The organism is Rhodanobacter aciditrophus, from assembly GCF_050026795.1.
GTDB lineage: Bacteria > Pseudomonadota > Gammaproteobacteria > Xanthomonadales > Rhodanobacteraceae > Rhodanobacter_A.
Genome location: NZ_JALBWP010000011.1, coordinates 109906 through 164852, shown reverse-complemented (window position 1 = coordinate 164852; position 54947 = coordinate 109906). Strand labels below are relative to the sequence as shown.

Genomic DNA, 54947 nt, shown 5'->3' with positions numbered 1-54947 from the left:
GGCGGCGACCTTCTGCACGAGACGGGCGACTTCGGCCGGCTTGTAGCCCAGCTGCTGCAACGCCACCGTGGCCTCGCCCGATGCGTCCAGCGGCACGCCGGCCGGCGCGGCGCCGGGCAGGCCCGCCGCCATGCCGTCCACGCGGTCGCGCAGCTCCACCACGATGCGCTCGGCGGTCTTCTTGCCGATGCCCGGGATCTTGGTCAGCGCCGCCACGTCGCCGGCCTGCACCAGCCGCGCGAAGTCGTTCGTCGACACGCCGGACAGCACCGCCAGCGCGATCTTCGCGCCGATGCCCGAGACCTTCTGCAGGTTGCGGAACAGCGCGCGCTCGGCCTCCTGCAGGAAGCCGTACAGCGCCACGCTGTCTTCCTTCTGCGCGTAATGGGTGAGCAGGACCACTTCCTTGCCCAGCCCCGGCAGGTCGTAGATGGTGGACATCGGCGCCTCCAGCTCGTAGCCGACGCCGCCCACTTCCACCAGCAGCCACGGCGGCTGCTTGGACACCAGGATGCCGCGCAGACGGCCGATCATCGCCGCCTCCACGCCGCGCGCGGGATGCCCACGCGCGCGAGACTGGCACGGGTGTGCGCATGCGCCACCGCGATCGCCAGTGCGTCGGCGGCATCGGCCTGCAAGGGGCCCTTCAGGCCGAGCAGCACGCCGACCATGTGCTGCACCTGGGTCTTGTCGCCGCGGCCGCTGCCGACCACCGCCTGCTTCACTTCCGTCGCTGCGTATTCGTGCACCGCGATTCCCCGGCTCACCACCGCGCAGATCGCTGCGCCCCTCGCCTGCCCCAGCTTCAATGCCGAGTCGGCGTTGCGCGCCATGAATACGCGCTCGATCCCGCACTCGTCCGGGCGATGGGCGGCGATGATGTCATTCAACTCGTCAAAAATGCGTTTCAGGCGCAGCGGAAAGCTGGCCTCGCCGGCCACCGCCAGCGCGCCGTGGAACACGTGCGTCAGCTTGCCGGCGGCATCGACGTCGATGATGCCCACGCCGGTACGCTGGCTGCCCGGGTCGATGCCGAGGATGCGCGTCATGGCGGAATCGGTTCGCGCTGCCGACGCGATGGCGGCTCAGCCGCCGCCGCTTTCGGCCGGCAGCAGGGCGTTGTGGTAGACCTCGCTCACGTCGTCCAGTGCGTCGAGCTTGTCCAGCAGCGTGGTGAGCGCCTCCAGCGCCTCGCCGCTCACCGCCACGCGGTTGTTCGGGCGCATGCCCACGCCGGCGTGCTCGGCGCTCAGGCCGGCCGCGATCAGCGCCTGCTGCACCGCCTCGAAGTTCTCCGGCGCGCACAGCACGGTGCTCTCGCCGCCCTCGTTGACCACGTCGTCGGCGCCGGCTTCCAGCGCCGCCTCCAGCACCTTCTCTTCCTGCGCCGCGTCGCCGCCGGTGGCGAACGCCAACTCGCCGCAGCGGGTGAACTGGAACGCCACCGAGCCCGAGGTGCCGAGGTTGCCGCCGTGCTTGGTCAACGCGTGGCGCACGTCGGCCACGGTGCGCACCGGATTGTCGGTGAAGCAGTCGATGATCAGCGCGATGCCGCCGGGGCCGTAGCCTTCGTAGCGCATTTCCTCGCCCGCGCCATCGGCGCCGGAGCCGCGCTTGATCGCGCGCTCGATGGTGTCCTTGGTCATGTTGGCGGCCAGCGCCTTGTCCACCGCCGCGCGCAGGCGCGGGTTGCTGGCGGGATCGGCCACGCCGGCGCGGGTGGCGACGGTGATCTCGCGGATCAGCTTGGTGAACACCTTGGCGCGCTTGGCGTCCTCGGCGTTCTTGCGACCTTCGATGGACGGACCTCTACCCATGGCGATACCCGGACTTGCTCGAAAAGGACAAGCGGACGATTTTACCGCAAGTCGGGCGAGACGCCGCCAGTGCCGGCGTCAGTTCGCCGCAGCGCCGAACCGCCCCTGCCGCAGGAACGTGTCCACCAGCTGCGCCACTTCCTGCGAGAACAGCAGGCCGATGTGGTTGGCCTCGACCACGCGGTGGTCGCTCACGCCGGGCAGGCGCGTCTCCTCCACCGCCACGGTGCCGTCGTGCTCGCCGGCCAGGTGGCCCAGCATTGCGCCCAGACCCAGCGGCAGCCGGCCGGCGATCACGCCGACTTCGCGCGGTCCGTCCCAGCGCTCGAAGCCCTGCTCAAGCAAGTCGCGATTGTGCCCCAGCAGTACCTCGCCGCCGCGCCCCCACGCCGCGAAGGCACGCGCCGCCGCACTGCCCTTGAGCGGCGAACCAAGGCAGACCACGCGCCCCGGCGGCAACGCCGGCGCATCGAGGCAGGCGCGCAGCGCCAGCAGGCCACCCAGGCTGTGCCCCACCAGGTGCACCGCGTCGGGCGCGCATTCGGCCATGCGTGCCTGCAGCCGCGCGAGGATGCGCTGCTGCGACGAGGCCACGCTCAGGTAGTCGAAGCGATGCACCCGGTAGCCGTCCGCGATCAGGCGACGGTGCAGCAGACCCAGCGCAAAGCCGCGCATCCACAGGCCGTGCAGCAGGATCACGTGTTCGGTCATGGGTTTCCCGGTTTGCTCCCGCTCCCCTTTTGGGAAGCGGGTTGGGGTGAGGGGCCAATCCTGCGCCGACGCAAGAACCGCCCCTCATCCGGCCCTTCGGCCAGCTTCTTTCTCCCCGGCAGGGAGAAGGAAACTAAGGTCAGCCTTCCGTGGCCGTCACCGCCACATGCAGCTCCTTGAGCTGCACATCGCTCACCACCGACGGCGCGTCGGTCATCAGGTCCTGCGCGCTGGTGGTCTTGGGAAAGGCGATCACGTCGCGGATCGACTCGGTGCCCGCCATCAGCGCGGCGATGCGATCGATGCCGAAGGCCAAGCCGCCATGCGGCGGCGCGCCGAACTTCAGCGCCTTCAGCAGGAAGCCGAACTTGGCCTCGGCCTCCTCCGCGCCGATGCCGAGCAGCTCGAACACCGCGCTCTGCATGTCGGGGCGATGGATGCGGATCGAGCCGCCGCCGATCTCGTTGCCGTTCAGCACCATGTCGTAGCCGCGGCTTACCGCGATCGCCGCGTTGGCCTTCAGGTCGGCGATGTCGTCGACCTTCGGCGCGGTGAACGGATGATGCAGCGCGACGTAGCGCCGCTCCTCCTCGTCGTACTCGAACATCGGGAAGTCGGTGACCCACAGCGGCTTCCAGGCGTTCTCGACCAGACCCCGGTCCTTGCCGACCTTCAGCCGCAGCGCGCCCATGAAGTCGGAGACGGTCTTCCACTTGCCGGCGCCGACGAACACGATGTCGCCGCTCTGCGCGCCGGTGGCGGCCAGCACCGCGCCCAGGGCCGCGTCGTCGAGGAACTTGGCCACCGGCGAGCTGATGCCCTCGCGGCCCTTGGCACGGTCCTCGACCTTGATCCAGGCCAGGCCCTTCGCGCCGTACTTGGCCACGTACTCGGTCAGCCCGTCGATGTCCTTGCGCGAGAGCGCCGCGGCGCCCGGCACGCGCAATGCGGCCACGCGGCCGGCCGGATCGTTGGCCGGTTCGGCGAACACCTTGAACTCCACGCCCTTGAGCGCGTCGGCCACATCCACCAGCTCCAGCGCGATGCGCAGGTCGGGCTTGTCCGAACCGTAGCGGCGCATGGCCTCGGCCCAGGTCATGCGGGGGAAGGTGGTGTCCAGCTCGACTTCCACCACTTCCTTGAACACGTGGCGGATCATCGCCTCGACGAAGTCCTGCACGTCCTTCTCTTCGACGAACGCGAACTCGAGGTCGAGCTGGGTGAACTCCGGCTGGCGGTCGGCGCGCAGGTCCTCGTCGCGGAAGCAGCGGGCGATCTGGTAGTAGCGGTCGAAGCCGGCCATCATCAGGATCTGCTTGAACAGCTGCGGCGACTGCGGCAGCGCGTAGAACTGGCCCGGGTGCACGCGGCTGGGCACCAGGTAGTCGCGCGCGCCCTCGGGCGTGGCCTTGGTCAGGATCGGCGTCTCGATGTCCTGGAAGCCGCGCGCGTCGAGGTAGCGACGCAGCGCCTGCACCAGAGCGATGCGCCGGCGCATCATCGCCTGCATCTCGGGGCGGCGCAGGTCGAGGTAGCGGTAGGTCATCCGCAGGTCCTCGTTGGGGTTTTCGTGCAGCGCGAAGGGCAGGTCCTTCGCCGCGTTGAGCACCTCCACCCGGTCCGCCAGCACCTCCACCGCGCCGGTGCGCAGCTTGTCGTTCGCCGACAGGCGCTTGCGCAGCGTGCCAGTGACACGCACGCAGTACTCGTAACCCAGCTCGCCGGCCACGGCGAACGCGTCGGCGTTCTCGCGCTCCACCACCACCTGCGCCAGGCCCTCGTGGTCACGCAGGTCGATGAAGGCCACGTGGGCCTGCAGGCGGATCTTGTTGACCCAGCCGCACAGGGTGACGGTCTGGCCGGCCAGCGACTCATCGATGAGGCCGCAGTAATGCGTGCGCATGCGCTTGGAACTCCGGGCCGCAGCCCCTGGGGAACGGAAGGAAAGACGCGGGATTTTAGCAGGGTGCGGGGGAAGTGCCTTCCTGCACGCCAAGCAGGCCGTCGGGCCGGAGGGCTGCTGGCGGCCTACCAGCGCGGCCGGTAGCCGCGGGCCTCGCGGAACTGGCCGCGGCAACCGCCCTTCACCCACACGCTGTAGGGGTCGCTGCCCCAGGTGCGCCCCTCGATGCAGGCGGAGTCGGACATCTGCCGCGCCAGCACCGAGTGGCGCCATGGCATCTGGCAACGCGCGCCCCGATCGTCGTTGCTGGCGCAGTAGACCTCGCGCGCGCCGCGGTCGTCGTCGCGGTAATCATCGCGATCGCCGTCATGGTCGCGGCGGCCATACCAGCCATAGGCATGCGCATTGCCGAAGTTGCCGCGGCAGCCGTCCTTGATCCACACGCTGTAAGGGTCGCTGCCCCAGGTGCGGCCCTCGATGCAGGCGGCCCTGGACATCTGCTGCACGAGCACCGAATGGCGCCACGGCATCTGGCAGCGCGTGCCGCGGCTGTCGTTGCTCGCGCAGTAGACCTGCGGGTCCTGGCCACGGTCGCCGTAACGCTGGGCTTGCGCGCTGTCCGCGGCGAAACCCGCGGCGAGCGGCAGCACGCCGAAAGCCAGCACGATCCTGAGCACGCTGTGCATGAGAGCCTTTCCCGACGGTGACGGTGACGCCACGGTAGCCGACCCGCCCGCGGGCAGGAATCGCCGGATCATCACCGCGGCATGCGGCGATTCAGCTTGCGCCGTCGGTCGCCCGAACCGGGGGAGCCGGCGCCGCGGCGGGGGCCGGAGCGGGCGCGGGCGCCGGGGCGGCACCGCCATCGCCGGCGAGGTTGCGTTTCCTGTCGCCGTCCTTCTTGAAGTCGGTCTCGTACCAGCCGCCACCGGCCAGCCGGAACGAGGGGGCGCTCACGCGCCGGCGCACCCTGGGCGCGCCGCACTCGGGGCAGTCGACGGGATCGGCATCGGACAGTTTCTGCAGGCGGTCGAAGCGGTGGCCGCACTGGCTGCATTCGAATTCGTAGATGGGCATGGGCACTCCGTGGCCGCCGGATTGTCGCGCCCGGAACCGGGGCGGCGGTGCGGCAGCGCCCCATTATTCGGGTCGCGCCCCGGCTTTTCAATGCGCCACATGGCGCATGGACAGGGGTACGCGAATCGCGGCAGGCTGGGCATCAGGGCGGCTGCGCGCCACCGGCACGCCACGCCCCGACACGCGAGAGCTTTTCCATTTGGACGTCTATACGGCTATTGACGAGCAGTCACCGCGGCACTAGCCTGCGATTGTTGCGACGCACCAACCATTTGCCCGGGGAGACACCATGAACAAGCCGCACCGCACCCTGCTTCCCTCCGCGCTGGCCGCCGCCGTGCTGCTGGCGCTCGCCGGCACCGCCGCCGCCCAGGACAACACCAGCGGCAACGCCTCCACCACGCCAGCCAAGGCCAAGCAGCTGCAGACGGTGATCGTCACCGGCACCCGTTCCAGCGACCGCACCGTCAGCAGTTCGCTGACCCCGATCGACGTCGTCTCCGCCCAGGTGCTGCAGCAGACCGGCACCACGGACCTGCCCACCGCACTCGCGCGCATCATCCCCTCGCTGAACTTCCCGCGTCCCGCCGCGGCCGACACCGCCGACACCCAGCGTCCGGCGCAGCTGCGCGGCCTGTCGCCCGACCAGGTGCTGGTGCTGGTGAACGGCAAGCGCTGGCATCCCGGCGCGATCCTGCTCAACAACGGCGTGATCGGCCGCGGCTCGCAGCCGGTGGACCTCAACACCATCCCGCTCAGCGCGATCGACCACATCGAGGTGCTGCGCGACGGCGCCTCGGCGCAATACGGCTCCGACGCGATCGCCGGCGTGATCAACGTGATCCTGAAGAAGGGCGCCAAGGGCGGCGACGTGGAAGCGAGCGGTGGCCAGTATTCCGCCGGCGACGGCCGCCAGTGGCTGGGTTCGGCCAACTTCGGCATCCCGCTGAACGGCGATAAGGGCTGGCTGCGCCTCGCCCTGGAAAGCGGCAACGAGGACCACACCAACCGTGCCGGCCCGGACAACCGCTCGCCCGCCTGGGCCGCGCTCGGCGTGAATTTCCGCCAGGGCGATCCCGACGTGCACAGCAACAACGTGCTGCTGAACGCGCAGTACGACTTCACGCCGGGCGTCGAGTTCTACGCATTCGGGCACTACGGCCACCGCAACAGCACCTCGCCGGCGTTCTTCCGCTACGGCATGAACAGCCCGAAGCCGAACAACCCGCTGATGGCCTCGGTCTATCCGGACGGCTTCCTGCCGCTGGAGAACGCCGACTCCTACGACCAGTCGCTGGTGGCGGGCCTGCGCGGCACGATCAACGGCTGGCGCTGGGACGTCTCCGGCAACTACGGCGGCAACCGCGTCGCCTACGAGACACGCCACAGCCTGAACTACGCCTACCTCAACGACTTCGGCACCACACCCACCGTGTTTGGCGACGGCACCCTCAAGGCCACCCAGCAGTCCTTCGACATCGACATCGCCAAGGACCTGCGCCCCGGCTGGCTACCCAACCCGGTCACCGTGGCGTTCGGCACCGAGTACCTGCGCCAGACCTACGAGATCGTCGCGGGTGACCTGCCGTCCTGGTACGTGGGCACCTCGGGCAAGCCCGGCGGCGCGCAGGGCTTCGCCGGCTGGCAGCCGGCGAACGCGGTGAACGCCGCGCGCCACGACGTGGCCGAGTACCTCGACTTCGAGACCAACCTCACCGACAAGCTGGGCGCCTCGCTGGCAGTGCGCCACGAGGACTACTCCGACTTCGGCAGCACCACTTCCGGCGCGCTGTCCGCACGCTACGACTTCACCGACAGCTTCGCGCTGCGCGGCAGCGCCTCCACCGGCTTCCGCGCCCCCGCGCTGGGACAGGAATACTTCTCGCAGATCTCCTCGCTGTTCTACGGCAACGGCGCGCTGCCGGGCCTCCCCGCCGGCATCTACAACCGCGGCCTGGTGCCCGTGGGCAGCCAGATCGCCACGCTGCTGGGCGCCGAGCCGCTGAAGGCCGAGAAGTCGAGGAACTTCACCCTGGGCGCGGTGTGGAACCCCACCGATGCGCTGAACCTCAGCCTCGATGTCTACCAGATCGACATCGACAACCGCATCGCCCTGTCCGGCGCGATCTCCACCACGACGCCGGCGGTGGTCGCCTACCTGGCCGCCAACGGCATCACCAACCTCGACTACAGCAGCGTCAACTACTTCACCAACGCGGCCAACACCCGCACCCGCGGCGTGGATTTCGTGGGCAGCTACCTGGCCGACCTGGGCAACGCCGGCACGCTCACCACCACGCTCAGCGCGAACTACAACCAGAACAAGGTCACCAGCGTCAAACCCAATCCGGCGGTGCTGGACACGCTGGGCGTGGTCGGCTTCGCGCGCCTCAGCCGGCAGGACATCAAGGGCTATCTCGCCAACTCCTCGCCGCGCAGCAAGCTGATCTGGAGCGAGCAGTACGACATCGGCAACTGGGGCTTCACCGGCACGCTGACCCGCTACGGCCGCTACACCAGCTACGTGAGCAGCCTCGCCAGCTACAACCCGACCAAGGGCGTGGTGGACCAGACCTTCAGCCCGAAGTGGATCCTCGACCTCGCCGGCAACTACCGCTGGCAGAACTGGACCTTCACCCTGGGCGTGGACAACGCGCTGAACGTGCATCCCGACAAGAACATCGCAAACAACACCAACAACGGCACCCTGCCCTACTCGACGTTCTCGCCGTTCGGCTACAACGGCGCCTACGCCTACGGCAAGGTGCGCTACAGCTGGTAAGCCCTCGCGCCGCCCCTCTCTCCTGCGGGGGAGAGGGGCGACGCCCGCACCGGGCGGGCAGCCGCACGCGCCTCAGCGGCGTTCGCCCGCAAAACCGGCCGGAAGCCGCGTCTACGGTGGCGACGGCATGAGCGAACCGGCGCCCGCCGTGGCCTAGGCAGAGGTGCCGCGCGCGGGGTCCGCGGTGCCGCGCATCCAGTCGATGAACGCACGCAGCGGCGGGCGCATGTGCCGACGGCCCGTGTGGTAGAGCTGGAAGCCCGGAAAGGACGGGCTCCAGGCCGGCAGCAGCTGGATCAGCCGACCGCAGGCCAGGTCTTCCTGCACCATCGCCTCGAACAGGAACGCGACGCCGGCGCCCTCGCGGCAGGCCTGCCGCACCAGGTCGTCGTCGTTGAGCACCAGCGGCCCCTTCACCGCCACGCTCACCGGCACGCCGTCCTTCTTGAACTCCCACGCGTAGAGCCTGCCGCTCTGCAGGCGCAGCTCGATGCAAGGCAGCTCGAGCAGGTCGCGCGGATGCGACGGCGTGGGATGGCGGGCAAGGAAGTCCGGGGAGGCCACGGCGATCATGCGCTGCGGGCCGCCGATCGGCACGGCGACCATGTCGCGTTCGAGCTGCTCGTGCAGCCGGATGCCCGCATCGAAGCCTTGCCGGACGATGTCCACCGCGTCGTCGTCCACCACGATCTCCAGCTGCACGCGCGGATACGCCCGGCTGAAATCCGCCAGACGCCCGGCCAGCAGCAAGGTGGCGGCGATGCGGGGAGCACTGACACGCAAGCGCCCATGCACTTCGCCGACCCGGCATCGCCCGCTGGCCATCGCCTGCTCGATCGCCCGCAGTGCCGGCGCCACCTGCGCGAGCAGGTGCTCGCCCTCGGGGGTCAGTTGCACGCTTCGTGTCGTGCGCTCGAACAGCCGCATGTGCAGTCCTCGCTCGAGCTGCGCCACTGCCTGGCTGACGCTGGACGATGCCAGGTTGAGGCGCCGCGCGGCCTCGCGAAAGCTGCCCGCCTGCGCGACGGCCACGAAAGCGGTCAGCTGCGAAAAATTGTCCCGAGCCATTGCTCGATTCTAGTGAACGGCCCGCTCGCGTTTCACCGGCTACCGCCGCCCGCCGCCGGTTGGGATAGTCCGGCCATGCTCAAGACCCTGCCGCTCGTCCTCCTGCTCGCCGCCACGCCCGCCCTGGCGCAGCGTCCTCCGTTGTTCGCGATCGGCGTGGAAGCCGACGTCGAGCTGGTCCACGGCGACGTCGTGCCCCGCGCGCAGGTCCGGCCCGACCGGATCGTGTTCTTCGAGGTCGTCGACGGCCGGCCGCGCCGGCTCGGCAGCGTCGCGGCGCCGGTCAGCTTCATGGGGCCGCCGGCCGCCATCGCGATCTCGCCCGACCGCCGCTGGGCGTTCGCGCCAGCCGAAAACGGCCGCGACTCCAAGGCGCCGGGCTCGCTGGTCCCGACCGACGTGCTGTCCGTGCTCGACCTCGCCGGCGGGTCGCCCAGGGTGGTGCAGACGGTGCACCTGGGCGCGGATGCCACCGCCGCCGCACTCAGCCCCGACGGCCGCCTGCTGGTGGTCACGCACGCCGATGCGGATCGCGCCTCGCTGCTGCGCGTCGAGGCCGGCCGGGCGGAGAAAATCGGCGAGCTCGCATTCGACAAGGGCGCCCGCCCGCTGGCGCCGGTGTTCCTGCCGGACGAGCAGGCCCTGGCCTTCACCCTGGCCGGCAGCGACCGGATCGCGCTGTACGACTGGCACGGCACACGCGTCGACCCGCACCCGCGACAGCAGCTCGCCGCCGGCATCTACCCCACTTCGCTCGCGGTGTGCGGCCCCAGCGGCTATGCCGTGGTCGGCAACTTCGGCGCGGCGACCGGCGACGAGAACACCGTCAGCCTGATCGACCTGCACACCCACCCGGCGCGCGTGATCGACACTGCCAGCGTCGGCGTCTCTCCCGAGGGCGTGGATTGCAGTACGGACGGACGTCATGCGGTCGTCGCCAACCAGGGCATGAGCCTGCTGGACTCGGCCGACCCGCGCTACGCGCCGCAGGGCGACGTGGTGCTGCTGGCGATCCGCGACAGGCGTCTGGTGGTGACCGACCGCGCCACGATCGGCGGCTGGGTGGAGGGCGCGATCTTCGCGGGCGACGATCTCGTGGCGGCACAGAGCCTGGCCGACGGTCGGCTGCACCTGTTCCGGCGCGCCGGCGACCGGCTGGTCAGGCTCGAACCGATCGTCTTCGAGCACGGCGGCCCGACCAGTTTCGGCAAGGCGCCCGACTGACCGCGTGACGCTCCAGGTGATGCCGCCTCCGGGTCAGCCGCGATAGCCGCGCGGCATCTCCGCCGGCTGCTGTCAGCCACCTGCCTGCGCTGCAATTTCGTTCAAGCCGCCGCCGCGGGGCGCCCGGACACTGTCGCCTCCACTCGTCCGGAGGCTCCGATGTTTTCCGACCGCTCCCGTCTGCAAGGCCAGATGTGCCTAGCCCTGGCCATGCTCACCGTCGGCAGCACGGTGGTGGCCGGCAAGTTCGCCGCGCCCTTGCCCCTGTTCACCGGCATCGCATTGCGTTTCGCCATCGCCACGCCGCTGCTGGCGCTGGCCATGCGCATGGGCGGCGTGCGCCGGCCTCGCCTCGGCCGCCGCACCGTCCTGCTGCTGGTGCTGCAGGCCGCGGCGGGCAGCGTGGGTTACACCGCGTGCCTGCTCGCGGGCCTGCGCCTGACGTCGGCGGGCGACGCGGGCGTCCTGCTGGGCGCGCTGCCCGCGATGACCGGGTTGCTGGCCGTATGCGTACTCCGCGAACGGGTGTCGCTGCGCGGTCTGGCGGCGATCGCCCTGGCCACGGCCGGGGTCGCGCTGACCGCGGCCCAGGGCGGCGCCAGCGCGGCGGCCGCGCCGCACGCACTGGCCGGCGACGCGCTGGTACTTGCCGCGGTCGCCTGCGAGGCGGCGTTCCTGCTGCTGGACAAGCGACTGCCGGTTCCGGTGCCGCCACTGGCCCAGGCCACCCTGATGAGCGGGTTCGGCCTGCTCCTGGCCTTGCCCGTGGCGCTGGTCGAACGATCCGGCCAGCCGCTCGGGCACTGGCCGCCCGCCGCGTGGGCGGGCGTGGTGTGGTACGCCCTGGTGCCCACGGTGCTCGGCTACTGGCTGTGGTATCGGGGAGCGGCGTGCCTTAGCGGCACGCAGGCGGCACCGTTCACCGCGCTGGCGCCGCCAGCCGCGCTGGCGCTCTCGGCACTGGTGCTGGGCGAACCGCTGCATGCCGCGCAACTGGCCGGGACGGCGCTGGTGATCTGCGGCGTGCTGGTCGGTGCATCCGCCCGTTCCGCGGCTGCGGCGCAGGCTGCATCGGCGCAGGCGTAGTTCTCAGCGCTCCCGTCCGGCTGGCACCCGCAACCGGCCGGGCGTGATCCCGGCCCTGGCGCGCATGCACCGGGTCAGGTGGGCCTGGTCGGCGAAGCCGCAATCCGCTGCAGCCTGCGCGATCGGCAGTCCGCCGAGGATCAGGCGCCGCGCCCGCTCCAGCCGTCGCTGCAGGTGATAGGCATGCGGCGGCAGGCCGGTGGCGGCGGCCACCGCGCGGATCACGCGGTAGCGGCTGGCGCCGGTCTGCGCGGCCAGCGCATCCAGCGTCACCGGCGCGTCCAGCGTGTCGTGCAGCAACTCCAGCGCCAGACGCGTCACGCGTCCGTCCGGCGCCGGGCGCCTGCGTGCAACGCCTTCCGCGTGGCGCAGGATCAGCCGCGTCAGCGCCTGCACCGCGGCCTCCTCGCAGGCCGCCGCATCGCGCGCCGGATCGAGGCAGAGCCGCAGCCAGCGGGCCACTTCGGCCGCGCATGCCGGATCGTCGATGCCGCCCGCGGCGAACGCGGGCACGCCGTCCAGCTCCACGTCCTGCGCCAGCTCGCGCAACAGCGCGGCGGGCACCTGCACGTCGAGATAGGCCCAGGCCTCGCCTGCCAGACCGCCGTCGTGCACCTCGCCGGGCTCGGCAAGACACAATGCGCCCCGCGGCACTTCCACGCGCCGCCGGCGGTAGCCGAACACGTTGGCGCCGGCGGTGACCACGCCGATCGAGAAACCCTCGTGGTAGTGGCGCTCGAAGCGCTGCGTGCCGAACGCGGCCTGCAGCGCTTCGCAGCCCTGTCCCAGCACCTCGAACAGCGCGTGGTGCGCGGGCAATGCGCCGGCCCCGTTGCCTGCAGGCCGGCGCGCCCCGCTCATGCGGTGGCGAACACCAGATGTCCGCCCTCGGCATCCACCGCGATGGTGCTGCCCGGCGCGTAGCGGCCTTCGAGGATCTCCCTCGCCAGCGGGTTCTCCAGCTGCTGCTGGATCGCGCGCTTCAGCGGCCGTGCGCCGTACACCGGGTCGAAGCCCGCGTTGCCGAGCAGGTCCAGCGCCTTGTCGCTGATCTCCAGCTTCAGCTGGCGCTCGGCGAGGCGCTTCTCCAGCGCGGCGAGCTGGATCAGCGCGATGCGGCGGATCTGCTTCTTCTCCAGCGGACGGAACACCACGATCTCGTCGAGGCGGTTGATGAATTCGGGACGGAAATGCGCCTGCACCACGCCGAGCACCGAGGCCTTCATCTGCACGTAGGCCGCTTCCGAATCGCCGGTCCCGCCTTCGCTGGCGGCCTCCTGGATCAGCTGCGAGCCGAGGTTGGAGGTCATCACGATCACGGTGTTGCGGAAATCCACCGTGCGGCCCTGGCCGTCGGTGAGGCGGCCGTCGTCCAGCACCTGCAGCAGGATGTTGAACACGTCCGGGTGCGCCTTCTCCACCTCGTCCAGCAGGATCACGCTGTACGGCCGCCGGCGCACCGCCTCGGTGAGGTAGCCGCCCTCCTCGTAGCCCACGTAGCCCGGAGGCGCGCCGATCAGGCGGGCCACGGAGTGCTTCTCCATGAACTCGCTCATGTCGATGCGCACCATCGCGTCCTGGGTGTCGAACAGGAACTCGGCCAGCGCCTTGCACAGCTCGGTCTTGCCCACGCCGGTGGGGCCGAGGAACAGGAACGAGCCGCTGGGCCGGTGGGGGTCGGACAGGCCCGCACGCGCGCGGCGCACCGCGTCGGACACCGCGCGTACCGCCTCGTCCTGGCCCACCACGCGCTGGTGCAGGTCATCTTCCATGTGCAGCAGCTTCTCGCGCTCGCCTTCCAGCATCTTCGACACCGGGATGCCGGTCCAGCGCGCCACCACCTCGGCGATCTCCTCGGCGGTGACCTTGTCCTGCACCAGCTTGAACTCGCCCTTCTGCTCCGCGGCCTGCGCGGCAGCGAGCTGCTTCTCCAGCTCCGGCAGTCGGCCGTACTGGATCTCGCTCATCGTGGCGTAGTCCTGCCGGCGCTGCGCCGCCTCCAGCTCGAGGCGCGCGGCCTCGATCTGCTCCTTCACCCTGGTGGTGCCCTGCAGCGCGGCCTTTTCCGACTTCCACACCTCGTTCAAGTCGGAGAACTCGCGCTCCTGCCTGGCGATGTCGGTTTCCAGGTCGGCGAGGCGCTGCTTCGACTCGCTGTCCTTTTCCTTCTTCAGCATCTCGCGCTGGATCTTCAGCTGGATCAGCCGGCGCTCCAGGCGGTCCAGTTCCTCCGGCTTGGAATCGATCTCCATGCGGATGCGGCTGGCCGCCTCGTCCATCAGGTCGATGGCCTTGTCGGGCAGCTGGCGGTCGGTGATGTAGCGGTTGGACAGGGTGGCCGCGGCGACGATCGCCGGATCGGTGATCTCCACGCCGTGGTGCACGGCGTAGCGTTCCTTGAGGCCGCGCAGGATCGCGATGGTGTCCTCCACCGACGGCTCGCCCACGAACACCTTCTGGAAGCGGCGCTCCAGCGCAGCGTCCTTCTCGATGTACTGGCGGTACTCGTCCAGCGTGGTGGCGCCGATGCAATGCAGCTCGCCGCGCGCCAGCGCGGGCTTCAGCATGTTGCCCGCATCCATCGCGCCCTCGGCCTTGCCCGCGCCGACCATGGTGTGCAGCTCGTCGATGAACAGGATGATCTGGCCCTCGTTCTTGGCCAGGTCGTTGAGCACCGCCTTGAGGCGTTCCTCGAACTCGCCGCGGAACTTCGCACCGGCGATCAGCGCACCCATGTCCAGCGCCAGCACGCGGCGGTCGCGCAGGCCCTCGGGCACCTCGCCCTTGACGATGCGCTGGGCCAGACCCTCGACGATGGCGGTCTTGCCCACGCCGGGCTCGCCGATCAGCACGGGGTTGTTCTTGGTGCGCCGCTGCAGCACCTGGATGGTGCGGCGGATCTCCTCGTCGCGGCCGATCACCGGATCGAGCTTGCCGCTCTCGGCGCGCTCGGTGAGGTCGATGCAGTACTTCTGCAGCGCCTGGCGCTGGTCCTCGGCATTCTCGCTCTGCACCTTCTCGCCGCCGCGCACCTGCTCGATGGCGGCTTCCAGGTTCGCCTTGGTGGCGCCCGCCGCCTTCAGTGCCGTCCCCAGTTCGCCCTTGTCCTCCAGCGCCGCCAGCACGAACAGCTCGCTGGCGATGAACTGGTCGCCGCGCTGCTGCGCCAGCTTGTCGGTGAGGTTGAGCAGGCGATTGAGGTCGTTGCCCACGTTGATGTTGCCTTCCTGCCCGCTGACCCTGGGCAGGCGCTCGAGCAGCTCGTTCACGCGCTGGCGCAACGCGGGCACGTTCACGCCCGCATGCGTGAGCAGCGGCGCGGTCGAGCCGCCCTGCTGCGCCAGCAGCGCCGCCATCACGTGCGCGGGTTCCAGCATGTTGTGGTCGCGGCCCACGGCCAGCGACTGCGCGTCGGCCAGCGCCTGCTGGAAACGCGAAGTGAGTTTGTCCATCCGCATCGGTGCAATCCCCGAAAAGGTTTGGCGGCGGCGCCGCCACTGGGCAGGGAGATGCGGACGGCGCCCCGCGATTCAAGCAGGCGGGGTGCCTAGCCGGCGTCAAGGCACCGACCGGCGGGCGGTCTTGTGCTGCATCGCGCGCCGCCTGGGCAGGCGATGGCGCGGCAGCGAGGGACGGCCCGCGCCGCGGCAACGGCACGAGGCTGAAGAGGGAAAGCCGTCACCGTGCCCGACGCCGGTCCTTACGCGCCTCCGCGAACCGGCTGTTCGCGCGAGCGATCGGTGCCCGGCCATCCGTGGCCGCGCCGCACGGCCGGGAGTCCGCAGCCCTTCAGCCCAGCGCCTGCAGCGCCCCGTCGTAGTCGGGCTCGTGGGTGATCTCGTCCACCAGTTCGGCGTGGATCACCTTGTCGTGGGTGTCCAGCACTACCACCGCGCGCGCGGCCAGCCCGGCCAGCGGGCCGTCGGCGATCGCCACGCCGTAGTCGTGCAGGAATTCGCGGCCGCGCATCAGCGACAGCATCTGCACGTTCGCGATGCCTTCGGCGCCGCAGAAGCGGCCCTGCGCGAACGGCAGGTCGGCCGAGATGCACAGCACCACGGTGTTGTCGAGCTTGGCGGCCAGCTCATTGAAGCGGCGCACCGAAGCCGCGCACACGCCGGTATCCACGCTGGGGAAGATGTTCAACACCTTGCGCTTGCCGGCATGGTTGGCCAGCGTGACCTCGGACAGGTCGCCGCCGACCAGGCGGAACGCCGGTGCCTGGCTGCCGGGCGCCGGGAAGCTGCCGTCGACCCGCACCGGCCGACCCTGGAAATGGACTGTGGACATGACGCACCTCGCGATGGGAAATGGGTGGGAGCCTGTTCAACGTCTCCACGTGGCAAGGCGACCCGAAGAGCCGGGTCTGGGTGCCCGCACGCCCGTGTCTTCGCTCAGGCGTGGACGGACGTCCACCCCTTCGTTCTTCCTTGGCCAGGGCGCAAACGGCTCCCGGCGCGAGTGCCTAGGGGATATCGACAGGCCCTTACAAGTAGAACATGGTCTTTGCCAGGAAGACGATGGCCGCCACCAGTCCCAGCACGATGCGGTGCGTGTGGCGGAAGCGGCAGACGCTCATGCGGCCACGCGCGCCGGCCCACACCGCGCTGACGAACACCCCCAGCACGCCGAACGCCAGCACCACCTTGGCCAGCAGGAACCAGCCGAAGCGCGTGCTGCCGATGCAGCGGATGCCGTCGCAGCGCAGGTCGAACAGCATGCCGCCGCTGACGAACAGCAGCAGCACCACGAACGGCATGTAGCGGCGCACCCGCGCCATCACGGCGGCCTCGATCTGCTGCATGGTGGCGATGTCGAAACGCTCGTGCAGCGCCTCCAGCGCGAACACCTCGAATGCCACCGCGCCCGCGAAAACGATGGCGCAGACGACGTGCACCAGCACGATCCACGGGTAGTACGGCGCGATCACGTCCTGCACGATCCCCGCCTCAACCCGGCTTGCCGTCCGTGCGCGGCGTGAGGTAGATCCACGCCGAACGCAGCACCCACGGCAGGAACGCGGCGAGCCAGCCGGCACCGGCCACCACCAGCCACAGGTAGCGGTCCTGTTCCAGTTCGGCGCAGATGCGCACGACCGCCACCGCCTGCAGCAGCACGAAGCACAGCCATGGCACCGGGTGCATCTGCAGCGGACGGCCCGAATGGCCATGGGTGACGCGGGTGACCATCGCCACCAGCATCGAGCCGAAGAAGCCGATCGCCATGGCGTGCAGCGGCGCCAGTCCCAGCACCGACTTCCCGCTCACCGCCAGCACCAGGTCCTGCACGCCGAACAGCACGAAGGCGACGGGCAGCCACGCGAAGGCGACATGCAGCACGCCCAGCAGGCCCGGCCGCAGGCAGCGCCACGGCTTCCACATCAGCCAGTGCGCGACGAACACCGCGGCCAGCGGCAGATCGCACAGCCACAGCCATGCGGCCAGGCCACGCCAGTCGAGGAACACGTGCGCCAGCAGCAGCGCCCACGTCACCGGCAGGCTCCAGCCGGGCCGCCACATGTCGTAGCCGGCCACCATGTTCTTGCTGAAGAACGGCAGCATGCGATGGCACACGGTGAAATACATCGGCAGCAGGAAGCCGAACGTGCCGAGCTTCACCGCCAGCCAGGCCAGATCCGGCGAAGCGCCGGGAACCAGCAGCCAGGCGAGGAACAGCACCAGCCCCAGCGTGCCCACGCCGAACGCGGCGAGGCACGACCAGCCGTGCCGGTTGCGGTCCGTCGCCGCGCGCAACACGCCGGCCAGCGTGCCCACGCCGAGCAGGTATGCCGCCAGCATCACGAGCAGACCCAGCTTGAGCACCACAGGCAGGCCCAGCAGGCCCACGTTGCCCAGCACGTAGCCGCCCAGCACGCCGCCGGCCACCGGCAGGAAACGCTTCGGCGGCACCAGCGGCCCGTTCATCCAGCGCGGGAACGTGGTCATCAGGAAGCCGAACATGAAGAGCGGAAACAGGCCGTACTGCACCAGCATGGCGTGGCCGAACACCGGCGGTATCGTCGGCTGCGGCCAGCGCGCCCAGCCGAAGCGCAGCGAAGCCAGCTCCAGCGTCCACCAGGTCATGGTGAGCAGCACGGCGACGGCGCCGGCGAGGAACAGCGGCCGGTGCGGCGCCGCCGCCAGCAGGGCGGCAGGGTCGTTCGCGGTGCGGGAAATCGATGCGTCCATGGGTGCCTGCAGCGTTGATCGCCCCCATGTTGGCAGGCCGGGCCGGCGGCAGCCCTGACCTGGATCAGCCTCGCCCGGGCGCTACTCCGGTATCAGGCTGGCGCCGAGTTCGCGCAGCCTGCGCATGTCGAGCAGCACCAGCTCGCGGCCTTCCAGCGCGATCAGGCCCTGGCTGCGGAAGCGCCCCAGCACCCGGCTCACCGTTTCCGCGGCCAGCCGCAGGTAGTTGGCGATGTCGCCGCGCGACATGCTGAGGTGGAATCGCGTGGCGGAGAAGCCGCGCACCGCGTAGCGGTTGGAGAGGTCGACCAGGAACGCGGCCATGCGCTCGTCCGCGCTGTGGTCGCCGGCCAGCAGCGACACCGCACCCAGCTCCTTGCTGATCAGCCGGAACAGGTGCTGCTGCACCGCCGGCTGGCGCGCGGCCAGCGCGCTCATCGCGGGGAACGAGAAGCGGCAGAACTGGGTGTCCTCCAGCGCCACTGCATCGCAGGGAAAGTGCTCGGGGTAGATCGCGTTGAGCCCCACCACTTCGCCCGGCAGGTAGAAACCCAGCACCTGCTCGTTGCCGTCGCGGTCGAACAGCCGCGTCTTCACCGAGCCGGTGCGCACCGCGTAGATCGCGCGGAACGGATCGCCGGTGCGGAACACGTGCTCGCCGGTGCGGAACGGCCCCACGTGCTCGACCAGGCAATGCAGCTCGATCAGCTCGGACTTGCCGTAGCCCACTGCGACGCAGGCTTCGGCAAACGCGCAACTGGAGCAGAATCGCGTGGCGTCGCCATCGTCGGTGATCGGCTGGGGCACCAGATGCAAACGTCCTGTCGGGGGGCTGGGGGGCATGGCGGCTCGCACCGGCGGAGTCAGCGTAGCGCTGTTCCCTACATGATACGTGAGCCTGCGGCGGCTAGCGAGCTTCTGCGACGCCGCGTCGCGACGCCGCGCGCCAGCCCCGCACCCGACGGCGATGCGGTTGCCGCTACTTCTCCACGAACGCCCGCTCGACCACGTAGTCGCCCGGCTCGCGGGTGCGCGGCGAGGCGTGGAAGCCGCGGCCGTCGAGCAGCGCGCAAAGGTCGTCGAGCATCGCCGGGCTGCCGCACAGCATCACGCGGTCGGTCTCCGGGTTGAGTGGCGGCAGGCCGACGGCCTCGCTCATCGCGCCGCCGGCGATCGCGTCGGTGATGCGGCCACGGTTGCGGAACGGTTCGCGCGTCACGGTGGGGTAGTAGATCAGCCTTTCGCGCACCATCTCGCCGAGATACTCGTGCTGCGGCAGCTCGTGTTCCAGGTAATGCGCGTAGGCGAGGTCCTCGACGCGGCGCACGCCGTGCGCCAGCACGATCTTCTCGTAGCGCTCGTAGGTGTCCGGATCGCGCACGATGCTCATGAACGGTGCTAGGCCGGTGCCGGTGCCGAGCAGGTAGAGGTGCTTGCCGGGCTTCAGGTCGGTGAGCACCAGCGTGCCGGTGGGCTTGCGCGTGACGGTCAGCGGATCGCCGGGCCTGAGGTGCTGCAGGCGCGAGGTCAGCGGGCCGTTCGGCACCTTGATCGAGAAGAACTCCAGGTGCTCCTCCCAGCTCGCGCTGGCGATGGAGTAGGCGCGCATCAGCGGACGGCCATCCACTTCCATGCCGATCATCACGAACTGCCCGCTGTCGAAGCGGAAGGAGGGGTCGCGTGTGGTGCGGAAGGAAAACAGCGTGTCGTTCCAGTGCCGCACGTCGATCACGTGCTCGGTCGCGAAAGCCACCATGGGTGTCCAGTCTCGGATTGCGTGTCGGGGAAACCTGCCGCCTCGTGGCGGCAGCGGACTCGCGTGGGAGGAGCGCCTGGCGAGTGGCCGCGCGGGCGCGGCGATGACGGCATTTTACGCGATCCGCGCCGCCCCTGCCCTGAAAGCTTCTGCGGCAAAATGCCCGCAGCTCAAGCCAGGGAACGACCATGGAACAGAATGCCGCACCCGCCGTGCGGGAACACCACGTCCACCAGCGCCATTTCGACCGGCTGGTGATGCTGTCCGACGGCGTCTTCGCCATCGCACTCACGCTGTCCGCGGTGGAACTGCGCCCGGAGACGAAGCCGGGCCAGACCCTGCCGCAGGTCTGGGGCCTGCCGCTGCTGGCGTACTTCCTCACCTTCTTCATCATCGGCATGGTGTGGCTGCAGCACCGCCGCGCGCTGGCGCAACTGCGCCGCAGCGACAACACGCTGACCCTGATCACCCTGGTGCTGCTGAGCATGATCGCGCTGATGCCGGTGGTGATCCGCACCATGGTCACCGGCGAGAGCGGCGTGGATTCGACCAGCGGCTTCGTGATCTACGCGCTCTCGCTGCTGGTGATCAACCTGTGCCTCGCGGCAGGATGGGGCTATGCGGCCTTCATCGGCCATCTGGTGCCCGACATGCCGAGGCCGAAGGCCTGGGGCTGGCTGATGCATGACCTGTTCGTCGCCCTGGTGTGGGCGGCGATCGCGTGCTGGTTCCTGCACCTGGCGTGGATCGTGGCGCTGATGGGGGCCCTGGCGCTGGCCGCGCGCATCGCCTCGGCACGCCTGGGCCGCCGCGCCGCGCCCGACCCGGGCTGACGCTCCACAGCGGCATGCCGATCCGGGACAATGGCGGCCTGATGACCGCCCTTGCTCCCACCCCCGACGCCGCAGACTGGCGCCTCTCCGTCGCCCCGATGATGGACTGGACGGACCGGCACTGCCGGTTCTTCCACCGCCTGCTCTCCCCGCATGCCCGGCTGTACACCGAGATGGTGACCAGCGCGGCGCTGGTGCGCGGCAGGCAGCTGCGCCTGCTGGAACACAGCCACGAGGAACACCCCGTGGCGCTGCAGCTGGGCGGCAGCGAGCCGGCCGAACTGGCCGAGGCGGCGCGGCTGGGCGCGGCGGCCGGCTACGACGAGATCAACCTCAACGTGGGCTGCCCGTCCGACCGCGTGCAGTCCGGCCTCTTCGGCGCCTGCCTGATGTACGAACCGGCGCTGGTGGCCGACTGCATCAAGGCGATGCGCGATGCGGTGGGCGTGCCGGTCACCGTGAAATGCCGCATCGGGGTGGACGAGCAGGACGAGTACGCCGATCTGCAGCGCTTCACCGAAACCATGCTGGAGGCCGGCGTCCAGGTGCTGGTGGTGCACGCGCGCAAGGCCTGGCTGAAAGGCCTGTCGCCGAAGGAGAACCGCGAGATCCCGCCGCTGGACTACCCGCGCGTGCACCGGCTCAAGCGCGAGTTCCCGCAACTGGTGGTGGCGATCAACGGCGGCATCACCACGGTGGAGCAGGTGCAGGCGCAGCTGGCCGAGCTGGACGGCGTGATGCTGGGCCGGGCCGCCTACCACGACCCGTACCTGCTGGCCCGGCTGGAACACGCGCTCTACGGCACCCCGCTGCCCGGCCGCGAGGCCGTGCTGCGGCGCCTGCGCCCCTACGTCGAGGCCGAACTGGCGCGCGGCACCGCGCTGAAGCACATCACCCGCCACCTGCTGGGCCTGTACCAGGGCGAGCCGGGCGCGCGCGGCTTCCGCCGCGTGCTCAGCGAGGGCGCGCACCTGCCCGGCGCGGGCTGGGCGCTGATCGAACGGGCGCTCGCTCCCCTGACCGCGGCCGCGTGACAGCGGCCGCCCGTCCGGTCACCATTCAGCCCGGCCTGCCCAAACTGAACGGCCGGAGACAGATCGTGGTCGAAGCATGCCGATGAAGGCCCATCGAATCCTTCCGTTGCTCGCGCCGCTGGCGCTGGCGCTGGCGCTGGGCGCGAGCCCGGCGGCGTCGGCGCAGGCCAAGTCGAAGGACCTCAGCCTCGGTGATGCCGTGACCCGGGTCCAGCAGGAAACCGACGGCCAGGTGCTGTCGGCCGAGGCGCGGCACTACGATCGCCGCACCGAGTACCGCATCAAGGTGCTCACGCCGCAGGGCCACGTGCGGGTGATGACGATACCCGCCAGCGGCGGCGACAATATCCGGCCATCCGTCCCGTCAACCCGCAACCCGCCCGCGCGCCGCGCCGGCGGCAAGGAGAAACACTGATGCGCATCCTCTTGGTGGAAGACGAGGCTCCGCTGCGCGAGACGCTGGCGGCACGACTGAAGCGCGACGGTTTTGCCGTCGACGCGGCACAGGACGGCGAGGAGGCACTCTACCTGGGGCGCGAGGTGCCGTTCGACCTCGCCATCATCGACCTCGGCCTGCCCAAGATGTCGGGCATGGAACTGATCAAGGCGCTGCGCGAGCACGGCCAGCGCTACCCGGTGCTGATCCTCACCGCGCGCGGCGGCTGGCAGGACAAGGTGGAAGGCCTCAAGCAGGGTGCCGACGACTACCTGGTCAAGCCGTTCCACGTCGAGGAACTGCTGGCGCGCATCAACGCGCTGGTGCGTCGCGCGAGCGGCTGGTCCAAGCCGGTGCTGGCCTGCGGACCGATCAAGCTCGACACCACCGCGCAGACGGTCACGGTGGAGGGCAAGATCGTCGACCTCACCAGCTACGAGTACAAGGTGCTCGAATACCTGATGCTGCATGCCGGCGAGCTGGTCTCCAAGGCCGACCTCACCGAGCACATCTACCAGCAGGACTTCGACCGCGACTCCAACGTGCTGGAAGTCTTCATCGGCCGCCTGCGCCGCAAGCTGGACCCGGAAGGCACCCTCAAGCCCATCGAGACCGTGCGTGGACGTGGATACCGCTTTGCCATCCCCCGCACCGACGGCGACGACGAGTGAGCCTGCGCCGCGCCGCCCGCTCTCGCTGGCGGCGCGCTCGGCCATCACCACCGGCTTCGTGCTGGCCGCCTTCCTCGGCCTGGTCGGCGTGGTCATGGCCGTGGCCAAGAAGCAGAGCGCGCTGAACAGCCTGCAGGACCGGCTGCGGGACGCCGCCATCACCGACATCATCACCCACACCGACGCCAACCGCGACGGTCGCCTGCTGCCGCCCGATTCGCCGCCGCAGAAGTTCTCCCAGCCCGGCTCCGGCCTGTACGCGGTGATCCTGGGGCCGAACGGCTACCACTGGGAGTCGACCTCGGCGATCGGCCACGACTTCCGCTTCCTCAAGCCGCTGCCGCCGGGCGCGCGCGAGTTCGCCGGCCCGGTCGACACCCGCATGGGCCGGCTGTACTACTTCGCCATCGGCGTGACGTTCGACTATCCGGGCCGCAAGTCGACACCCGCCACCGTGATGGTCGCGCAGACCGAGCAGCAACTCGAAGGCGAGAACGCGGTGTACCGGCGCACGCTGGCGCTGTGGCTGTCGGTGCTTGGCGTGATGCTGATCGTGCTGCAGCTGCTGCTGCTGCGCTGGAGCCTCACCCCGCTGCGCAAGGTGGCCAGCGACATGAGCCGCGTCGAACGCGGCGACAGCGACCACCTGGACAGCCAGTACCCGCTGGAGCTGACCGGCCTCACCGAGCGCATCAACGCGTTCATCGACAGCGAACGCGAGCAGCGCACGCGCTACCGCCACACCCTCGCCGACCTCGCGCACAGCCTGAAGACGCCGCTGGCGGTGATCCGCTCGCAGCTGGAATCGGCCAGCGACGAACCGACCCGGCGCGGCGTGCTCGACCAGGTGCGCCGCATGGACGAGCTGGTCGCCTACCAGCTGGCGCGCGCGGCCACCTCGGGTCGCCAGACCTTCGCCGCCGCGATCCCGATCGCCAGCCACGCCGAGGACCTGGTGCAGAGCCTGGAGAAGGTCTACGCCGCGAAGAACGTGCTGTGCGAATTCGACATCGCGGACGGCGCCTCCTTCCACGGCGAGCTGAACGACCTGCTCGAACTGATGGGCAACCTGCTGGAAAACGCGTTCAAGTGGACGCGCCATCACGTGCTGCTGGTGGTGAAGAAGCAGCCCCAGCCCGGCCGCGGCCGCCCCGGCCTGCTGCTCAGCGTGGAAGACGACGGCCCCGGCATCGCCGAGGACAAGATCGAGAAGGTGCTGCAGCGCGGCGTGCGTGGCGACGAACGCGTGCAGGGCCACGGCATCGGCCTGTCCATCGTGCAGGACATCGTGCGCGCCTACCGCGGCGAGCTGACGGTGGATCGTTCGCCCGAGCTGGGCGGCGCGCGCTTCAGCGTGCAACTGCCGCCGGAGTGACCCGGCTCCGCGGCGCGGCGGACATGCCGCGCGACGCGCGCATTACTGGATCGAACCGGGCAACAGCGACTGCCAGCCCAGGCGCGCCGGGCGGGCGCTGGTGGGCGCGGAGATGCGGCCGCCATGCTCGCTGCCGCCGGCCGTGGTGCCGCCGCTCCGGCTGTCGGCTTCGCTGCTGTCCGTGTCGCTGTTGTGCCGCGACGAGGGGCAGTCGCGATTGAGCCCCAGCGTGTCGCCGCCGCTGCCGGTATCGCGGGAACCGCTGTCGACCGCGCTGTGGCTGACTGCAGTGATGTCGCGGGCGTCCATGTCCGTTGCCATGGCACTGCCCACGCCGGCCAGGCCCATCAGGCAACCGATCATCCAGTGTCTGGCACTCATGGCATGCAACCCCTTGATCCACAAGCGAGGCCGCTGATGCTCGCAGAAACACGCCGTGGGCGCCAGTGTCTGCCTCGACGTGCCGCGCCCGGCTAGAATCCGCCGGATGCCCGCCACGCCCGCCCCTTTTCACTGATGCAGCCCGCCGAACTGCTGGCCGAGCTGGCCGCGGGTACCCCGCGATCCGGCGTCGAACTGGCCGCCAGGGCCGGCGTGACGCGAGCGGCGGTGTGGAAGCAGATCGAGGCGCTGCGCGCACGCGGCGTGCCGATCGAGGCCGGCGGCGCCAGCGGCTATCGCCTGCCGTGGCCGATCCAGCTGCTGGACGCCGCAGCCATCCGCGCCGCGCTGCCGACAGCCGTCGCCAGGCGGCTGGGCGCGCTGGAGGTGCACTGGGAACTCGACTCCACCTCCAGCGAGCTGCAGCGCCGCGGCGCCGCAGCGCCCGACCTCAGCATCGTGCTGGCCGAGACGCAGAGCGCCGGCCGCGGCCGCCGCGGCCGGCACTGGCTGTCACCGCCGGGGCTGAACCTTTATCTCTCCTGCCTGAAGCGCTTCGATGCCGGCTTCGCCGCGTTGGCGGGGCTGTCGCTGGCGCTCGGCGTCATCGTGCTGCGCACGCTGGAAGCGCTGGGCATCGACGGCGCCGGCCTGAAATGGCCGAACGACGTGCTGGCCGCCCCACCCGGCCAGGCGCTCGGCAAGCTGGCCGGCATCCTGGTCGAGCTCAGCGGCGAATACCAGGGACCGTGCGCCGCGATCATCGGCATCGGCCTCAACCTGCGGCTCACCGACGCGCTGCGCGAACAGGCCGGCCAGCCAGCCAGCGACCTCGCCACGCTGTCCGGCGGCGCGCCCCCGGACCGCAACCGCACGGCTGCAGTGCTGATCGCTGCGCTGGCCGATGGCCTGCGCCAGTTCGACCGCGAGGGCTTCGCCGCCTTCGCCGACGAATACGCCAGCCACGACCTGCTGCGCGGCCAGCCGCTGCGGCTCAGCGGCGCCGGCGGCGAGCGCGACGGCATCGGCGCCGGGGTGGACAGCCGTGGCGCCCTGCTGCTGCGCCTGCCCGACGGCGAGCTGCAGCGCGTCGACAGCGCCGACGTCACGGTGCGCCGCGCACCGCCACCGGACGGCCACCCGATGGCCACGCGGGGTAACTGGAGGCCATGAGCAGGCTCTTGCTGGATCTGGGCAATACCCGGCTGAAATGGGCGCTGCACCATGCAGGCGGCTGGCAGGCCAACGGCGCGGTGGCATGGGACGAGAACGTGGCGGACGTACTGGACGCCGCCTGGACGGGACACGCTCCGCCGGCCGCCGTTTTCGGTGCCTCGGTGGTGGACGACGCGCGCGAGCGGCTCGTCGCCGCCAGCGTCGCCAGGGCGTTCGGGCGCGAGCCGCACTGGCTGCGCACGCCTGCCGAAGCCTGCGGCGTGCGCAATGCCTACGCCGAACCGCAACGGCTGGGCGTGGACCGCTTCCTCGCCATGCTCGCCGCCCGCGCTGACGGCCTCGCGCCCTGCGTGCTGGCCGGCGTGGGCACCGCGCTCACGCTGGACGCGCTGGCCGCCGACGGCCGCCATCTCGGCGGCCTGATCGCCCCGGGTCCGCGGCTGATGCAGCAGTCGCTGCTGGGCGCCACGGCGCAGGTGCGGCCCGCGCACGCGGGCACGATCGTCGAGGCGGCGGACAACACCGCCGACGCGGTGGCTTCCGGCTGCTGGCTGGCGGCGGCGGCCTTGATCGAGCGCTTCGCGGCGCGCATGGCCCCCGTGCTGGGCGGCGCGCCCGCGCTGCGCCTGGGCGGCGGCGACGCGGAGGCGCTGCTGCCCCTGCTCGCCACGCCGGCGCAGCTCGTGCAAGACGGCGTGCTGCACGGACTGGCCGTGTGGGCCGCGACACAATAGCCGGGCGCTACCGGCGTAAATGACGGGGGATCGATGTTCCTGCGATTGCTGTTCGTGCTGCTGGTCATGCTCAACATCGTGGCTGCCGCCTGGCTGCTGCTCGGGCAGCCCTACGCGCACGTGCCGCCGGCCACCGACCCCGGCGTGCCGGAGCTGCACCTGCTCTCCGAGCTGCCCGCGCACGACACCGCGGCGGCGCCCGCGGACAGCATCGCCGCGCCCGCTGCGGCGCCCGCTTCCCTCCCCGCCGCGACGGGCGCGTCCGCCGACTACCGCTGCCTCACGCTGGGGCCGTTCGCCACGCCGCACGACCTGCAGCAGGCCCGCAGCGCGCTGGCCCCGCTGACCCGGCGCATGCGCTCGCGCCAGGAACAGGTCGCCCAGTCGCACAGCTGGTGGGTCTACCTGCCCGCGCCCGCCAGCCGCGCGCAGGCGCTGGCGCTGACCCGCCAGCTCGCCGTGCGGGGCATCAGGGACTACTTCGTGGTCAGCGGCGGCGACCAGCCCAACACGATCTCGCTGGGCCTGTTCAAGGACCAGGACAACGCGCGCAAGCGCCGCGCCGACGTGGTCGCCGCCGGCTTCCCCGCCCGCATCACCGAGCGCACCGAGACCGCGCCGCAATACTGGCTCGACCTGGTGACCGAAGGCGGCAGCTTCGACTGGCGCGACCGCATCGGCACCGACGGCGTGGGCTCGCACAGCACCAGCTGTTTCTAGAACCTGTCCGGCGGCCCATCCCTGCTAGAATCCCGCCCCACGCCGGCATAGCTCAGTTGGTAGAGCAACTGATTTGTAATCAGTAGGTCGCGGGTTCGATTCCTGCTGCCGGCACCATCCCGCGGCCACGTCCCGGTCGACCCGCTACACTTGGCGGCTGCAGATCACCGACGTGGACACCAGCAACATGAGCAAGCAGACGATCGCCCTGGTGGGCGCGCCCACCGACATCGGCGCCGGCCATCGCGGCGCCTCGATGGGGCCGGAAGCGCTGCGCGTGGCGCAGATCGGCGAGAAGCTGCGCGCCCGCGGACTGGACGTGGTCGACCGCGGCAACCTGCACGGCCCGCACAATCCCTGGCTGCCGCCGGTGGACGGCTATCGCCACCTCGCCGAAGTGGTGGCGTGGAACCAGGCCGTGCACGAGGCCATCCACGCCGAGCTGGCGCACGGCCGCCTGCCGATCATGCTGGGCGGCGACCACTGCCTCGCGATCGGCTCGATCAGCGCGGTGGCGCGGCACTGCCGCGAGCAGGGCAGGCAGCTGCGCGTGCTGTGGCTGGACGCGCACGCCGACTTCAACACTGCCCAGGTCACGCCCTCGGGCAACATCCACGGCATGCCGGTGGCCTGCCTCACCGGCAACGGCCCGGCCCCGCTCACCGGCATCGGCGGCCACACGCCGGCGACCACGCCCGGGGTGTTCCGCCAGATCGGCATCCGCTCGGTGGACGAAGGCGAGAAGCGGCTGGTGCGCGAGGCGAGGATGACCGTCTACGACATGCGCCACATCGACGAGGTGGGCATGCGGGGGACCATGGAGGAAGCGCTCGCCGGGATGGACGGCGACACCCACCTGCACGTGAGCTTCGACGTGGACTTCCTCGACCCCAGCATCGCCCCCGGCGTGGGCACCACGGTGCGCGGCGGTCCGAACTACCGCGAAGCGCAGCTGTGCATGGAAATGATCGCCGACTGCGGCAAACTCGGCTCGCTCGACATCGTCGAGCTGAATCCCGCATTCGACAAGCGCAACCAGACCGCGAAACTGGCGGTGGACCTGGTCGAAAGCCTGTTCGGCAAGTCCACCCTGCTGCGCTGAGCGCACCACCTGACGACATCGAGACATGCAGACCCGAGTCCTCACCGGCATCACCACCACCGGCACCCCGCACCTGGGCAACTACGTGGGCGCGATCCGCCCCGCGATCGCCGCCAGCCGGCGCGCCGACGTGGACGCGTTCTTCTTCCTCGCCGACTACCACGCGCTGATCAAGAGCGACGACGCCGCGCGCATCGAGCGCTCGCGGCTGGAGATCGCGGCGACCTGGCTGGCCGCCGGGCTCGATCCCGCGCGCGTAACCTTCTACCGCCAGTCGGACATCCCCGAGATCCCCGAGCTCACCTGGTTCCTCACCTGCGTCACCGCCAAGGGCCTGCTCAACCGTGCGCATGCCTACAAGGCGGCGGTGGACAGGAACACCGAGGCGGGCGAGGACGCGGACGCCGGCGTCACCGCGGGCCTGTACATGTACCCGGTGCTGATGGCCGCCGACATCCTCGCGTTCGACGCGCACCAGGTGCCGGTGGGCCGCGACCAGATCCAGCACATCGAGATGGCGCGCGACATCGCGCAGCGCTTCAACCACATCCACGGCCGCGACTTCTTCGTGCTGCCCGAGGTGGTGATCGAGGAGCAGGTGGCCACCCTGCCCGGCCTGGACGGCCGCAAGATGTCCAAGAGCTACGACAACACCATCCCGCTGTTCGCCGGCGGCGCGAAGGGGCTGCGCGAGGCGGTCATGCGCATCGTCACCGACTCGCGCGCGCCGGGCGAGCCGAAGGACCCCGACAGCTCCTCGCTGTACACCATCTTCCGCGCCTTCGCCGACGCGGCGGAAAGCGCGGCGTTCCGCCAGGCGCTGCTCGACGGCATCGGCTGGGGCGAGGCGAAGCAGCGCCTGCTCGAGCGCATCGAGACCGACGTGGCGCCGATGCGCGAACGCTACGAGACGCTGATCGCCAAGCCCGCCGGGATCGAGGAGATCCTGCGCACGGGCGCAGCCAAGGCGCGTGCCATTGCAGGACCAAAGATTAGGGAGATACGAGACGCTATTGGCTTACGCAAAGCACCATTAGTCGTCACCCCGCCTCCTGTTCAAGTAACGACTTCAGCAGAGGGCAGCGTAGCCATCAAAGCAAAGCCTCACAAACTGCCGCGCTTCGCCAGCTTCCGCGACGGCGACGCCGGCTTCCGCTTCCGCCTGTTCGCCGCCGACGGCGAGGAGCTGTTGCTGTCGATGCCGTTCGCCGATCCCAAGGCCGCTGGCGTGCTGCAGCAGCGCATTCGCCAGCTGGGTCGTGCCGCCGTGCTGCGCGAGGACGGCGACACGCTGGTGCTGGAACTGGATGGCGAGGCCGTCGCCCGCACCCCGCAGGCTGGCGACGAAGTGCTCGCGCACCTGCGCGAGGCATTGGAGCAGCTGGCCACGCAGGACTGACCGGGGCTCCCGATGCGCTACCTCGCCCTGCTGCTGCTCGCCCCGTGGCTGCTGATCCTCGGCTGGGCCTACGCGAGCTACCCGAAGTCGCTGCCGCGCACGACGACGCGGCGGCTGTTCGACACGCTGGTGCTGCTGCTGGCGTTCTCCGCGGCAGTCGCCGCCGGCCTCGCCGGCTTCGACGCGGTGCCGCTGCCTGCGCCCGACGAAGCCGGGCTGCGCGCCAGCGGCGCGATCTGGCAGCAGGTCCTGCCGGCGCTGTGCGGCTACGGCGCCTTCGCCGGCGTGCTGGCGCTGGCCTTGCCGCTGCGGGCGCGCCTGTGGCGCCGCCTGCCGCCGGCGCCACCGCCGGAAGCGTGACTTCCGGCCGTCGCGTACGGCCAAACCCCAGGCGCAAGCTGCGCATCAGATTGCCGGGCGAATCCTCGCCTGGTGCGCGCACTCCCCACGCGCGCCAACCGATGCGGATTTCCCCGACATGCGCCTGGCATGCCTGCTGCTGATCGTCCTCGTTTCGCTGTCGTCGCCGGCCTTCGCGGTGACGATGGATGGCCATATCCATCCCGACGAATGGCGGGGCGCGCTGCACGTCACCGACTTCCGCCAGACCCAGCCGCTCACCGGCAAGCTGGCCACGCTGCCCACCGAGGCCTGGGTGCTGGCCACGCCGCAGGGGCTGGCGGTGGCGTTCCGCTGCACCCAGCCGCCGGGCGTGCCGCGCAGCACGCAGCAGATGCAGCGCGATTTCGAGGACCAGGTGGACCGGGTGAACCTGATCGTCGACTTCAACGGCGACGGCCGCACCGGCTACAACTTCACGGTCAGCTACAGCGGCGGCGTCTACGATGCCGTGGTCACCAACGAGAACAAGTTCAACAAGGACTGGGACGGCCTCTGGCGATCCGTGGCGAGCCACGACGCGCAAGGCTGGACGGTGGAGATCCTGGTGCCCTGGTACACCGCGCCGATGCGCCACCGCCACGACGGCAAGCGCGTCATCGGCCTCTACCTGGACCGCGTGGTCGCCGCCACCGGCGAGCGCGATGCGTGGCCGGTGGCCAGCTACCAGCAGGCGCGCTTCCTGTCCGACTTCCGGCGCGTCAGCATCCCGCGCTACCACCAGTCGCTGCTGGCGGTCACGCCCTACGTGTCGGGCCTGTACGACAACGTGCGCGGGCGCAGCCATCTCACCGAAGGCGCCGACATCTTCTGGAAGCCGAACGGCCAGTTCCAGCTCACCGCCACGCTGAACCCCGACTTCGGCCAGGTGGAAAGCGACGACCTGGTGGTGAACTTCGGCGCCACCGAAACCTACGTCAGCGACAAGCGACCGTTCTTCACCGAGAACCAGGGCATCTTCGATTTCAGCCTGCTCGACGACAACAGCCAGCTGGTCTACACGCGCCGCGTGGGCGGCCCCGCCGACGACGGCCACGGCGCCAGCCCCATCGACGCGGCGGTGAAGGTCAACGGCAGCGTGGGCGCCACCGGCTACGGCGTGCTGGTCGCCGACGAAGGCGGCGCGGCCGGCCGCTTCTTCGGCGCCGCGCGGCTCGTGCACGACTTCGGCACGCAGAGCCTCGGCCTGATGCTGACCCGTGTGGACCGGCCATGGCTGGACCGCGACGCCACCGTGCTCGGCGTCGACCACCACTGGCGCCCGACGCCGCAGCTGACCATCGCGACCAGTGTGGTCGGCAGCGACATCCTGCAGAACGGCACGCACAGTCAGGGCGAGGGCGCCACCACGCTGGTCGACTACGACATGGGCGGCGGCTGGCGCCAGGAGTGGGCAGGCATGCATTTCGGCAGCCGCCTGCAGGTGAACGACTTCGGCTACCTGGAGCGCAACGACCTGAACTACGCGCACTGGGAGGTGCGCAAGCGCGACACCGACCTGTCGCCCGGCTCGATCTACAGCTCGCACGACTGGCACGTGCGCGTGGACGCGCTCGACAATACGCACGGGTTGAACCTGCGGCGGCAGTTCCGCGTGTTGCGCGACAGCAATCTGCGCAACGGCGCCACCGAAGAGGTGCAGCTCAACGTCAACAGTGCGGCATGGGACGACCTGCTGACCCGCGGCCACGGCGCGCTGTTCCTGCCGCCGACCTTCGACCTGTTCTACAAGTACGTGACACCGCGGCACGGCGCGCTGGCCTACAAGCTGATCGCGGAATCGCTGAGCGGCGGATTGGCCGGCAACCGCAGCGTCGGCTACGACGTGGAGTTCATCCCGACGTTCTACCCCAGCGACAACTTCAACCTGTATGCCGGCCCCTACTACGAGCACCAGCCCGACTGGCTGGTGTGGCAGCACGACAACCTGATCGGCCGCTACGACGAACACACGCTCGAACTGCTGGCCGGGTTCGACTGGAGCATCGGCAGCCGGCAGGAGCTGCGCATGAAGCTGGAGGGGCTCGGGCTGGATGCGCACATCCGCGGTGCCTACCGCGTCGCCGGCAACGGTCGCGCGGTTGCCAGCAGCGACCCGGTGGGCAACCTGGGCGTGCGCAACATGGGGCTGCAGATCCGCTATCGCTACCAGCTCGCGCCGTTGTCCTACCTGTACGTGGTGTATGCGCGCGGCGGCTACGCAATGGACGACTACGTGCAGGACAACGGCGTGCGCCGCATGTTCGAGCAGAGCTTCTCGCTGCGCGACGACGAGCAGCTGCTGGTGAAGCTGGACTACCGTTTCGGCATCTGAACCAGAGCCCTGGCTCTCAATCCCAGCGGTTGAGGTGCGGCCCGAACGCGTCGCGCTGCCGACGCACGATGCAGAAACGCTGGCCGCTGGGCGCTTCCATCACCCACCAGCGCTCGTGCACGAACGCGATGCGCTTCGCGCCGGGGCGCTCCAGCCGCGCAGCCTCGGCCTCGAGGTCGTCGGTCTCGATGTCCAGGTGCACGCGGCTCTCGTGCTCGACCTTCTGCAGCAGGATCGGCGGCTCGTCGTCGGCCGTGCGCAGCTCGGCGTAGCGGCCGTCGCCGTCCTGGTCGAGCGAGGCGACCGGCTTGCCCAGCGCCGCGCTCCAGAACCTCGCGGCATCGCCCAGGTCGTCGACCTGTGGGCCTGTTCGCGGTCTCCCTATGGTCCGCGCCGGGAGCTGTTTGTCTGCAGGCCAAGGAAGAAGGAGGGAGTGGACGTCCGTCCACGACCGAGTGATGATGCAGGCATGCGGGCAAACAGACCCGGCCCTGCGGGTTGCCTTGCCGTGGCCGCCATGCGGCAGCGCGGGCTATGGGGAGACCGCGAACAGGCTCAAACAGTCCAGTACCAGGGCGCAGAGACGGCTGCGATGCATGGCGCACCTCGCGTCGGGATGAAGGCACCCAGTGTGCGCCGCCACGCAGGCCGGCGCATCCCTCGTGCCGCGCTCAGCGCACCAGCGGCGCGATGCGCTGCTCGATCGCGCCGAATATCGAGGCGCCGGCCCGATCGGTGACGTCGATGCGCAGCGTGTCGCCGTACTTCAGGAACGGCGTCGAGGGCTTGCCGTCGCGCAGCGTCTCCACCGTGCGCTGCTCGGCGAGGCAGGAGGCGCCCTTGCCGGTGTCCTGGTTGGCGATGGTGCCGGAGCCGACGATGGTGCCGGCGGTGAGCGGGCGCGTCTTCGCCGCGTGGGCCACCAGCTGGGCGAAGCTGAACTGCATGTCCACGCCGCACTCGGCTTCGCCGAACCACCGGCCGTTGAGCCAGGTACGCATCGGCAGGTGCAGCTTCTCGCCCTGCCAGGCCTCGCCCAGCTCGTCCGGCGTGACGAACACCGGCGACAGCGCCGAGCGCGGCTTCGACTGCAGGAAGCCGAAGCCCTTGGCGAGTTCGCCCGGGATCAGCCCGCGCAGGCTCACGTCGTTGACCAGGCCCACGAGCTGGATGTGCGCGGCGGCCTGCTCCGGCGTGGCCGCCATCGGCACGTCGTCGGTGACCACCACCACCTCCGCTTCGAGGTCGATGCCGTAGTCCTCGCTGGGCACCACCACCTCGTCGCGCGGGCCGAGGAAGCCGGCGCTGGTGGCCTGGTACATCAGCGGATCGGTGTAGAACGACGCCGGCACCTCGGCGCCACGCGCCTTGCGCACGCGCTCGACGTGCGGCAGGTAGGCCGAGCCGTCCACGAATTCGTAGGCGCGCGGCAGCGGCGCGGCGAGCTGCGCCATGTCCAGAGCGAAGGCGCCTTCGGCGGTGCCGGCATTGAGCGCATCCGACAGCGCGTTGAGCCGCGGCGCGGCGTTCGACCAGTCGTCCAGCGCGGCCTGCAGGGTGGCGGCGACGCCGGCGGCCTTCACCGCGTGCTGCAGGTCGCGGCTGACCACGACCAGGGTGCCGTCGCGGCCGCCCTCTTTCAGACTTCCAAGCTTCATTGCGTGTGCTCCAGTGCGATGCGGCTCATGCGCGCGACGGGTCGAAATGCTTGCGGAGGTCCTGCCAGCATTCGTGGTAGTTCTTCTGCAGCTGCGGGGACTCCAGCGCCTGGCGCGCGGGACGGATCACCTTGCGCGTTTCGAACATGAAGGCCATGGTGCCGGTGATGACGTCGGCCTTCGACAGATCCGCACTGGAGGCCTTCTCGAACGTGGCGGCATCCGGGCCATGCCCGCTCATGCAGTTGTGCAGGCTGGCGCCACCGGGCACGAAGCCTTCGGCCTTGGCGTCGTACACGCCGGTGATCAGGCCCATGAACTCGCTCGCCACGTTGCGGTGGAACCACGGCGGCCGGAAGGTGTGCTGCGCCACCAGCCAGCGCGGCGGGAAGATCGCGAAATCCATGTTGGCCGTGCCGGGCGTGTCGCTGGCCGAGGTGAGCACGGTGAAGATCGACGGATCGGGATGGTCGTAGCTGATCGAACCGATCGTGTTGAAGCGGCGCAGGTCGTACTTGTACGGCGCGTAGTTGCCATGCCACGCCACCACGTCCAGCGGCGAGTGGCCGATCCCGGCCTGCCACAGGCTGCCCTGGAACTTGGCGATCAGGCGGAAATCGCCTTCCACATCCTCCCAGGCCGCCACCGGCACGAGGAAGTCGCGCGCGTTGGCGAGGCAGTTCGAGCCGATCGGACCCAGTTCGGGCAGGCGCAGTTGCGCGCCGAAGTTCTCGCAGACGTAGCCGCGCGCCTCGCCGTCGGGAAGCTCCACCCGGAAGCGCACGCCGCGCGGGATCACCGCGATCTCCTGCGGCTCGATCTCGAGCACGCCCAGCTCGGTGGCAAGGCGCAGGCGCCCCTGTTGCGGCACGATCAACAGCTCGCCGTCGGCATCGTAGAAGTAGCGCCCTTCCATCGGGCGGTTGGCCGCGTACAGGTGGATGCCGATGCCGCCCTGCTCCGCCGCGCCGCCGTTGCCGGCCACGGTGACCAGGCCGTCGAGGAAATCGGCCGGCTGTGCGGGCATCGGCAAGGGATCCCAGCGCAGCTGGTTCGGCGTGGCCGGCGCCTCGTCGAAGCGGTTGTGGAAGGTGGCGTGCGCCAGCGCCTCGAACGGGCGGTGCACCGCCGCCGGGCGGATGCGGTACAGCCAGCTGCGGCGGTTCGCATGGCGCGGCGCGGTGAACGCGGTGCCGGAGAGCTGCTCGGCGTACAGGCCATGCGCCACGCGTTGCGGCGAGTTCTGGCCCGCCGGCAGCACGCCGGGGATCGCCTCGGTGGCGAATTCGTTGCCGAAGCCGGATTGGTATTGGAGAGAGTGCTTCCCGCTCATCGCTGTTTGCCTTCAAGCCCCTCTCCCGGCGGGAGATGGGTTGGGGTGAGGGTTCGGTTTCCCGCGGCGCCGAGGATGGCCTCGAGCACCGCATCCGTCTGTTGCAGGACGTCGTTGTCCCAGTAACGCAAAACCGTCAGACCGCAAGATTCGAGAAAGCGCGTGCGCGCCAGATCGACTGCCTCATCATGCTGCGAACCATCCAGTTCCACGACCAATTGCTTCGCTTCGCAATAGAAATCCACGATGTAGGACGGAATGGGATGTTGGCGGCGAAACTTCAGGCCGTTCAAGCGACCGCCGCGCAGGTGGTACCAAAGCCGCTGTTCCGCGTCCGTGGAGGTTTGCCCGAGATCGCGCGCATGACTTCGCGTTCTGCTCGGCAACGGCGGCTTGATGGCTCCCTGCATGGCCGTACCCTCACCCCAACCCCTCTCCCGACGGGAGAGGGGCTCAAGAATCACAGCACCCCGCGCTTCATCTGGTCGCGTTCGATCGACTCGAACAGCGCCTGGAAGTTGCCTTCGCCGAAGCCTTCGTTGCCCTTGCGCTGGATGATCTCGAAGAAGATCGGGCCGACGCAGTTCTGGGTGAAGATCTGCAGCAGCAGGCGCTTCTTGGTTTCCGGGTCGGCGTCGATCAGGATCTTGTTCCTGCGCAGGCGCGGCACGTCCTCGCCGTTGTCAGGGATGCGCAGGTCCACCACGTCGAAATAGGTGTCCGGCGTGTCGAGGAACTCCACGCCCTGCGCGCGCATCGCTTCCACCGTGTCGTAGATGTTGTCGGTGAAGCAGGCGATGTGCTGGATACCCTCGCCCTTGTACGCGTCGAGGTATTCGTTGATCTGGCTCTTCGGGTCGGTCGATTCGTTGAGCGGGATGCGCACGATGCCGTCCGGCGCGGTCATCGCCTTCGAGACCAGGCCGGTCTTGGCGCCCTTGATGTCGAAGTAGCGGATCTCGCGGAAGTTGAACAGCTTCTCGTAGTAGTCCGACCACTTCTGCATGTTGCCGAAGTAGAGGTTGTGCGTGAGGTGGTCGATGAAGGTGAGGCCGAAACCCTTCGGGTTCTGCGCCGCCCCCGCCACCGGCTCGTAGTCGCCGTCGTAGATGCTGCCCTTGTCGCCGTAGCGGTCCACCAGGTACAGCATGCAGTCGCCGATGCCCTTCACCACCGGCGCGTCCACGGCCTTGCTGTCGGCCTTGTCGCCCACCGCCTCGCCGCCGTTGGCGAGCACGGCGTCGAAGACTTCCTTCGCCGGCTTGCGGAAGCGGATCGCGAAGCCGCAGGCGCAGGGGCCGTGCCTGGCGGCGAAGTCGGCGGCGAAGGAATCCGGGGCCTCGTTGACGAGGAAATTCACGTCGTTCTGGCGGTACACGGTGATCGGGCGGCTCCGGTGCCGCAGCACCGCGCTGAAGCCCATCCGCCGGAACAGCGCGTGCAGCTCGCCGGCACGGCCGGCCGGGGCGGCGAATTCCACGAATTCGAAGCCGTTGATCCCCATCGGGTTCTCGAACGTGGTGACCTGCATGCCGAGGTTGGGCTGGGCTGTCATGCGATTTCTCCGACGGGCTACGATGGGGAAGGCAAACCGCGTCACTGAATGCTTTTCGCACAGCGCGCGCTAACGTGATGCGTGCTCTTGGTGAAAAGTGCAGCCATGGACGGCGCGCTCGATTGTCGGGGTCATGGATGACCGCACGAACCACGCCGCAGCCATGGGTGGCCGCCCTTGCGATCTTCACGACCACGGACGAGCACCGCGATTATTGTTTCAAATGTAACCACTTGCAAGGAACCCCGCAGCATGCCCGCCGCACGCCATCCCGACCACGCGCCGCTGGAACTGGAGCGCTTCGTGCCCTACCAGCTGTCGATCGTGTCGAACACCGTCAGCCAGGCGATTGCCGACGACTACCAGGCACGCCACGACCTCGGCGTCACCGAATGGCGGGTGCTGGCGGTGCTGGCCCGTTTCGACGGGCTGTCCGCGCGCGAGGTGGCCGAGCGCACCGCGATGGACAAGGTGGCGGTGAGCCGCGCGCTGGCGCGGCTGGTCGCCGCCGGCCGGGTGCGCCGCCACATCCACGCCAGCGACAAGCGCCGCTCGGTGCTGGGCCTCACGGCCGCCGGCTGGAAGATCCACGACGACGTGGCGCCGATGGCGCGGCAGCGGGAGCGCGAGCTGCTGGGGCGGCTGGATGGCGAGGAGCAGGCGTGGCTGCGACGGATACTGGACAAGCTGATGCCGCAGGACGCGGCGAAAAGCTGACGAGCGCCTTTATCGATATCCCGGACAGGGCTCCTGCCCTGCCGGGACTCGCCACGATCAGGCGCAGCCTTATCGTGGCTCCGCAGAGCGGGCGCTGGCGTCCGCTCTGCGTCGGGCCAAGCATGGCCTGTCACTTCACCCCGTGCATGAGGCGGTTCACCAAGGGTGCGATGGCCAGCAGCAGCACGCCCGCGCCCAGCAGCAGCCAGAAGCTGAACGTGAAGCCGCTCAATGCCGCGGCGGCGGTGAGGCCGTGCGCGCCGGTGATGCGGCTGGCGAACAGGCCGGAAAGGTTGCCTCCCACCGCCAGCGAGAGGAACCAGCCGCCCATCGCGAAGCCCACCAGCCGCGGCGGCGCCAGCTTGGTCACCATCGACAGGCCGATCGGCGACAGGCAGAGCTCGCCCAGCGTCTGCATCACGTAGCACATCACCAGCGGCCAGAACGGGATCAATCCGTCGGCGCCCAGCAACCTCGACAGCGCATACACCAGCACCAGGAAACCCAGCGCGTTGAAGAGCAGGCCGAAGCCGAACTTGCGCGGGATCGACGGCTCCATGCGGCGCTTGTCCAGCCAGCCCCACACCAGCGCCACCAGCGGCGCGAACACGATGATCGACAGCGGGCTCACCGACTGGAACCAGCCCACCGGGAACAACCAGCCGCCGAACATCCGGCGGTCCACCAGGTTCTCGGCGAGGAAGTTGAACGTGGTACCGAGCTGGTAATAGAACATCCAGAACAGCACGTTGAACGCGAAGATGATCAGCATCGCGATCACCCGGTGCGTCTGCACGCGGCCGTGCCGCGCCGCCTCCACCAGCAGCATCGCCGCCACCACCACGAACAGCAGGCCCAGCACCCACTGCAGGCCGGTGGCGCCGATGCCGGAAAGCAGCCAGTACACCACCGGCACCGCCACGATCACGCCCGCGAACACCCACAGCACGCGCAGCCGGCTTTCCGCACCGGGCAGCGGCCGGCCCACGCCCTTCAGCTGCCGGCGGCCGAACCAGAACCACAGCAGGCTCAGCAGCATGCCCACGCCCGCGGCGAGGAACACCAGCCGGTAGTTCTGCTCGAGCGACGTGCCGGTGAAATGCGCGGCCATCCAGCCGGTGAGCAGCGGCGCCACCAGCGCGCCCGCGTTGATGCCCATGTAGAACAGCGTGAAGCCGCGGTCGCGGCGCGGGTCGTCGCGGCCATAGAGCTGGCCCACCATCGAGGAGATGTTCGGCTTGAACAGGCCGTCGCCCACGATCACCAGCGCGAGGCCGAGCAGCAGCATCATGCGCTCGGGCACGGCCAGCACGAACAATCCTGCCGCCATCACCGCGGCGCCGAGCAGGATGGTGCGCTGGTAGCCGATCAACTTGTCCGCCACCCAGCCGCCGAAGATGCCGGTGCCGTAGATCAGCGCGGTGTACGCGCCGAAGATCGCACTGGCCCAGGCCTGGCCCGAGCTGTCGCCGTGGTAGAACTGCGCCACGATGTACAGCGCCAGCGCCCAGCTCACGCTGTAGAACGCGAAACGCTCCCAGAACTCGGTCATGAACAGCATCCACAGCGGCCGTGGATGGCCGAGCAGCTGCGGATAGTCCGGTGCGATGCCGGCCTCGATGGTCTGGCTCATGAAGTCCCCCCGTAGTCGGTGGCGCGTGAGTGGATGTTATGAAAAGTGCGGCCATGGATGGCCGCCCGTGTGATCCCGCGATCAGGGATGATCGCAAAGATCTCGAAAAGTGCGACCACGGACGACCGCCCGTGTGATCCCGCGATCAGGGATGATCGCAAAGATCTCGAAAAGTGCGGCCACGGACGACCGCCCGTGTGATCTTCGCGATCAGGGATGATCGCAAAGATCACCCCTCACGTGCCCAGCACCGTGCGCACGTCGAGCAACTCGGGAAAGAACGACAACTCCAGCGCCTTCTTCAGGAAGCCCACGCCGGAGGAGCCGCCAGTGCCGCGGCGATGGCCGATGATGCGCTCCACCGCCTTCATGTGGCGGAAACGCCAGAGCTGGAAACTCTCCTCGATGTCCACCAGCGTCTCGCACAGATGGAACTCGGCCCAGAACGTTTCCGGCGCCTCGTAGATGCGGCGGAACACCGGCAGCAGTTCCTCGCGGAACTGCCACGGCTGCGTCACGTCGCGCGCCAGCACGGCTGGCGGCACCGCGTGGCCGCGCCGCGCCAGCCAGCGCAGCACCTCGTCGTACAGTCCGGGCGCCTCCAGCGTGGCGCGCAGCCCCGCCTGGATCGCCGCATCGTGCGCGAACACCGCCAGCATGTCGGCGTTCTTGTTGCCGAGCAGGAACTCCACCGTGCGGTACTGCGCGCTCTGGAAGCCGGACGAGGGCCCCAGCGCATCGCGGAAGGCCAGGTACTCGTGCGGCGTCATCGTCTCCAGCACTGCCCACTGCTCGAACAGCTGGCGCTGGATCTGCTTCACCCGCGCCAGCACCTTGAGGCAGGGATCGATGCGGTCGCCACGGATGAATTCCAGTGCCGCGCGCAGCTCGTGGATCACGAGCTTCAGCCACAGCTCGGCCACGTGGTGCTGCACGATGAACAGCATCTCGTCGTGGTACGGCGGATCGGACACGGGCCGCTGCGCGGACAGCAGGGTGTCCAGGTGCAGGTAGCCGGCATAGGTCATGCGCCCCGAAAGGTCGCGCTCGATGCCCGCCTCGAGCTCGCGCTGGTTGTCCGTCATGGTCGATCGCGGCTGTCGAAAGCGTGCATGGTAACCGCTGACGGCGCGTGGCCCACAGGCGCGGCCATGGCGTCATTTTTTGCGGCCCGCCGTACCCGCCCGCATGCTGCGGCGTACCTTGCGACGCAACATCCCTGCCTGCTATCTATGTACGGCTTTTCCCGGCCGTTTTGGTCGCCACGGCGATCGTCCGGCAAGGGATCTTCGCGCGCCAGGCCCCACTGGATGGGCCGCCGCCCCCACTTCCCCATTCGTCCAAACGGGAGCGAGTCGTGTCCATCGCCGCCAAGTTCGAAATCGAATACTTGCAATACCTCGATGCCGAGGGCAAGCAGGTTCGCAAGGATCTGCCCGCCTTCGCCAAGGATCTCGACCACATGGTCGAGCTCTACAAGCTGATGATGTCGACGCGCGTGTTCGACGCCAAGTCGGTGGCGCTGCAGCGCACCGGCAAGCTGGGCACCTACGCCAGCTGCCTGGGCCACGAGGCCGCCCACGTCGGCATCGGCAGCGCCATGAAGCCCGAGGACGTGCTGGCGCCCAGCTACCGCGAGTACGGCGCGCAGCTCTACCGCGGCGTGCAGCCGCGCGAGGTGTACATGTACTGGGGCGGCGACGAGCGCGGCAACGATTACCAGAAGGAGCCGGCCCGCCACGACTTCGCGTGGTCGGTGCCGATCGCCACGCAGTGCCTGCACGCCGCCGGTTCCGCGCTGGCGTTCAAGATCCGCGGCGAGAAGCGCGTGGCGGTGTGCACCATCGGCGACGGCGGCTCGTCCAAGGGCGACTTCTACGGCGCCATCAACATCGCCGGCGCGCAGAACCTGCCGCTGGTGGCGGTGATCGTCAACAACCAGTGGGCGATCTCGGTGCCGCGCAAGATCCAGTCCGGCGCGCCCACGCTGGCACAGAAGGGCATCGCCGCGGGCCTGCACTGCATCCAGGTGGACGGCAACGACATCATCGCCGTGCGCAAGGCGATGGAGGACGCGCTGGAGCGCGCCCGCAACGGCAAAGGCGGCAGCGTGGTCGAGGCCGTGACCTACCGCCTCGGCGACCACACCACCGCCGACGACGCCCGCCGCTACCGCGGCGAGCAGGAAGTGAAGGACGCCTGGGCAAAGGAGCCGATGAAGCGCCTGCGCGCCTGGCTGGTGGCCAAGGGCGTGTGGGACGACGCCAAGGAAGAGGCCTGGAAGGCCGAGTGCGACGAGTGGATGGACAACGAGGTGAACGCCTACCTCGAGACCAAGACGCAGCCGGTGACGGCGATGTTCGACTACACGTTCGCCGAACTCCCCGCCGATCTCGCCAAGCAGCGCGATTACGTCCTTTCGCTCGAAACCAAGGGTCACTGAGTCATGGCACAGATCACTCTCATCGAGGCCGTCACCCAGGCGCTCGCCTACGAAATGGCCCACGATTCCAGCGTCGTGGTGCTGGGCGAGGACGTGGGCGTCAACGGCGGCGTATTCCGCGCCACCCAGGGCCTGCAGGAAAAGTTCGGCGAGCTGCGCGTGATCGACACGCCGCTGGACGAAACCACCATCGCCGGCGTCACCGTGGGCATGGCCGTGCAGGGCATGAAGCCGGTGGCCGAGGCGCAGTTCGAAGGCTTCATCTACCCGATGATGGAGCAGATCGCCTGCCACGCCGCGCGTATGCGCAACCGCACCCGCGGCCGCCTCACCGTGCCGGCCGTGTGGCGCGCGCCGTGGGGCGGCGGCATCCGCGCGCCGGAGCACCACTCCGAGGCGAACGAGCACCTGTTCACCAACATCCCCGGCCTGCGCGTGGTGCTGCCCTCCTCGCCCGCGCGCGCCTACGGCCTGCTGCTGGCCGCGATCCGCGACCCCGATCCGGTGATCTTCCTCGAACCCAAGCGCATCTACCGCCAGTACAAGGAAGAGGTGCCCGACGACGGCGAGGCGCTGCCGCTCGACGTGTGCTTCGTGCTGCGCGACGGCACCGACGTGACCCTGGTGACCTGGGGCGCCCAGGTGAAGGAAACGCTGGAAGCCGCCGACGAGCTCGCCAGGCAGGGCATCAGCGCCGAGGTCATCGACGTCGCCACGCTCACCCCGCTCGACTTCGACACCATCGCCGAATCGGTGCAGAAGACCGGCCGCTGCGTGATCGTGCACGAGGCCCCGAAGACCGCCGGCTTCGGCGCCGAGATCGCCGCGCGCGTCGCCGAGGAATGCCTGTACGACCTGCTCGCACCGGTCGAGCGCGTCACCGGCCCCGACACCCACATCCCGCTGTTCCGCCTGGAAATGAAGTACCTGCCCAGCGTGGAGCGCATCGTCGACGCCGCCAGGCGCACACTGGCAGTTTCGTAATTCCTTCTCCCCGCCGGGGAGAAGGTGCCCCGGAGGGGTGGATGGGGGGACATGCTTGCCGCAGGGCGCATCGAAGCGGGTTTCGATGAGGTTCAAGGCAAGCCCCGTCCCCTCACCCCAGCCCTCTCCCCGACGGGGAGAGGGAGAAAACTCAAAACCTTGGAAGCTCACTCATGGCCGACATCAAGACATTCCACCTGCCCGACCTCGGCGAAGGCCTGCCCGACGCCACCATCGTCGAGTGGCACGTGAAGGAAGGCGACTACATCAAGCTCGACGCGCCGCTGTGCTCGATGGAAACCGCCAAGGCGGTGGTCGACGTGCCGTCGCCCTACACCGGCACCGTGAAGAAGCTGCGCGGCGCGCCCGGCGACATCATCGAGACCGGTGCCGCGCTGGCCGACTTCGAGCCCGACCCGAACGCCAAGCAGCGCGCCGAGGCCGAGGCCACCGGCCACCACCACGGCCCCAAGAAGGCCGAGGCGCCCGCTCCGGCGCCGGCTCCCGCGCCCGCAGCCAAGGCCGCCACCGCCGACCGCGAGGACGAAGGCACCGTGGTCGGCGCGATGGTCAGCGGCAACACCGTGCATGTCGAGCAGGCCGCCAGCATCGGCGGCGTGAAGGCGGTGCCCGCGGTGCGCGCGCTGGCGAAGAAGCTCAAGGTCGACCTCGCCCGCGTGCACCCCAGCGGCGCCGACGGCGTGGTCACCATGCAGGACGTCAAGGACGCCGCTGCCAGCGGCAGCGCGCCGCTGGGCGCCGCCCCGGCCCGCGCCGTGCCGGCCTCTGCCGGCCGCCACCTGGCGCCGGAACTGCCCGAACCCGGCCCGGCGCCGTCGCGCACGGCCGTGTCGCTGGCCGGCAAGCCGGTGCGCACTGCGCCGCCGAGCGTGCAGGCCAGCGGTCAGCCGGAGCAGCTCAAGGGCGTGCGCCGCAACATGGCGCGCGTGATGGCCGACGCCCACGCGCAGGTGGTGCCCACCACGCTGGTCGACGATGCGGACCTCCATGCCTGGATCGGCAAGCAGGACATCACCGCCCGCCTGATCCGCGCCATCGTCGCCGCCTGCAAGGCCGTGCCGGCGCTCAACGCCTGGTTCGACGGCAAGAACCTCAGCCGCACCCTGCACCCGCAGGTGGACATCGGCATCGCCGTGGACACCGAGGACGGCCTGTTCGTGCCGGCCCTGCGCAACGCCGACGTGCTCGACGGCGCCGGCATCCGCGCCGCGATCAAGCGCCTGCGCGCGTCGGTGGAAGACCGCTCCATCCCGCCGTCGGAGCTGTCGGGCTACACCATCAGCCTCTCGAACTTCGGCATGTTCGCCGGCCGCTACGCCACCCCGGTGGTGGTGCCGCCGACCGTCGCCATCGTCGGCGCCGGCAAGCTGTGCCACGACGTGGTGGCGGTGATGGGCGGCATCGAGGTGCATCGCCGCATGCCGATCTCGCTGACGTTCGACCATCGCGCGGCCACCGGGGGCGAGGCGGCGCGCTTCCTGAAGGCGCTGCTGGACGACTTGGCGTTGCCGAACTGAGGCGGTGCCATCGGGGCATGTGAAAGGGGCGCCTGCGGGCGCCCTTTTTCTTTGTGCGATTGCGGGTGAGTGGACTGGCCTTATGGGGCCTTTGCCTGTGCGCTCTCGCAAGCGATGAAACGGTTGCGGGTGCCTGCCACAGGTAACAAAGCGGTTTCGGGTGCCCTGCCGTTGGGGACAAGGCGGTTTCGGACGCCTGCCCGCAAGGAACAATGCGGTTTCGGACGCCTGCCGGCGCCCGCGTTACCTCTCTTTGCTGGCCCACGCCGCCGCAGGAGCGGCGGCGAACGGCGGAGCCGGCCCGTAGGGCGGAGGGCAGGATGCCCGGAGTCAAGAGAGGTAACCCAGAGAAATGGCCTGGTTCGATCCGCCGGAACTACAAGCACGACATGTCGAGGACGTTGGAACTGCTCTCGCCTATGCGATAGACGGTGCGGCCACGCCGCGACGTATCTGGGAACTGAGGTGAGGGGCAAAGTCTCGCGGCGTGTAGCGCCGCTTTGGCTTTGCTCGGGTCTCGCTGTCACTTCGCTCTGGCTGTTGAGGTTGCCTCTGCGCGCTGGGAGCGCGCTGCTTTTCCGGGGCCCCCTGGGCGGCGGTGAGGCGGGGACGAAGAGGCCGCGCAGCGGGCGAGTCCAGGGATGGATTCGCCTTTTCGCGCGGGCACGATGCCCGCTCGAAAAGCCCGGCCCCGCCTCACGCACTCGCAGGGCAGGATGCCCGCAGAGCGCCAACCGGGGTGTCGTTTCCTCTTGGTGACTTCTCCTTGACTCCGGGCATCCTGCCCTCCGCCCTTGCGGGCCGGCTTCGCCGTTCGCACGCGCTCCCGCGCGTGCGTGGACAAGCAAAGGAGAAGTAACTCGGCCACCGGCAGGTGCGCGAAATAGCTTTGTCGCTTGCGAAAGTACATACCCAACACAAGGCTATCCAAGCCCCCGATACAATTCCCCCATGATCAACAACGACATCCTGCGCAGCGTGCGCTACATGCTCGACCTGCCCGACGGCAAGCTCGCGTCCATCGCCGCGTTGGCCGGGCTCATGGTGCCGCAGGCCGAGTTCGACGCATATCTGAAGAAGGACGACGAGCCCGGCTACCACGATTGCCCCGACAAGGTGATGGCGCATTTCCTCGACGGCCTGGTGGTGCACCTGCGCGGCCGCGACGAGAGCCGGCCGCCGTTGCCGGTGGCGAAGCGCGTCACCAACAACCTGGTGCTGAAGAAGCTGCGCGTGGCCTTCGAACTGCGCGACGAGGACATGCACGCGATCCTCGTCGCCGCCGGCTTCCCGCTGTCGAAATCGGAGCTCAGCGCGCTGTTCCGCAAGCCGGAACATCCCAATTACCGTCCCTGCGGCGACCAGCTGCTGCGGCACTTCCTGCGCGGCCTCACTCAACGCTTGCGCGGCTGAGGTCACGATCATGTGGTTCGACCTCGTGTTCTACACCCTGGGCGCGCTGCTGATCGTGGGGGGCCTCGCTGGCGCGATCCTGCCCTCGCTGCCCGGCATCCCGATGGTCTTCGGTGGCATCTGGCTGGTGGCCGCGGTGGACGATTACCGCCACCTCGGCCTGTGGTGGCTGCTGCTGATCGGCGCACTGGGCGCGCTGGGCGTGATCGTGGACTTCGTCGCCGGCACGCTGGGCGCCAAGCGCGTGGGCGCCAGCAAGCGCGCGCTGTGGGGCGCCTCGCTGGGCACCTTTGTCGGCATGTTCTTCGGCATCCCCGGCATCCTGATCGGCCCGTTCGCGGGTGCGCTGATCGGCGAACTCTCCTCCGGCACCAGCGTGCTGCGCTCCACCCACGTGGGCATCGGCACATGGACCGGCCTGCTGCTTGGCGCGCTGGTGAAACTGGTGATTTCGCTGGTGATGGTCGGGCTGTTCGGCCTGGCGATGCTGTTCGGCTAGGCTGCCGCAGGCAGCACGTACAGCAGCACCGCAAAGTAGTGCAGCACGCTGCCGGCCAGCACGAACGCGTGCCACAGGGTGTGCTGGTACGGCAGCCTGCGCCACAGGTAGAACGGCACGCCCACCGTGTAGGCTGCGCCGCCGCCGATCAGCAGCGTCATGCCGCCCGCCTGCAGGTGTGCCGCCAACGGCTCGAACGCGAGCATGCCGATCCAGCCCATGCCCACGTACAACAGCACGGCAAGCTTGCGCCAACGGCGGAACCAGCCCAGCTCCAGCACGCTGCCGACCAGCGCCAGCGTCCACACCGCGGCGAACAGGCTCCAGCCCCACGCGCCCGGCAGCGCGATCAGGGTGAACGGCGTGTAGGTGCCGGCGATCAGCAGGTAGATCGCGATGTGGTCCAGCGTGCGCAGCAGCGGCTTGGCTGCCGGCACGGGCACCGCGTGGTACAGCGTGGATGCGGTGTACAGCAGGACCAGGGTGACGCCGTACACCGCACTCGCCGTCACCGCGCGCGCGTCACCGCGCAGGGCCGCGAACGCCACCAGCGTGGCGAGGCCGCCGATGCTCAGCACGATGCCCAGGCCGTGCAGCAGGCTGCTGGCGAACTCGTCGCCGCGGCGATAGCGCGGCAGGGCAACGGTAACGGCGGTCATGACGGCTCCTGCAGTCGGGGGAATGTCCATCCCGCACCATAGCGGGAGTGCCCGCGCTTGCCTACCGCAGCAAGGACGCACCCGCGACCACGCGTGAATCCGCCTTTCACCCGGCCTGCACACCGCCTCGATGCGGGCCCGTCCAAGCTGCGCAGGCGGATGCACCCCCATCCCCCTGTCATCCGCATTCCGCCCCGCCTCCCCGTGGGGCTTTTTTTTGGCGACCGTCGTTCCTGCCGATCGCCCTTCGGGCCGTCACCGGCGCGAGGCGAGGGATCGCCGGGCGTTCCGGCGCTTCCCTGGTGGTGATCGAGTGCGTGCATGTGGACGTCCAGCCGTCCACTTGCGCGCGCATGGACACCGGCATACGCTCAAGCCGCGCTTGCGGCACTCCCCTCTGCACCACGTGCAGCGCCGCCGGCGCCACAACCCGAAAAGCCGTCAGGAGGTCGCCCATGTCGTCCGCTAGCCTGGCTGTTGCTGCTCGTCCCCACCCCGAGGCCGCGCGCGTTGCCGCGCTCAGTGCGGCCATCGCGCTCAACCTCGCCGCCCTGCTGGTGCTCACCCGCCCGCTGGCCCCGCAGGCGCTGGCACTGGTGCATGAGCTCACCACCGTGCCGAGGGTGGTGCTCATCGAACCGCCGCCCAAGGTGCCGCCGCCCCCGGCGATCGAATTGAAGCCGCTGCCGCATCCGCCGCCCGCGCCGGTGCAACCGCGGCCGCACCCCGACGTCGCGCCGCCGATGGCGCCCGTCGTCGCCGACACGCGGCCGATGCCGGCGCCGCCCAGCGCCGCGCCGAACGACAGCGCGGTCACCGCCGCGCCGGTCGAGGCCACCCTGGCCTACCGCTCGGCGCCGCTGCAGTTCCCGGTACAGGCGCTGCGTCGGCACCTGCAGGGCACCGTGCTGCTGCGCGTGCTGGTGGACGAGACCGGCAAGCCGTTGCAGGTCGAGGTCGAACACAGCAGCGGCTACGCCCTGCTCGACCGCAGTGCGCGCGAGCAGGTGCTGGCGCACTGGCGCTTCCAGCCCGCGATGGCGGACGGCCACGCGGTGCGCGCGTGGGCGCGGGTGCCGGTGAGCTTCGTGCTGCGCGATCTGTGACAAGGCGGCAGGCCCGGCGGCGCGAGGCGCCGACCGGGCCCGCCGCACCCATCCCGCGCAGTGCACGGCACCGCCGGCGCGCGTACTGCGCGCACGACGCCACCCACGCCGCGGCTTACGGCCGTTTAACGACGCGCGTGCTCCACTTGGCCGCCGTTCCAACGCCGGGCTCCGCATGGGCAAATACATGCACAGCTTGAAGATCCTGCGCGACATCGCGCTCGAATACGGCCGCGTCGAGCACCCCGACCTGGCCTCGATGGCGCGCGAACTCGGCCGCGTGGTGCATCAGGATGCGTTCGCGCTGTCCGCGCGGCTGGCGACGTTGCGGCGACACCGCCGCGACGGTGACCGCTGGCTGCTGGCCGAGCGCCGGCGCCCGGCACTGCACGTGCTGGTGCGCGCCTGGCCACCCGGCCAGCACATGCCGCTGCTCGACCACGCCGACCGCTGGGGCCTGGAATTGTCGCTGCACGGCGCGCTGGAGTGGCAGTCGTACCGCCGCGATCCGCACAACGGCCAGCTGGATGCGCTGGGGCGCAACTGGCTTGGCCCGGGCGACGCCAACTGGTTCGAGCGCGACGCCGGCCTCGCACACCGCTGCCGCAACCTGTCGCGGCACGACACCGCATACACCCTGCACGTCTACGGCGGCGAGCTGCCGGGCCATCGCGCCGGGGAGCCACGCGGGGATGCGCCCGCATGGCTGGCGCAGGCCCGACGCGGCACGCTTGCCGGCCAGCAGCCGACACCCTGACCCGTCCGCTTCGGAGCAACGCATGCATCGACGTGTCGCCATCATCGGCGGCGGCGCCGCGGCCGCCGCGCTGCTCGGCGAACTGCTGGAACGCCAGCCGCCGCAGCCGCTGCACCTGGACTGGTACACCGGCGGCGGCGCGCCTGCGCGTGGCGTGGCCTACGCCACGCGTTCCGACCGCCACCTGCTCAACGTGCGCGCAGCCTCGATGGGCATGTTCGCCGGCAAGCCGCAGGGTTTCCTCGACTTCGTGCAGCGCGAGGATCCCTCCGTCGCCGGCACCGATTTCCTGCCGCGCCGGCGCTATGGCGACTACCTCGAGGCCGAGGTGGCGCGTGCGCTGGCGCTGGGCAAGGTGCACGGACACGACGTGCAGGTCGTGCCGTTCGCCGCCGACGCCGTGGTGCCCGAGGTCGACGGCGTGACCGTGTTCCTCGGCGAGGAAGCCCGCCGGGTGGACGCCGCGGTGCTGGCGATCGGCGCGCTGCCGCCGCAGCCGCTGGCCGGCGTGAGCGCGGCGGCGCTGGCCAGCGGCCGCTACGTGGTCGATCCCTGGCCGCTGCTGGCCGCGCCGCCGGCCGAGCCACCCGCCCACGTGGTCGTGATCGGCCTCGGCCTCACCGCCGCCGACGTGCTGCTGGAGCTGGCCGCGCGCTGGCCCGCCGCCCGCTTCACCGCGATCTCCCGCCACGGCCTGCTGCCCGAACCGCACCTGCCCACCGCCGCGCTGCCCAGCGGCGACAGTGCGGAGCTGATCGAGGCGATGCTGGACGCGCCCGACGTGCGCCACTGGCTGCATCTGCTGCGCGAGGCGATCGCGCAGGAGGAGGACTGGCGCAGCGTGATCGACAGCCTGCGCCCGCACACGCCGACGCTGTGGGCCGCGTTGCCGACCGAGCAGCGCGCGCGCTTCCAGCGCCACGCACGCTGGGCCTGGGAACGCGCGCGCCATCGCATGCCGCCGCCGGTGCGCGCGGGCTTGGCCGAACTGGAGCGCACGGGTCGCCTGCAGCGCCTGCGCGGGCACCTGCAGGCCGCCGAGATCGACGGCGAGGGCCTGCGCCTCGAGCTGCGCCCGCGTGGCGTCACCGCGTCGCAAACGCTGCACGCGGGGCTGGCGGTGCAATCGGTGGGCCTGGATTTCGACGCGGCGCACACGCCACACCCGCTGATGCGCCAGCTGGTGGTGAACCGCCACGTGCTGCCCGACCCGCTGGGGCTGGGCTGCCAGGCCACGCCGCAGGGCCGGCTGCTGCACGAGGGCGGCGCCTGGCCGCGCCTGTTCGCCATCGGCAGCCTGTTGCGCGGTACGCTGTGGGAGTCCACCGCGATGCCGGAAATCCGCCAGCAGGCGCGCGCCGTGGCCGACCAGTTGCTGGCGGAGTAGCGCGCCCTTGAACCGATGCCCCTCAGCCTGATCGGCGCCGTCGTCCTGCTGCTGCACGCGCTCGGCGTCCTCGCCGCGGCGCATGCGCTGATGCACACCCGCACGCCGCAGGGCACGATCGCCTGGGTGCTCGGCCTGCTGCTGCTGCCGGAGCTCACCCTGCTGCCCTACCTGTTCCTCGGCGCCAGCCGCTTTCGCGGCTACCTGCACACCCACCGCCGCGCGCCGCCGCGCGCCTACCCCGTGGCGGCGGACGACGGCAGCGGCCGTTTCGCCGCGCTGGTGGCGATGCAGGGCCGGCCGTTCCGCCCCGGCCACCGGCTGCGCCTGCTGGTCGACGGCGACGCCACCTTCGAGGCGATCTTCGACGCGATCGCCGCGGCACGGCACACCGTGCTGGTGCAGTTCTTCGTGTTCCACGACGACGGCCTCGGCCGGCGCATGCAGCAGGCGCTGCTGGAACGCGCCGCGGCCGGCGTGCGCGTGTGCGTGCTGTACGACGGCGTGGGCAGCCACGACCTGCCGCGCCGCTACGTGGAGACGCTGCGTGCGGGCGGCGTGGCGATCCACCCCTTCGCCACCCACCGCTGGCGCAACCGCTTCCAGCTCAACTTCCGCAACCACCGCAAGATCGTGGTGGTGGACGGCGCGTGCGCCTTCGTCGGCGGCCTCAACGTGGGCGACGAATACCTGGGCCTGAAGCCGCCGCTGGCGCCGTGGCGCGACACCCACCTGGAAATCCGCGGCCCCGCGGTGGCCGACCTGCAGCAGCTGTTCGCCGACGACTGGCAATGGATCACCGGTGCGCCGCCGCCGCTGCACCCCGCACCCGCGGCCGACGGCGACGCCCGCGTGCTGGCCATCGCCAGCGGCCCCGCCGACGCGCAGGAAACCGGCTCGCTGTTCTTCGTGGCCGCGATCAACGGGGCGCGCCGGCGCATCTGGATCGCCACGCCCTACTTTGTGCCCGACAGCGCGGTGCGCGCCGCGCTGCGCCTCGCCGTGCTGCGCGGGGTGGACGTGCGCGTGCTGATCCCGGCAAGGCCGGACCACCGCACCGTGTTCCTCGCCTCCACACTGCACGCCCACCAGGCGCTGCGCGCCGGCGTGCGCGTGGCCCGCTATCAGCCGGGCTTCGTGCACCAGAAGGTGCTGCTGGTCGACGACGACTGCGCCGCGGTGGGCAGCATCAACCTCGACAGCCGCTCGTTCCGGCTCAACTTCGAGGCCAGCGCGCTGGTGCTGGACCGCGGCTTCGCCGCCGAGGTGGAAGTGATGCTGCTGGCCGATTTCGCCGACTCCCGCGCGGTGGACGAGCGCGAGTACCTCGACGCGCCCTACCTGCGCCGCGTGGCGATGCACGTGGCGCGGCTGTTCGATCCGCTGCTGTAGGAACGCACCCGCCCCGCCGTTTTCAGCGCCGGCGCCAGTGCCTGCCGCACAGCAGCCAGGCCACGAACACGCCCGCCGCGGCGCCCAGCAGTTCGCACAGCACGCGGGTGCCGATGCCGTCGGGGTCGTGCACCTCGGCCAGCTTGGCCTTCAGCAGCTGCAGCGACTGCAGCCGCGCGTAGTTGAAATAGAACAGGTTCCAGGCATCGGCGCGGGCGCTCAGCACCAGCGCGAGGAAGTAGGCCCAGCCGATCCGCCGCGCATCGCTCCAGCCGTTGCGGCGACCCAGCCAGTGGAACACCAGGTACAGCACGAAGCCGGCCGCGACGCTGATCGCGCCGGCTTCCATGCCGCCGGTCCAGCCATAGCCCATCCACGATTGGTCGTAGTTCATCGCGCCCTGTTCCGCTCGAATCAACCCGCATTATGCCTGCGCGCTAGACTGCCGCCTTCCCCCGCACGCGCAGGCCCGCCATGCCGCACGCCATCGACGAACGCACCGCGCTGATCGTGGTCGACGTGCAGCCGGATTTCATGCCCGGCGGCGCGCTGGCCTGCCATGAGGGCGACGCGATCGTGCCGGGCATCGACCGCCTGCTGCGCGCGCGGCGCTTCCGCCACGTGGTGGCAACGCAGGACTGGCATCCGGCGGGCCATGCCTCCTTCGCCAGCGTGCATCCCGGCACGCAGCCGTTCCAGCAGGTCGAGCTGCACGGCCATCCGCAGACGCTGTGGCCGGACCACTGCGTGCAGGGCACGCCGGGCGCGGCGCTGCATCCGGACATCGACTGGTCGCCCGCGGGCCTGGTGCTGCGCAAGGGCAGCGACCCGCGGGTGGATTCCTACAGCGGCTTCCGCGAGAACCACGGCCCGCACGGCGCGCGTCCCGCCACCGGCCTCGCCGGCTGGCTGCGCGAACGCGGCGTGGAGGAAGTGCTGGTGTGCGGCCTGGCGCGCGACGTCTGCGTGCTGTGGACCGCGCAGGACGCGGTGGCCGCGGGCTTCCGCGCCGGCCTGCTGTGGGAACTCTCGCGGCCGGTGACGCCGGCCGGCGACGAGCCTACCCGCGCCGCGCTGGCGGCGCGGGGTATCGCGCTGGTCCGCCTCGAGGACTAGGCGGGCTCAGACCCCGTCCTCGCGCGCCGTCTGCACGCGCGGCACGCCGTCCTCGTCGAACGCCACCGCCAGCGCGATCGGGCGGCAGCACACGGCGCAATCCTCGATGTAGCACTGGTCGGCCACCGAATCGTCCAGCAGCAGTTCGATGACTTCGCCGCAATACGGGCAATCGATGCGATACGGCACGGCCATGGCAGGCTCCGGCAACCGCGGCGCACGCACTCTGGCACAACCGCTGTCGACGTTGCGCGTACACTGTCCGCCCCGCCCGGACGACGACGATGGCCGAACGCGAATTCCCGGATTACACCGTGCGCTCCGGCGCCAGCCTCGAAGGCTCGCGCTACACGGCTTGGCTGGCGGTGGTGCCGCACGGCCACGGCTTCCCGGTGTACTACGCGATCTGCGAGAACCGCAGCTTCCGCCGGCAGGACCTGGCCGAGCGCGCCGCGGAGGACGCGCTGGCCGCGGTGCTGGCGCTGGAGGAGGACGGCACGCCGGTGTTCCCCGAGGACTACACCGGCTTCACCGACGCGGCACCCGCCGAATAGACCTGGGCCCACGCCTGCGGCGCGAGGATGTCGAAGCCGTGCCCGCGCCGCGTGCGCCGCGCCAGCTTCAGCAGTTCGCGATCGCGGCTGAGCAGCCACTGCGCGCCGCAGGCCAGCGCCAGCTCGAGGAACTTCTGGTCGTCGGGGTCGGCGCAGCGCGGCAGGCCCGGTGTCGCCGGCGGCAGACTCCGCTCCGCTGCCGGCAGCAGGCGCAACCGCGCGTCGAACGCCGCCACGGCCGCATCGCGCCGCGCCGCATCCAGCGCCAGCTGCGGATAGGCCAGCACGCGCAGCCATTCCCCGCGGCAGGCCGCATCGGCGACCGCCTCCACCTCCCCCGCGGCCAGCGCGTCGCGCAGCACGGCGCACGCCGCATCGCCGAACACGAACAGGTCGAGGCAGACGTTGGTGTCCAGCACCAGGCGCGGCGGCGTCGCCATCAGGCCGCCGCCAGCGCATCCAGCTGCGCCAGCGCGGCGGGAATCTCCGCCGCGCCCGCCACTGCGCGCATGCGCGGCGCGTGCGCGGCATCCAGGCCGTTCTCCAGCTCGTGCGTCCAGGTCACGTGGTAGGGCATGTGCACGCCCCAGCCGCCCAGGCGCAGCACCGGCTCGATGTCCGAGCGCAGCGAATTGCCCACCATCGCGAACTCGTGCGCGGCGATGGCGAACTCGTCGAGCAGGCGGCGGTAGGTCGCCGTGTCCTTCTCCGAGACGATCTCGATGCGGCGGAACAGCCCGGCCAGCCCCGATTCGGCCACCTTCTTCTCCTGGTGGAACAGGTCGCCCTTGGTGATCAGCACCACCGCATGCCGCTCCGCCACCGCCGCCACCGCCTCGCGGATGCCGGGCAGGAGTTCCACGGGGTGCTGCAGCACGCGCTTGCCGATCTCGACGAGGCGGTGGATGTCCTGCGCGGTGATCCGCCCGCCGCTGAGCGCGATCGCGGTTTCCACCATCGACAGCGTCATGCCCTTGGCGCCGTAGCCGAACAGCGCGAGGTTGCCGCGCTCGGTGGCCAGCATGCGCGCGTGCACCGCCTCGTCGGCGAGGTCGGCGTAGGCGCCCACGATGGCGGCGAACTCGGCGTTGGCGTCGCGGTAATAGTCCTCGCTGCGCCACAGCGTGTCGTCGCCGTCGAAACCCACCATCTTCAGCATGGCCACCTCGCGGCATTCGCGTCACGGACAAGGGCGGCATTGTCCGACAACGGGCACGGCGCTGCATGCATCGGCCACGGCGACGCCGCCGTGACGCGGTGCGTGGCATATGCTCGGGCGCTGCACTCCTCACGAAGGGAACACCATGCGCGTCCATCTGTTGCTGCTGCCGCTAGCCCTCGCTGCGTGTGCCACCACGCCAGCCGCCAACGGCAACCGTGCGACGGCGACGCACGGCCCGGCATCCGGCATCGGGCCGGGCCCCACGCCAGGCACTTCGCCCAGTCCGACATCGAGCGCGGCTTCGAGCGCCACCGTGCCGGATGCCGCGTTGCTCGGCGGCTACCACTGGCAGCTGACGCAGGCCACCAACCGGTACGGCCAACGCATCGGCGCGCTGTTCGTGCGCCCGCTCAATCCACTGCAACTGGATTTCGACAACGGCCGCATCAGCGTGCGCAACAGCTGCAACGGCATGGGCGGCAGCTACCGCATCGTGGACGGACGGCTCGTGGTCGGCCCGCTGGCGCACACCATGAAAGCCTGCGCCAATTTCGCGCTGAACCGGCTGGACGGCCTGATCGGTGTGCGCCTGGGCATCAGGCCCACGATCACCGCCACGCGCAGCGGCGGCACCCCGCTGCTGCACCTGCATACCTCCGCCGGCGACACGCTGGTCTTCACCGGCGTGCCCACGCCCGAGAGCCGCTACGGCAGCCCCGGCATCGTCGAGTATCTCGAAGTGGCGCCGCAGACCGTGCCGTGCAGCCACCCGCGGGCGTCGAGCTCGCAATGCATCGACGTGCGCGAGGTCCATTACGACGCGAACGGTCTCAGGACCGGCACGCCCGGCAAATG

The 54947-nt window shown here is 70.2% G+C and carries 56 protein-coding genes and 1 tRNA gene (2 of these 57 only partly in view); 29 read left to right on the top strand and 28 right to left on the bottom strand.

Going from position 1 to position 54947, the window contains the following annotated elements; genetic code table 11:
* From ruvA to ACQGNW_RS09490, 7 genes are all read right to left on the bottom strand, one after another.
* Positions 1-534: the 5' portion of a Holliday junction branch migration protein RuvA gene (gene ruvA, locus ACQGNW_RS09520; protein ID WP_426662906.1), read on the bottom strand. Its footprint begins 60 nt before the window's first position; only the first 534 of its 594 coding nucleotides appear in the window; the start codon lies at positions 532-534; its stop codon lies beyond the left edge, outside the window.
* Entirely contained in the window at positions 531-1049 is a 519-nt protein-coding gene (gene ruvC, locus ACQGNW_RS09515) for a crossover junction endodeoxyribonuclease RuvC (RefSeq protein WP_426662905.1), read from the bottom strand. The genes ruvA and ruvC overlap by 4 nt, the downstream gene beginning before the upstream one ends.
* 36 nt (positions 1050-1085) lie before the next feature.
* Complete coding sequence (locus ACQGNW_RS09510; RefSeq protein WP_426662904.1) at positions 1086-1817, bottom strand: YebC/PmpR family DNA-binding transcriptional regulator; 732 nt, start codon at positions 1815-1817, stop codon at positions 1086-1088.
* 78 nt (positions 1818-1895) lie between these two features.
* Complete coding sequence (locus ACQGNW_RS09505) at positions 1896-2528, bottom strand: alpha/beta fold hydrolase (protein WP_426662903.1); 633 nt, start codon at positions 2526-2528, stop codon at positions 1896-1898.
* Between the two features lie 139 nt (positions 2529-2667).
* Positions 2668-4431: an aspartate--tRNA ligase gene (aspS, locus tag ACQGNW_RS09500; protein WP_426662902.1), complete on the bottom strand. Its 1764-nt coding sequence runs from the start codon at positions 4429-4431 to the stop codon at positions 2668-2670.
* Between the two features lie 125 nt (positions 4432-4556).
* Entirely contained in the window at positions 4557-5117 is a 561-nt protein-coding gene (locus tag ACQGNW_RS09495) for a DUF3011 domain-containing protein (protein WP_426662901.1), read from the bottom strand.
* Positions 5118-5208: 91 nt separating this feature from the next.
* Entirely contained in the window at positions 5209-5508 is a 300-nt protein-coding gene (locus ACQGNW_RS09490) for an FmdB family zinc ribbon protein (protein ID WP_426662900.1), read from the bottom strand.
* A 289-nt stretch (positions 5509-5797) separates the two neighbouring features.
* Here ACQGNW_RS09490 and ACQGNW_RS09485 point away from each other — a divergent pair, with 289 nt between their 5' ends.
* Complete coding sequence (locus tag ACQGNW_RS09485) at positions 5798-8290, top strand: TonB-dependent receptor plug domain-containing protein (RefSeq protein WP_426662899.1); 2493 nt, start codon at positions 5798-5800, stop codon at positions 8288-8290.
* Between the two features lie 153 nt (positions 8291-8443).
* On the opposite strand, the gene ACQGNW_RS09480 is transcribed toward ACQGNW_RS09485, so the two are convergent.
* Complete coding sequence (locus tag ACQGNW_RS09480) at positions 8444-9358, bottom strand: LysR family transcriptional regulator (RefSeq protein WP_426662898.1); 915 nt, start codon at positions 9356-9358, stop codon at positions 8444-8446.
* A gap of 75 nt (positions 9359-9433) precedes the next feature.
* Here ACQGNW_RS09480 and ACQGNW_RS09475 point away from each other — a divergent pair, with 75 nt between their 5' ends.
* Both ACQGNW_RS09475 and ACQGNW_RS09470 read left to right on the top strand, forming a co-directional pair.
* Entirely contained in the window at positions 9434-10582 is a 1149-nt protein-coding gene (locus ACQGNW_RS09475; RefSeq protein ID WP_426662897.1) for a lactonase family protein, read from the top strand.
* Between the two features lie 159 nt (positions 10583-10741).
* Positions 10742-11668 (top strand): DMT family transporter, encoded by a 927-nt coding sequence (locus ACQGNW_RS09470; RefSeq protein WP_426662896.1) that lies wholly within the window; start codon positions 10742-10744, stop codon positions 11666-11668.
* 3 nt (positions 11669-11671) lie between these two features.
* Here ACQGNW_RS09470 and ACQGNW_RS09465 read toward each other — a convergent pair whose 3' ends face one another.
* From ACQGNW_RS09465 to ACQGNW_RS09435, 7 genes are all read right to left on the bottom strand, one after another.
* The gene (locus ACQGNW_RS09465) at positions 11672-12529 is read right to left on the bottom strand and encodes a helix-turn-helix domain-containing protein (protein ID WP_426662895.1); all 858 of its coding nucleotides are present in this window, start codon (positions 12527-12529) and stop codon (positions 11672-11674) included.
* Complete coding sequence (clpB, locus tag ACQGNW_RS09460) at positions 12526-15126, bottom strand: ATP-dependent chaperone ClpB (RefSeq protein ID WP_426662894.1); 2601 nt, start codon at positions 15124-15126, stop codon at positions 12526-12528. The genes ACQGNW_RS09465 and clpB overlap by 4 nt, the downstream gene beginning before the upstream one ends.
* Before the next feature lie 331 nt (positions 15127-15457).
* Positions 15458-15958, bottom strand: coding sequence for a thiol peroxidase (gene tpx, locus ACQGNW_RS09455; RefSeq protein WP_426662893.1), 501 nt, complete (start codon positions 15956-15958; stop codon positions 15458-15460).
* A gap of 196 nt (positions 15959-16154) precedes the next feature.
* Entirely contained in the window at positions 16155-16607 is a 453-nt protein-coding gene (locus ACQGNW_RS09450) for a CopD family copper resistance protein (RefSeq protein ID WP_426662892.1), read from the bottom strand.
* A 10-nt stretch (positions 16608-16617) separates the two neighbouring features.
* The gene (locus ACQGNW_RS09445) at positions 16618-17856 is read right to left on the bottom strand and encodes an NnrS family protein (RefSeq protein WP_426662891.1); all 1239 of its coding nucleotides are present in this window, start codon (positions 17854-17856) and stop codon (positions 16618-16620) included.
* 81 nt (positions 17857-17937) lie between these two features.
* Complete coding sequence (locus ACQGNW_RS09440) at positions 17938-18699, bottom strand: helix-turn-helix domain-containing protein (RefSeq protein WP_426662890.1); 762 nt, start codon at positions 18697-18699, stop codon at positions 17938-17940.
* A 136-nt stretch (positions 18700-18835) separates the two neighbouring features.
* Positions 18836-19612, bottom strand: a complete 777-nt coding sequence (locus ACQGNW_RS09435) for a ferredoxin--NADP reductase (protein WP_426662889.1) — start codon at positions 19610-19612, stop codon at positions 18836-18838.
* Positions 19613-19800: 188 nt separating this feature from the next.
* Between ACQGNW_RS09435 and ACQGNW_RS09430 the strand changes: the two genes are divergently transcribed.
* The 5 genes from ACQGNW_RS09430 (at position 19801) to ACQGNW_RS09410 (ending at position 23961) form a co-directional block, all read left to right on the top strand.
* Complete coding sequence (locus ACQGNW_RS09430) at positions 19801-20445, top strand: TMEM175 family protein (RefSeq protein ID WP_426662888.1); 645 nt, start codon at positions 19801-19803, stop codon at positions 20443-20445.
* Between the two features lie 41 nt (positions 20446-20486).
* Entirely contained in the window at positions 20487-21479 is a 993-nt protein-coding gene (gene dusA / locus ACQGNW_RS09425; RefSeq protein WP_426662887.1) for a tRNA dihydrouridine(20/20a) synthase DusA, read from the top strand.
* Between the two features lie 82 nt (positions 21480-21561).
* On the top strand, positions 21562-21894 hold the full coding sequence (locus ACQGNW_RS09420) for a PepSY domain-containing protein (protein WP_426662886.1): 333 nt from the start codon (positions 21562-21564) through the stop codon (positions 21892-21894).
* Positions 21894-22586: a response regulator transcription factor gene (locus ACQGNW_RS09415; RefSeq protein ID WP_426662885.1), complete on the top strand. Its 693-nt coding sequence runs from the start codon at positions 21894-21896 to the stop codon at positions 22584-22586. The genes ACQGNW_RS09420 and ACQGNW_RS09415 overlap by 1 nt, the downstream gene beginning before the upstream one ends.
* A complete protein-coding gene (locus tag ACQGNW_RS09410) occupies positions 22552-23961 on the top strand; it encodes an ATP-binding protein (protein ID WP_426663643.1) in 1410 nt (469 codons plus the stop codon). Before ACQGNW_RS09415 ends, ACQGNW_RS09410 begins: the two co-directional genes overlap by 35 nt.
* 42 nt (positions 23962-24003) lie before the next feature.
* Here the strand turns inward: ACQGNW_RS09410 and ACQGNW_RS09405 are convergent, their stop codons facing one another.
* Positions 24004-24342: a hypothetical protein gene (locus ACQGNW_RS09405; protein ID WP_426662884.1), complete on the bottom strand. Its 339-nt coding sequence runs from the start codon at positions 24340-24342 to the stop codon at positions 24004-24006.
* A 135-nt stretch (positions 24343-24477) separates the two neighbouring features.
* On the opposite strand from ACQGNW_RS09405, the gene ACQGNW_RS09400 reads away from it, so the two are divergent.
* From ACQGNW_RS09400 to ACQGNW_RS09365, 8 genes are all read left to right on the top strand, one after another.
* On the top strand, positions 24478-25515 hold the full coding sequence (locus ACQGNW_RS09400) for a biotin--[acetyl-CoA-carboxylase] ligase (protein ID WP_426662883.1): 1038 nt from the start codon (positions 24478-24480) through the stop codon (positions 25513-25515).
* Complete coding sequence (locus tag ACQGNW_RS09395) at positions 25512-26252, top strand: type III pantothenate kinase (protein ID WP_426662882.1); 741 nt, start codon at positions 25512-25514, stop codon at positions 26250-26252. Before ACQGNW_RS09400 ends, ACQGNW_RS09395 begins: the two co-directional genes overlap by 4 nt.
* A 33-nt stretch (positions 26253-26285) precedes the next feature.
* Positions 26286-26972, top strand: coding sequence for an SPOR domain-containing protein (locus ACQGNW_RS09390; RefSeq protein WP_426662881.1), 687 nt, complete (start codon positions 26286-26288; stop codon positions 26970-26972).
* Between the two features lie 41 nt (positions 26973-27013).
* Positions 27014-27089, top strand: a tRNA-Thr gene (locus ACQGNW_RS09385).
* A 70-nt stretch (positions 27090-27159) separates the two neighbouring features.
* Positions 27160-28074 (top strand): arginase, encoded by a 915-nt coding sequence (gene rocF, locus ACQGNW_RS09380; protein ID WP_426662880.1) that lies wholly within the window; start codon positions 27160-27162, stop codon positions 28072-28074.
* Positions 28075-28099: 25 nt separating this feature from the next.
* Positions 28100-29473, top strand: a complete 1374-nt coding sequence (locus tag ACQGNW_RS09375) for a tryptophan--tRNA ligase (protein ID WP_426662879.1) — start codon at positions 28100-28102, stop codon at positions 29471-29473.
* A gap of 12 nt (positions 29474-29485) precedes the next feature.
* Complete coding sequence (locus ACQGNW_RS09370; protein WP_426662878.1) at positions 29486-29833, top strand: hypothetical protein; 348 nt, start codon at positions 29486-29488, stop codon at positions 29831-29833.
* 118 nt (positions 29834-29951) lie between these two features.
* Positions 29952-32186: a DUF5916 domain-containing protein gene (locus tag ACQGNW_RS09365; protein WP_426662877.1), complete on the top strand. Its 2235-nt coding sequence runs from the start codon at positions 29952-29954 to the stop codon at positions 32184-32186.
* Between the two features lie 16 nt (positions 32187-32202).
* Here ACQGNW_RS09365 and ACQGNW_RS09360 read toward each other — a convergent pair whose 3' ends face one another.
* The 5 genes from ACQGNW_RS09360 to hppD form a co-directional block, all read right to left on the bottom strand.
* On the bottom strand, positions 32203-32571 hold the full coding sequence (locus ACQGNW_RS09360; RefSeq protein ID WP_426663642.1) for a VOC family protein: 369 nt from the start codon (positions 32569-32571) through the stop codon (positions 32203-32205).
* Positions 32572-32857: 286 nt separating this feature from the next.
* Positions 32858-33844, bottom strand: coding sequence for a fumarylacetoacetate hydrolase family protein (locus ACQGNW_RS09355; RefSeq protein WP_426662876.1), 987 nt, complete (start codon positions 33842-33844; stop codon positions 32858-32860).
* A 25-nt stretch (positions 33845-33869) separates the two neighbouring features.
* Entirely contained in the window at positions 33870-35177 is a 1308-nt protein-coding gene (hmgA, locus tag ACQGNW_RS09350) for a homogentisate 1,2-dioxygenase (protein WP_426662875.1), read from the bottom strand.
* A complete protein-coding gene (locus ACQGNW_RS09345; RefSeq protein ID WP_426662874.1) occupies positions 35174-35587 on the bottom strand; it encodes an endonuclease domain-containing protein in 414 nt (137 codons plus the stop codon). Before ACQGNW_RS09345 ends, hmgA begins: the two co-directional genes overlap by 4 nt.
* Positions 35588-35637: 50 nt before the next feature.
* Positions 35638-36732 carry a 4-hydroxyphenylpyruvate dioxygenase gene (gene hppD / locus ACQGNW_RS09340; RefSeq protein WP_426662873.1) on the bottom strand — a complete coding sequence of 365 codons (1095 nt, stop codon included), beginning with the start codon at positions 36730-36732 and terminating at the stop codon, positions 35638-35640.
* Between the two features lie 252 nt (positions 36733-36984).
* On the opposite strand from hppD, the gene ACQGNW_RS09335 reads away from it, so the two are divergent.
* Positions 36985-37449: a MarR family winged helix-turn-helix transcriptional regulator gene (locus ACQGNW_RS09335; protein ID WP_426662872.1), complete on the top strand. Its 465-nt coding sequence runs from the start codon at positions 36985-36987 to the stop codon at positions 37447-37449.
* Positions 37450-37579: 130 nt separating this feature from the next.
* Here the strand turns inward: ACQGNW_RS09335 and ACQGNW_RS09330 are convergent, their stop codons facing one another.
* Both ACQGNW_RS09330 and ACQGNW_RS09325 read right to left on the bottom strand, forming a co-directional pair.
* Complete coding sequence (locus tag ACQGNW_RS09330; protein WP_426662871.1) at positions 37580-39082, bottom strand: peptide MFS transporter; 1503 nt, start codon at positions 39080-39082, stop codon at positions 37580-37582.
* A gap of 236 nt (positions 39083-39318) precedes the next feature.
* A complete protein-coding gene (locus tag ACQGNW_RS09325; protein ID WP_426662870.1) occupies positions 39319-40167 on the bottom strand; it encodes a tryptophan 2,3-dioxygenase in 849 nt (282 codons plus the stop codon).
* A gap of 272 nt (positions 40168-40439) precedes the next feature.
* Between ACQGNW_RS09325 and pdhA the strand changes: the two genes are divergently transcribed.
* The 5 genes from pdhA (at position 40440) to ACQGNW_RS09300 (ending at position 45959) form a co-directional block, all read left to right on the top strand.
* Complete coding sequence (pdhA, locus tag ACQGNW_RS09320; RefSeq protein ID WP_426662869.1) at positions 40440-41525, top strand: pyruvate dehydrogenase (acetyl-transferring) E1 component subunit alpha; 1086 nt, start codon at positions 40440-40442, stop codon at positions 41523-41525.
* A 3-nt stretch (positions 41526-41528) separates the two neighbouring features.
* Positions 41529-42509, top strand: coding sequence for an alpha-ketoacid dehydrogenase subunit beta (locus tag ACQGNW_RS09315; RefSeq protein ID WP_426662868.1), 981 nt, complete (start codon positions 41529-41531; stop codon positions 42507-42509).
* Between the two features lie 173 nt (positions 42510-42682).
* The gene (locus tag ACQGNW_RS09310) at positions 42683-44047 is read left to right on the top strand and encodes a dihydrolipoamide acetyltransferase family protein (RefSeq protein ID WP_426662867.1); all 1365 of its coding nucleotides are present in this window, start codon (positions 42683-42685) and stop codon (positions 44045-44047) included.
* Between the two features lie 951 nt (positions 44048-44998).
* Positions 44999-45460, top strand: coding sequence for a YehS family protein (locus tag ACQGNW_RS09305; RefSeq protein WP_426662866.1), 462 nt, complete (start codon positions 44999-45001; stop codon positions 45458-45460).
* Between the two features lie 10 nt (positions 45461-45470).
* Entirely contained in the window at positions 45471-45959 is a 489-nt protein-coding gene (locus ACQGNW_RS09300) for a DUF456 domain-containing protein (RefSeq protein WP_426662865.1), read from the top strand.
* Here the strand turns inward: ACQGNW_RS09300 and trhA are convergent.
* The gene (gene trhA / locus ACQGNW_RS09295) at positions 45956-46618 is read right to left on the bottom strand and encodes a PAQR family membrane homeostasis protein TrhA (protein WP_426662864.1); all 663 of its coding nucleotides are present in this window, start codon (positions 46616-46618) and stop codon (positions 45956-45958) included. The genes ACQGNW_RS09300 and trhA overlap by 4 nt on opposite strands.
* A gap of 455 nt (positions 46619-47073) precedes the next feature.
* Here trhA and ACQGNW_RS09290 point away from each other — a divergent pair, with 455 nt between their 5' ends.
* From ACQGNW_RS09290 to cls, 4 genes are all read left to right on the top strand, one after another.
* Positions 47074-47724 (top strand): energy transducer TonB, encoded by a 651-nt coding sequence (locus ACQGNW_RS09290; protein ID WP_426662863.1) that lies wholly within the window; start codon positions 47074-47076, stop codon positions 47722-47724.
* Positions 47725-47911: 187 nt separating this feature from the next.
* Positions 47912-48481: a cupin domain-containing protein gene (locus ACQGNW_RS09285; protein ID WP_426662862.1), complete on the top strand. Its 570-nt coding sequence runs from the start codon at positions 47912-47914 to the stop codon at positions 48479-48481.
* Positions 48482-48503: 22 nt separating this feature from the next.
* On the top strand, positions 48504-49868 hold the full coding sequence (locus ACQGNW_RS09280) for an FAD/NAD(P)-binding protein (RefSeq protein WP_426662861.1): 1365 nt from the start codon (positions 48504-48506) through the stop codon (positions 49866-49868).
* Between the two features lie 15 nt (positions 49869-49883).
* A complete protein-coding gene (cls, locus tag ACQGNW_RS09275) occupies positions 49884-51260 on the top strand; it encodes a cardiolipin synthase (protein WP_426662860.1) in 1377 nt (458 codons plus the stop codon).
* Between the two features lie 22 nt (positions 51261-51282).
* On the opposite strand, the gene ACQGNW_RS09270 is transcribed toward cls, so the two are convergent.
* The gene (locus ACQGNW_RS09270) at positions 51283-51654 is read right to left on the bottom strand and encodes a hypothetical protein (RefSeq protein ID WP_426662859.1); all 372 of its coding nucleotides are present in this window, start codon (positions 51652-51654) and stop codon (positions 51283-51285) included.
* An 80-nt stretch (positions 51655-51734) separates the two neighbouring features.
* Here ACQGNW_RS09270 and pncA point away from each other — a divergent pair, with 80 nt between their 5' ends.
* Complete coding sequence (gene pncA / locus ACQGNW_RS09265; protein WP_426662858.1) at positions 51735-52376, top strand: bifunctional nicotinamidase/pyrazinamidase; 642 nt, start codon at positions 51735-51737, stop codon at positions 52374-52376.
* Positions 52377-52382: 6 nt separating this feature from the next.
* Here pncA and ACQGNW_RS09260 read toward each other — a convergent pair whose 3' ends face one another.
* Positions 52383-52571 carry a CPXCG motif-containing cysteine-rich protein gene (locus tag ACQGNW_RS09260; protein WP_426662857.1) on the bottom strand — a complete coding sequence of 63 codons (189 nt, stop codon included), beginning with the start codon at positions 52569-52571 and terminating at the stop codon, positions 52383-52385.
* Between the two features lie 89 nt (positions 52572-52660).
* Between ACQGNW_RS09260 and ACQGNW_RS09255 the strand changes: the two genes are divergently transcribed.
* Positions 52661-52930: a hypothetical protein gene (locus tag ACQGNW_RS09255; protein WP_426662856.1), complete on the top strand. Its 270-nt coding sequence runs from the start codon at positions 52661-52663 to the stop codon at positions 52928-52930.
* On the opposite strand, the gene ACQGNW_RS09250 is transcribed toward ACQGNW_RS09255, so the two are convergent.
* Entirely contained in the window at positions 52894-53370 is a 477-nt protein-coding gene (locus tag ACQGNW_RS09250; protein ID WP_426662855.1) for a PIN domain-containing protein, read from the bottom strand. The two genes, ACQGNW_RS09255 and ACQGNW_RS09250, sit on opposite strands and share 37 nt — an antisense overlap.
* Positions 53370-54089 (bottom strand): HAD family hydrolase, encoded by a 720-nt coding sequence (locus ACQGNW_RS09245; RefSeq protein WP_426662854.1) that lies wholly within the window; start codon positions 54087-54089, stop codon positions 53370-53372. The genes ACQGNW_RS09250 and ACQGNW_RS09245 overlap by 1 nt, the downstream gene beginning before the upstream one ends.
* 145 nt (positions 54090-54234) lie before the next feature.
* Here ACQGNW_RS09245 and ACQGNW_RS09240 point away from each other — a divergent pair, with 145 nt between their 5' ends.
* A protein-coding gene (locus tag ACQGNW_RS09240; RefSeq protein WP_426662853.1) for a DUF4377 domain-containing protein crosses the window boundary here: on the top strand, positions 54235-54947 show its 5' portion. Its footprint extends 160 nt past the window's final position; 713 of the gene's 873 nt are visible here — the first part of the coding sequence; its start codon is at positions 54235-54237; the stop codon falls past the right edge of the window.

Bases quoted from the DNA above. Each gene is read 5' to 3' on its own strand.
- ruvC (WP_426662905.1), bottom strand. From the start codon at position 1,049: ATGACGCGCATCCTCGGCATCGACCCGGGCAGCCAGCGTACCGGCGTG.
- ACQGNW_RS09510 (WP_426662904.1), bottom strand. From the start codon at position 1,817: ATGGGTAGAGGTCCGTCCATCGAAGGTCGCAAGAACGCCGAGGACGCC.
- ACQGNW_RS09505 (WP_426662903.1), bottom strand. From the start codon at position 2,528: ATGACCGAACACGTGATCCTGCTGCACGGCCTGTGGATGCGCGGCTTT.
- aspS (WP_426662902.1), bottom strand. From the start codon at position 4,431: ATGCGCACGCATTACTGCGGCCTCATCGATGAGTCGCTGGCCGGCCAG.
- ACQGNW_RS09495 (WP_426662901.1), bottom strand. From the start codon at position 5,117: ATGCACAGCGTGCTCAGGATCGTGCTGGCTTTCGGCGTGCTGCCGCTC.
- ACQGNW_RS09490 (WP_426662900.1), bottom strand. From the start codon at position 5,508: ATGCCCATCTACGAATTCGAATGCAGCCAGTGCGGCCACCGCTTCGAC.
- ACQGNW_RS09485 (WP_426662899.1), top strand. From the start codon at position 5,798: ATGAACAAGCCGCACCGCACCCTGCTTCCCTCCGCGCTGGCCGCCGCC.
- ACQGNW_RS09480 (WP_426662898.1), bottom strand. From the start codon at position 9,358: ATGGCTCGGGACAATTTTTCGCAGCTGACCGCTTTCGTGGCCGTCGCG.
- ACQGNW_RS09475 (WP_426662897.1), top strand. From the start codon at position 9,434: ATGCTCAAGACCCTGCCGCTCGTCCTCCTGCTCGCCGCCACGCCCGCC.
- ACQGNW_RS09470 (WP_426662896.1), top strand. From the start codon at position 10,742: ATGTTTTCCGACCGCTCCCGTCTGCAAGGCCAGATGTGCCTAGCCCTG.
- ACQGNW_RS09465 (WP_426662895.1), bottom strand. From the start codon at position 12,529: ATGAGCGGGGCGCGCCGGCCTGCAGGCAACGGGGCCGGCGCATTGCCC.
- clpB (WP_426662894.1), bottom strand. From the start codon at position 15,126: ATGCGGATGGACAAACTCACTTCGCGTTTCCAGCAGGCGCTGGCCGAC.
- tpx (WP_426662893.1), bottom strand. From the start codon at position 15,958: ATGTCCACAGTCCATTTCCAGGGTCGGCCGGTGCGGGTCGACGGCAGC.
- ACQGNW_RS09445 (WP_426662891.1), bottom strand. From the start codon at position 17,856: ATGGACGCATCGATTTCCCGCACCGCGAACGACCCTGCCGCCCTGCTG.
- ACQGNW_RS09440 (WP_426662890.1), bottom strand. From the start codon at position 18,699: ATGCCCCCCAGCCCCCCGACAGGACGTTTGCATCTGGTGCCCCAGCCG.
- ACQGNW_RS09435 (WP_426662889.1), bottom strand. From the start codon at position 19,612: ATGGTGGCTTTCGCGACCGAGCACGTGATCGACGTGCGGCACTGGAAC.
- ACQGNW_RS09430 (WP_426662888.1), top strand. From the start codon at position 19,801: ATGGAACAGAATGCCGCACCCGCCGTGCGGGAACACCACGTCCACCAG.
- dusA (WP_426662887.1), top strand. From the start codon at position 20,487: ATGACCGCCCTTGCTCCCACCCCCGACGCCGCAGACTGGCGCCTCTCC.
- ACQGNW_RS09420 (WP_426662886.1), top strand. From the start codon at position 21,562: ATGAAGGCCCATCGAATCCTTCCGTTGCTCGCGCCGCTGGCGCTGGCG.
- ACQGNW_RS09415 (WP_426662885.1), top strand. From the start codon at position 21,894: ATGCGCATCCTCTTGGTGGAAGACGAGGCTCCGCTGCGCGAGACGCTG.
- ACQGNW_RS09405 (WP_426662884.1), bottom strand. From the start codon at position 24,342: ATGAGTGCCAGACACTGGATGATCGGTTGCCTGATGGGCCTGGCCGGC.
- ACQGNW_RS09400 (WP_426662883.1), top strand. From the start codon at position 24,478: ATGCAGCCCGCCGAACTGCTGGCCGAGCTGGCCGCGGGTACCCCGCGA.
- ACQGNW_RS09395 (WP_426662882.1), top strand. From the start codon at position 25,512: ATGAGCAGGCTCTTGCTGGATCTGGGCAATACCCGGCTGAAATGGGCG.
- ACQGNW_RS09390 (WP_426662881.1), top strand. From the start codon at position 26,286: ATGTTCCTGCGATTGCTGTTCGTGCTGCTGGTCATGCTCAACATCGTG.
- rocF (WP_426662880.1), top strand. From the start codon at position 27,160: ATGAGCAAGCAGACGATCGCCCTGGTGGGCGCGCCCACCGACATCGGC.
- ACQGNW_RS09375 (WP_426662879.1), top strand. From the start codon at position 28,100: ATGCAGACCCGAGTCCTCACCGGCATCACCACCACCGGCACCCCGCAC.
- ACQGNW_RS09370 (WP_426662878.1), top strand. From the start codon at position 29,486: ATGCGCTACCTCGCCCTGCTGCTGCTCGCCCCGTGGCTGCTGATCCTC.
- ACQGNW_RS09365 (WP_426662877.1), top strand. From the start codon at position 29,952: ATGCGCCTGGCATGCCTGCTGCTGATCGTCCTCGTTTCGCTGTCGTCG.
- ACQGNW_RS09355 (WP_426662876.1), bottom strand. From the start codon at position 33,844: ATGAAGCTTGGAAGTCTGAAAGAGGGCGGCCGCGACGGCACCCTGGTC.
- hmgA (WP_426662875.1), bottom strand. From the start codon at position 35,177: ATGAGCGGGAAGCACTCTCTCCAATACCAATCCGGCTTCGGCAACGAA.
- ACQGNW_RS09345 (WP_426662874.1), bottom strand. From the start codon at position 35,587: ATGCAGGGAGCCATCAAGCCGCCGTTGCCGAGCAGAACGCGAAGTCAT.
- hppD (WP_426662873.1), bottom strand. From the start codon at position 36,732: ATGACAGCCCAGCCCAACCTCGGCATGCAGGTCACCACGTTCGAGAAC.
- ACQGNW_RS09335 (WP_426662872.1), top strand. From the start codon at position 36,985: ATGCCCGCCGCACGCCATCCCGACCACGCGCCGCTGGAACTGGAGCGC.
- ACQGNW_RS09330 (WP_426662871.1), bottom strand. From the start codon at position 39,082: ATGAGCCAGACCATCGAGGCCGGCATCGCACCGGACTATCCGCAGCTG.
- ACQGNW_RS09325 (WP_426662870.1), bottom strand. From the start codon at position 40,167: ATGACGGACAACCAGCGCGAGCTCGAGGCGGGCATCGAGCGCGACCTT.
- ACQGNW_RS09315 (WP_426662868.1), top strand. From the start codon at position 41,529: ATGGCACAGATCACTCTCATCGAGGCCGTCACCCAGGCGCTCGCCTAC.
- ACQGNW_RS09310 (WP_426662867.1), top strand. From the start codon at position 42,683: ATGGCCGACATCAAGACATTCCACCTGCCCGACCTCGGCGAAGGCCTG.
- ACQGNW_RS09305 (WP_426662866.1), top strand. From the start codon at position 44,999: ATGATCAACAACGACATCCTGCGCAGCGTGCGCTACATGCTCGACCTG.
- ACQGNW_RS09300 (WP_426662865.1), top strand. From the start codon at position 45,471: ATGTGGTTCGACCTCGTGTTCTACACCCTGGGCGCGCTGCTGATCGTG.
- trhA (WP_426662864.1), bottom strand. From the start codon at position 46,618: ATGACCGCCGTTACCGTTGCCCTGCCGCGCTATCGCCGCGGCGACGAG.
- ACQGNW_RS09290 (WP_426662863.1), top strand. From the start codon at position 47,074: ATGTCGTCCGCTAGCCTGGCTGTTGCTGCTCGTCCCCACCCCGAGGCC.
- ACQGNW_RS09285 (WP_426662862.1), top strand. From the start codon at position 47,912: ATGCACAGCTTGAAGATCCTGCGCGACATCGCGCTCGAATACGGCCGC.
- ACQGNW_RS09280 (WP_426662861.1), top strand. From the start codon at position 48,504: ATGCATCGACGTGTCGCCATCATCGGCGGCGGCGCCGCGGCCGCCGCG.
- cls (WP_426662860.1), top strand. From the start codon at position 49,884: ATGCCCCTCAGCCTGATCGGCGCCGTCGTCCTGCTGCTGCACGCGCTC.
- ACQGNW_RS09270 (WP_426662859.1), bottom strand. From the start codon at position 51,654: ATGAACTACGACCAATCGTGGATGGGCTATGGCTGGACCGGCGGCATG.
- pncA (WP_426662858.1), top strand. From the start codon at position 51,735: ATGCCGCACGCCATCGACGAACGCACCGCGCTGATCGTGGTCGACGTG.
- ACQGNW_RS09260 (WP_426662857.1), bottom strand. From the start codon at position 52,571: ATGGCCGTGCCGTATCGCATCGATTGCCCGTATTGCGGCGAAGTCATC.
- ACQGNW_RS09255 (WP_426662856.1), top strand. From the start codon at position 52,661: ATGGCCGAACGCGAATTCCCGGATTACACCGTGCGCTCCGGCGCCAGC.
- ACQGNW_RS09250 (WP_426662855.1), bottom strand. From the start codon at position 53,370: ATGGCGACGCCGCCGCGCCTGGTGCTGGACACCAACGTCTGCCTCGAC.
- ACQGNW_RS09245 (WP_426662854.1), bottom strand. From the start codon at position 54,089: ATGCTGAAGATGGTGGGTTTCGACGGCGACGACACGCTGTGGCGCAGC.